Annotated in this window: 43 protein-coding genes and 2 pseudogenes (1 of these 45 running past the window's edge); 25 read left to right on the forward strand and 20 right to left on the reverse strand. The window is 43.3% G+C overall.

Features of this window, described 5'->3' with window-relative positions:
• Positions 1-90 precede the first annotated feature (90 nt).
• Together OCV19_RS18100 and OCV19_RS18105 are read left to right on the forward strand one after the other, a co-directional pair.
• Entirely contained in the window at positions 91-996 is a 906-nt protein-coding gene (locus OCV19_RS18100; RefSeq protein ID WP_010429535.1) for a LysR substrate-binding domain-containing protein, read from the forward strand.
• A 205-nt stretch (positions 997-1,201) separates the two neighbouring features.
• Complete coding sequence (locus OCV19_RS18105; protein ID WP_017059817.1) at positions 1,202-1,696, forward strand: DUF1097 domain-containing protein; 495 nt, start codon at positions 1,202-1,204, stop codon at positions 1,694-1,696.
• 171 nt (positions 1,697-1,867) lie between these two features.
• Here the strand turns inward: OCV19_RS18105 and OCV19_RS18110 are convergent, their stop codons facing one another.
• Positions 1,868-3,622 (reverse strand): ATP-dependent endonuclease, encoded by a 1,755-nt coding sequence (locus tag OCV19_RS18110; protein WP_065675356.1) that lies wholly within the window; start codon positions 3,620-3,622, stop codon positions 1,868-1,870.
• A gap of 238 nt (positions 3,623-3,860) precedes the next feature.
• Here OCV19_RS18110 and OCV19_RS18115 point away from each other — a divergent pair, with 238 nt between their 5' ends.
• From OCV19_RS18115 to OCV19_RS18135, 5 genes are all read left to right on the forward strand, one after another.
• A complete protein-coding gene (locus tag OCV19_RS18115) occupies positions 3,861-5,600 on the forward strand; it encodes a bifunctional metallophosphatase/5'-nucleotidase (protein ID WP_065675355.1) in 1,740 nt (579 codons plus the stop codon).
• A 562-nt stretch (positions 5,601-6,162) separates the two neighbouring features.
• A complete protein-coding gene (locus tag OCV19_RS18120) occupies positions 6,163-7,164 on the forward strand; it encodes a TerC/Alx family metal homeostasis membrane protein (RefSeq protein WP_065675354.1) in 1,002 nt (333 codons plus the stop codon).
• A gap of 313 nt (positions 7,165-7,477) precedes the next feature.
• A complete protein-coding gene (locus OCV19_RS18125; protein WP_017059812.1) occupies positions 7,478-7,666 on the forward strand; it encodes a hypothetical protein in 189 nt (62 codons plus the stop codon).
• Between the two features lie 314 nt (positions 7,667-7,980).
• Positions 7,981-9,270, forward strand: a complete 1,290-nt coding sequence (locus tag OCV19_RS18130) for a DEAD/DEAH box helicase (RefSeq protein WP_065675353.1) — start codon at positions 7,981-7,983, stop codon at positions 9,268-9,270.
• 232 nt (positions 9,271-9,502) lie between these two features.
• Positions 9,503-11,221, forward strand: a complete 1,719-nt coding sequence (locus OCV19_RS18135; RefSeq protein ID WP_065675400.1) for an autotransporter assembly complex protein TamA — start codon at positions 9,503-9,505, stop codon at positions 11,219-11,221.
• 299 nt (positions 11,222-11,520) lie between these two features.
• Here OCV19_RS18135 and OCV19_RS18140 read toward each other — a convergent pair whose 3' ends face one another.
• The 7 genes and pseudogenes from OCV19_RS18140 to OCV19_RS18165 form a co-directional block, all read right to left on the reverse strand.
• Positions 11,521-12,978 (reverse strand): phospholipase D family protein, encoded by a 1,458-nt coding sequence (locus tag OCV19_RS18140; RefSeq protein ID WP_065675352.1) that lies wholly within the window; start codon positions 12,976-12,978, stop codon positions 11,521-11,523.
• Between the two features lie 84 nt (positions 12,979-13,062).
• Positions 13,063-15,180: a carboxylesterase family protein gene (locus OCV19_RS18145; RefSeq protein ID WP_065675351.1), complete on the reverse strand. Its 2,118-nt coding sequence runs from the start codon at positions 15,178-15,180 to the stop codon at positions 13,063-13,065.
• A 213-nt stretch (positions 15,181-15,393) separates the two neighbouring features.
• Positions 15,394-17,055 (reverse strand): hypothetical protein, encoded by a 1,662-nt coding sequence (locus OCV19_RS18150; RefSeq protein WP_065675350.1) that lies wholly within the window; start codon positions 17,053-17,055, stop codon positions 15,394-15,396.
• 326 nt (positions 17,056-17,381) lie between these two features.
• Positions 17,382-17,915, reverse strand: a pseudogene (locus OCV19_RS25030) (FUSC family protein); the annotation flags it as partial.
• Between the two features lie 122 nt (positions 17,916-18,037).
• Positions 18,038-18,737: pseudogene (locus OCV19_RS25035) on the reverse strand (FUSC family protein); the annotation flags it as partial.
• A 13-nt stretch (positions 18,738-18,750) separates the two neighbouring features.
• Entirely contained in the window at positions 18,751-19,611 is an 861-nt protein-coding gene (locus OCV19_RS18160; protein WP_065675348.1) for an HlyD family secretion protein, read from the reverse strand.
• Positions 19,612-19,621: 10 nt separating this feature from the next.
• The gene (locus tag OCV19_RS18165; RefSeq protein WP_065675347.1) at positions 19,622-19,834 is read right to left on the reverse strand and encodes a DUF1656 domain-containing protein; all 213 of its coding nucleotides are present in this window, start codon (positions 19,832-19,834) and stop codon (positions 19,622-19,624) included.
• A 471-nt stretch (positions 19,835-20,305) separates the two neighbouring features.
• On the opposite strand from OCV19_RS18165, the gene aspT reads away from it, so the two are divergent.
• From aspT to OCV19_RS18200, 7 genes are all read left to right on the forward strand, one after another.
• Complete coding sequence (gene aspT, locus OCV19_RS18170) at positions 20,306-22,021, forward strand: aspartate-alanine antiporter (RefSeq protein WP_065675346.1); 1,716 nt, start codon at positions 20,306-20,308, stop codon at positions 22,019-22,021.
• 162 nt (positions 22,022-22,183) lie between these two features.
• Positions 22,184-23,782 carry a bifunctional aspartate transaminase/aspartate 4-decarboxylase gene (locus OCV19_RS18175; RefSeq protein WP_065675345.1) on the forward strand — a complete coding sequence of 533 codons (1,599 nt, stop codon included), beginning with the start codon at positions 22,184-22,186 and terminating at the stop codon, positions 23,780-23,782.
• A gap of 205 nt (positions 23,783-23,987) precedes the next feature.
• Positions 23,988-24,845 (forward strand): pyridoxal kinase PdxY, encoded by an 858-nt coding sequence (gene pdxY / locus OCV19_RS18180; protein ID WP_065675344.1) that lies wholly within the window; start codon positions 23,988-23,990, stop codon positions 24,843-24,845.
• 208 nt (positions 24,846-25,053) lie between these two features.
• Positions 25,054-26,226 carry a patatin-like phospholipase family protein gene (locus OCV19_RS18185; RefSeq protein ID WP_065675343.1) on the forward strand — a complete coding sequence of 391 codons (1,173 nt, stop codon included), beginning with the start codon at positions 25,054-25,056 and terminating at the stop codon, positions 26,224-26,226.
• A gap of 16 nt (positions 26,227-26,242) precedes the next feature.
• Positions 26,243-26,668, forward strand: coding sequence for a hypothetical protein (locus OCV19_RS18190; RefSeq protein ID WP_065675342.1), 426 nt, complete (start codon positions 26,243-26,245; stop codon positions 26,666-26,668).
• 157 nt (positions 26,669-26,825) lie between these two features.
• A complete protein-coding gene (locus OCV19_RS18195) occupies positions 26,826-27,725 on the forward strand; it encodes a LysR family transcriptional regulator (protein ID WP_065675341.1) in 900 nt (299 codons plus the stop codon).
• Between the two features lie 220 nt (positions 27,726-27,945).
• Positions 27,946-29,112, forward strand: a complete 1,167-nt coding sequence (locus tag OCV19_RS18200) for a BamA/TamA family outer membrane protein (RefSeq protein WP_065675340.1) — start codon at positions 27,946-27,948, stop codon at positions 29,110-29,112.
• 82 nt (positions 29,113-29,194) lie between these two features.
• Here OCV19_RS18200 and OCV19_RS18205 read toward each other — a convergent pair whose 3' ends face one another.
• The 3 genes from OCV19_RS18205 to OCV19_RS18215 form a co-directional block, all read right to left on the reverse strand.
• Positions 29,195-29,752, reverse strand: coding sequence for a PhnA domain-containing protein (locus OCV19_RS18205; RefSeq protein ID WP_017060062.1), 558 nt, complete (start codon positions 29,750-29,752; stop codon positions 29,195-29,197).
• 228 nt (positions 29,753-29,980) lie between these two features.
• Complete coding sequence (locus OCV19_RS18210; RefSeq protein WP_065675339.1) at positions 29,981-32,485, reverse strand: VolA/Pla-1 family phospholipase; 2,505 nt, start codon at positions 32,483-32,485, stop codon at positions 29,981-29,983.
• An 18-nt stretch (positions 32,486-32,503) separates the two neighbouring features.
• On the reverse strand, positions 32,504-33,757 hold the full coding sequence (locus OCV19_RS18215) for an outer membrane protein transport protein (RefSeq protein ID WP_048660195.1): 1,254 nt from the start codon (positions 33,755-33,757) through the stop codon (positions 32,504-32,506).
• A gap of 357 nt (positions 33,758-34,114) precedes the next feature.
• On the opposite strand from OCV19_RS18215, the gene OCV19_RS18220 reads away from it, so the two are divergent.
• Positions 34,115-35,197 carry a site-2 protease family protein gene (locus OCV19_RS18220; protein WP_065675338.1) on the forward strand — a complete coding sequence of 361 codons (1,083 nt, stop codon included), beginning with the start codon at positions 34,115-34,117 and terminating at the stop codon, positions 35,195-35,197.
• Between the two features lie 137 nt (positions 35,198-35,334).
• Here the strand turns inward: OCV19_RS18220 and OCV19_RS18225 are convergent, their stop codons facing one another.
• Positions 35,335-36,123, reverse strand: coding sequence for a M48 family metallopeptidase (locus tag OCV19_RS18225; protein ID WP_065675337.1), 789 nt, complete (start codon positions 36,121-36,123; stop codon positions 35,335-35,337).
• 140 nt (positions 36,124-36,263) lie between these two features.
• Between OCV19_RS18225 and OCV19_RS18230 the strand changes: the two genes are divergently transcribed.
• From OCV19_RS18230 to OCV19_RS18250, 5 genes are all read left to right on the forward strand, one after another.
• A complete protein-coding gene (locus OCV19_RS18230) occupies positions 36,264-36,689 on the forward strand; it encodes a hotdog fold thioesterase (RefSeq protein WP_065675336.1) in 426 nt (141 codons plus the stop codon).
• A 95-nt stretch (positions 36,690-36,784) separates the two neighbouring features.
• Entirely contained in the window at positions 36,785-37,018 is a 234-nt protein-coding gene (locus OCV19_RS18235) for a DUF3389 domain-containing protein (protein WP_065675335.1), read from the forward strand.
• Between the two features lie 154 nt (positions 37,019-37,172).
• The gene (locus OCV19_RS18240; protein ID WP_055319517.1) at positions 37,173-38,864 is read left to right on the forward strand and encodes an SgrR family transcriptional regulator; all 1,692 of its coding nucleotides are present in this window, start codon (positions 37,173-37,175) and stop codon (positions 38,862-38,864) included.
• A 36-nt stretch (positions 38,865-38,900) separates the two neighbouring features.
• Positions 38,901-39,806, forward strand: coding sequence for a DMT family transporter (locus OCV19_RS18245; protein ID WP_065675334.1), 906 nt, complete (start codon positions 38,901-38,903; stop codon positions 39,804-39,806).
• A gap of 21 nt (positions 39,807-39,827) precedes the next feature.
• The gene (locus OCV19_RS18250; protein ID WP_017067298.1) at positions 39,828-40,079 is read left to right on the forward strand and encodes a hypothetical protein; all 252 of its coding nucleotides are present in this window, start codon (positions 39,828-39,830) and stop codon (positions 40,077-40,079) included.
• 124 nt (positions 40,080-40,203) lie between these two features.
• Here OCV19_RS18250 and OCV19_RS18255 read toward each other — a convergent pair whose 3' ends face one another.
• The gene (locus OCV19_RS18255) at positions 40,204-40,812 is read right to left on the reverse strand and encodes a DUF2238 domain-containing protein (protein ID WP_065675333.1); all 609 of its coding nucleotides are present in this window, start codon (positions 40,810-40,812) and stop codon (positions 40,204-40,206) included.
• Positions 40,813-41,013: 201 nt separating this feature from the next.
• Here OCV19_RS18255 and OCV19_RS18260 point away from each other — a divergent pair, with 201 nt between their 5' ends.
• Complete coding sequence (locus tag OCV19_RS18260; protein ID WP_009845327.1) at positions 41,014-41,853, forward strand: isopenicillin N synthase family dioxygenase; 840 nt, start codon at positions 41,014-41,016, stop codon at positions 41,851-41,853.
• A 307-nt stretch (positions 41,854-42,160) separates the two neighbouring features.
• Entirely contained in the window at positions 42,161-42,781 is a 621-nt protein-coding gene (locus OCV19_RS18265; protein WP_065675332.1) for a DNA-J related domain-containing protein, read from the forward strand.
• Between the two features lie 145 nt (positions 42,782-42,926).
• Here OCV19_RS18265 and mrdA read toward each other — a convergent pair whose 3' ends face one another.
• The 5 genes from mrdA to OCV19_RS18290 all read right to left on the reverse strand — a co-directional run bounded on the left by mrdA (position 42,927) and on the right by OCV19_RS18290 (position 50,962).
• On the reverse strand, positions 42,927-44,825 hold the full coding sequence (gene mrdA / locus OCV19_RS18270; protein ID WP_065675331.1) for a penicillin-binding protein 2: 1,899 nt from the start codon (positions 44,823-44,825) through the stop codon (positions 42,927-42,929).
• 376 nt (positions 44,826-45,201) lie between these two features.
• On the reverse strand, positions 45,202-46,857 hold the full coding sequence (locus OCV19_RS18275; protein ID WP_065675330.1) for an ABC-ATPase domain-containing protein: 1,656 nt from the start codon (positions 46,855-46,857) through the stop codon (positions 45,202-45,204).
• Positions 46,858-46,978: 121 nt separating this feature from the next.
• Complete coding sequence (locus tag OCV19_RS18280; protein WP_065675329.1) at positions 46,979-48,886, reverse strand: sensor domain-containing phosphodiesterase; 1,908 nt, start codon at positions 48,884-48,886, stop codon at positions 46,979-46,981.
• 177 nt (positions 48,887-49,063) lie between these two features.
• Positions 49,064-50,263 carry an enoyl-ACP reductase FabV gene (gene fabV, locus OCV19_RS18285; protein ID WP_065675328.1) on the reverse strand — a complete coding sequence of 400 codons (1,200 nt, stop codon included), beginning with the start codon at positions 50,261-50,263 and terminating at the stop codon, positions 49,064-49,066.
• A gap of 81 nt (positions 50,264-50,344) precedes the next feature.
• Entirely contained in the window at positions 50,345-50,962 is a 618-nt protein-coding gene (locus OCV19_RS18290) for an arylesterase (protein WP_065675327.1), read from the reverse strand.
• Here OCV19_RS18290 and OCV19_RS18295 point away from each other — a divergent pair.
• The 3 genes from OCV19_RS18295 (at position 50,961) to OCV19_RS18305 (ending at position 56,062) form a co-directional block, all read left to right on the forward strand.
• A complete protein-coding gene (locus tag OCV19_RS18295) occupies positions 50,961-51,635 on the forward strand; it encodes an ABC transporter ATP-binding protein (protein WP_019826604.1) in 675 nt (224 codons plus the stop codon). The two genes, OCV19_RS18290 and OCV19_RS18295, sit on opposite strands and share 2 nt — an antisense overlap.
• Before the next feature lies 1 nt (position 51,636).
• Positions 51,637-54,075 (forward strand): ABC transporter permease, encoded by a 2,439-nt coding sequence (locus OCV19_RS18300; protein WP_065675326.1) that lies wholly within the window; start codon positions 51,637-51,639, stop codon positions 54,073-54,075.
• A gap of 532 nt (positions 54,076-54,607) precedes the next feature.
• A complete protein-coding gene (locus OCV19_RS18305; protein ID WP_065675325.1) occupies positions 54,608-56,062 on the forward strand; it encodes an FAD-dependent oxidoreductase in 1,455 nt (484 codons plus the stop codon).
• A 176-nt stretch (positions 56,063-56,238) separates the two neighbouring features.
• Here OCV19_RS18305 and OCV19_RS18310 read toward each other — a convergent pair whose 3' ends face one another.
• The gene (locus OCV19_RS18310; RefSeq protein ID WP_065675324.1) at positions 56,239-57,189 is read right to left on the reverse strand and encodes a 5-oxoprolinase subunit C family protein; all 951 of its coding nucleotides are present in this window, start codon (positions 57,187-57,189) and stop codon (positions 56,239-56,241) included.
• Positions 57,182-57,671, reverse strand: the 3' portion of a protein-coding gene (locus OCV19_RS18315; RefSeq protein ID WP_065675323.1) for a 5-oxoprolinase subunit B family protein. The gene runs 263 nt beyond the window's last position; the window shows 490 of its 753 coding nt (coding positions 264-753); the start codon falls outside the window, past its right edge; the stop codon is at positions 57,182-57,184. The genes OCV19_RS18310 and OCV19_RS18315 overlap by 8 nt, the downstream gene beginning before the upstream one ends.

A 57,671-nucleotide genomic window follows, 5' to 3' on the forward strand; every position in this document is an offset into this window, starting at 1 on the left:
GGGTTAAGCGTAGAATGAAATTGATTGCTCATTGGCTTTATAAAAAACGAGCATCAGGACACAAATAATTAAAAGCATTAAGGATGAATTTTGCGTTATTCATTAAAGCAACTCGCGGTATTTGATGCAGTAGCAGACTCCGGGAGCGTTAGTCAGGCAGCAGACAAATTGGCGTTGACTCAGTCGGCGACAAGTATGTCTCTTGCACAGTTGGAAAAAATGCTCGGCAGGCCTTTGTTTGAAAGGCAGGGCAAGCAAATGGCCCTGACTCATTGGGGCATGTGGTTAAGGCCAAAAGCGAAGCGTTTGCTGCAAGATGCGCAGCAAATTGAGATGGGTTTTTACGAGCAGCATTTGTTGAGTGGCGAACTCAAATTAGGTGCTAGCCAAACTCCAGCGGAACACCTCGTGCCGGATCTCATCAGTATTATTGATAACGACTTTCCTGAGATGCGAATCTCGCTTGGCGTGCAAAGTACCGACGCAGTCATTGATGGTGTATTAGATTATCAATATGACTTAGGCGTTATCGAAGGTCGTTGTGATGACAACCGAGTTCACCAAGAAGTGTGGTGTACCGACCATTTAACGGTGGTTGCATCGGCTCATCACCCGTTTGCGAAGCGTGAACGAGTCAGCTTGGCGCAATTAGAACAAGCAAAGTGGGTATTACGCGAACATGGTTCGGGTACTCGCAAAGTTTTTGATAGCTCTATTCACCATTTAATTGGCGATCTCGATGTTTGGCGAGAGTATGAACACGTTCCTGTTTTAAGAAGTTTGGTTGCAAACGGCCCATATTTAACGTGTTTACCTTATCTAGATGTCGAACAGTTTGTTGAGTCAGGTCAACTGGTGACGTTGAATGTTCCTGAGCTTGAAATGGAAAGAACCTTGTCCTTTATTTGGCGTGCTGACATGGCAGAGAACCCACTTGCTGAATGTATCAAGCGTGAAGGTAAGCGCATGATGAAAGGCAAACGGTCGGTTCTTTAGTCGCTATTCAACACCAATGCTAATAACTAAATATGTTGAATAAGCGATTTCGGTCTCCATCTAGTGATAAATGCATGTTCGCATACATTATTAATGTGATCGTGATCGGCTAAATAAGGGCTATCTTCCCATAGTATGCTTACTTGATTTTAAGTGAGGCTAAATCCGGTTGCGTTCAATTACGTAATTAGGCTTTAGAAATAGTATGAGTACATTAGTCGCGATTTCATTAACAACAGGTATTTTGTCAGGTCTATGGGGATGGATTGCTATCTCTTTTGGCTTGTTGTCATGGGCAGGTTTCTTAGGTTGCACCAGTTACTTTGCTTCGCCAACAGGCGGTGTTAAAGGACTAGCAGGTAGCTTATTGACCAACATGACTGGCGTATTCTGGGCAATGGTGATTATCGAAAGCTCAACCTTCGCAGGGTTAGAGATTTTAGGCTACATGATTACTGCTATTGTGGCTTTCTTTATGTGTATTCAAGCGAAACAAGCGTGGCTAGGTTATATCCCAGGCACCTTCATTGGTTGCTGTGCGACGTTTGCTGCAGGTGGCGATTGGCAACTTGTAGTACCATCTTTACTGCTTGGTGGTGTATTTGGATACTTGATGAAAGCAACAGGGTTATGGCTTCACGAGAAATCGACTCAATCTTCGGAAGTTGTTGAACAACACGCTAAACAGGCAAAGGCTTAATTCGTTAACCTAACCTTAGCTAGTCACTGTGAACTCTTGCAAGATAACCCCCAATTAATTTGTATATCGATTTATACAGGCACACCGTTTGGTGAGCCTTTTTTGGTTGAGGCGACTAGCTAAATATTTCATCAGTAGAGCAACTGATAGTATCTATAAGACAAATTATGCTTAGGTATTTCCGTTCGCCATGGTGATCACGCGTTTTAATGTCCACCTTAACAAAAGCGGAATGCATTCTTGTCCTTGATTCTCACAATGAGAAACAATGGCGAGTGCAAGGTCGGGTTTTGCATGTTTCTTCAATACCTTGGCAACCACTTTCTTCGGAGGGATAGGGTGATCGTATGGAATCTTAACCATGTCACGGAAAAAGCTCTCAAACCCATTCATATAAAGGTAATGCTCGATATCTTTATCTGGCAGTTCGGTGAGTCTGTGTCTTTCCTGATCATTACCGAGTTTCGATAACACTGTCGCGGCATACTTTTTACCGGCGGCATCGCCGTCAGTCACCACATGCCAATCAATACCAAACTCTTGTGCAACCTTAATCAGCGCCTTAAGTCCTGATTGGGCGAACTCAATAATCTGCACACCTTCCGCTGCTAGGTTATAGCCACATTGGTTGGCAAGTTCATTGAACAACCAAACCTCAGTTTCACCTTCTACTAATAGCCAACAGCGAGCAAATAGTGCCCCAGAGCGGTGGAAGCGGATATGAAAACCAATTCGACGAAGTTCATCCTTACTGAAATGGTTCATGTTGAGTTGATTGGCGATGGTTTTATCTGACTGACGAACCAAGCGACGAATAGATTGAAGTGGAACAGCTGCAAGTAGGTCGCCACTGTTGGTGATGAGGATTTTCTGCATGGGCAATTTCTGCATTAAGCTCCAAGCCCTTGCCAAGTGCGTTGGGTGTAATCGACCTTCTGGATCTTCAAGGATCAAAAGAGGGCGCGCACATCGTCTTAGGTCGTTTGGCCCTTTAGCTTGTAGATAAGCGTTAAGTAACCCCATGAATAATAAGCGGGTTTGTTTATTTTTGGTCTCTTCGACGAGTTGATGAATGCTCTGATCATTGGCGCCAGCAGAATAAAGTAATCCGTCTCGCTGTTTTCTAGGGTTGCGACGAGAAGTACTTTTGAAAGAAAAATAGTGCTCAATCAAACTTTGCATCGACTCTAGGCTACTGCGCATTTCACCTTTATTCACATGACCAGGAATCGCCATTAGACGACGGCAGGTGTTGTCGATTCGTTTTTCTATTCTTGCTTGTCGACCATTCCCGTTATTGGCGCCGTTTCCATTTGTGCCATTGCTTGCGTGATGATTCCCGTTCCCGTTCCCGTTTGAATTTGCATTATTAGCGTGACCATTGCTAGGAAGGTGAGCATTGTGGTTAAGGGACTTGCCGTTGAAAGGACGATCAAAGTGCCTTGCATCACGCAAACGTATCACGGGATGTAAGGTCATTAATTCTTGAGCGAGCTTTTCTGAATGATGAAGCTTGAGCGGATTACCGTCCAAACCAAGAAATGCATAGTGTGTGGTTGTCTCATACTGTTCTAACGTCGCGCTGATGCGATAATAGATGCGAAATACGCCAAACTCGTCTTGAACCCAAATAGGTTTGAGCTTGCGATAACGACCTGCGTTAAGTTCGCTCTTATCGTTAGCTTTTAAGGCGAGAACAATTTGAAGATGTTGAGACTGTGGATGTGAAACTGAGTAATCGACATGAAAATCGGTCATTTCAAAGTGATATGGCACACCGTCTGAGGGCAGAACGACGGAAAGGGCATCCAATAATGAAGACTTACCCCAAGTATTTTCACCAATAAGCGTGGTTAGCTCGTCAAACGCGAGTGACATGCGCTTGATACCTCGAAAGCCAGAAATCTCGATTCTTTCTAGTTGCATAGGCTTACTCCTAACGGAAGGCTCTGCTAATTATTTGAAAGCTAACAGATATCTTTAATCATAATCGAAAAATCCAAATCTGGTATGCTCACCTGTCACAAAACCCGTTGTTTATTAATACGGTGCAAAATGAGATTTTTGATCTATCTCGAGTATTTTTTTGCAGTGCAGTTTCATAAAATTCACGATTCTGTCATGATTCTCGACCTAGTATGAAGGGACAAAGAGAGAAGAAAATATGACTAAAAAGAATAAGCCAGCAAAAATAGTGTTGGCACACATCAACGACACCCACTCATACTTTGAACCAACCTCGTTACAGCTATCACTTAAAATGAACAACCACATCATTGAACCTTATGTCAGTGCTGGTGGCTTTGCTCGAATTTCAACACGCTTCAAACAAATAGAACAAGATGCCCAGCGTCAGACGGTTGGAACCGTGTTCCTGCACGCTGGCGACTGCTTCCAGGGCACTTTGTACTTTTCTTTATTCAAAGGAAAAGCCAACGCCGATTTGTTGAATGCCCTTAATATAGATGCCATGACGCTCGGTAATCACGAGTTAGACATGGGTAATGAGCCCGTTGCGATTTTCGCGAAAAGAATCAAATTCCCACTGTTGGCCGGTAACTGGAATCTATCGAATGAGGATATCAATAAAACTCATACGCTAGCGGACAACGACATTGTTAAGCCTTATCTGCCTGAAACACGAAGTGCTTCTTTTATAACGAAAGAATTTGACGGCGAGAAGGTCGCAATATTCGGCTTAAGCATCGACAAGATGGCAGGCATCGCTAACCCAGATATCGATACACCGTTTGAAAATGCTTTGGAAACGGCAAAAGCGACCATTGAGCAAATTCATCAAGCAGGCATCAACAAGATTGTGTTACTTAGCCATCTTGGTTACGAAGCTGATTTAGAGTTAGCAGCTAACGTAACAGGTATTGGCGTCATCGTTGGTGGTCATAGTCATCGCTTACAAGGTGATTTCTCTGATATCGGCTTAGTTAAAGATGATGAATACGGTGTGAAAATTGGCGATACCTATGTTGTGCAAGCGGGTTTCCACGCCATGAGCCTAGGACACTGCGAAATTGAGTTCGATTCTCAAGGTAAAGTGACGCACTTCAATGGTAAGAACGAACTGTTATTAGGCCGTCGACTCTTTATAGATGCGAAACTGAGCGAAGTTGGACAAGACGATGCTCACGATATGGCGTGTGAGTTTTTGAATAATCACCCCAATATCGCAGTGTGTAAGAAAGATCCTGAGCTGCAGAGCATTCTGACGGACAAATACCAGCCGCGAGTTCGAAAGCTTCAGCAACAAGTGATTGCTCATGCAGATACCAAACTTCGCCATGTACGTATTCCAGATGATAAAGGCCCGAGTCAACTCGCGCCCTTGGTTGCTCAATCATTTCACCATCTAATGAACAAGAAAGGGCATCAGGTTGACTTTGCCATTCATAACGCCGGTGGTGTTAGAAATTCACTGAATAGCGGTGATGTTTCTGTTGCCGATATTGCCGGAAAACTACTACCGTTTGCCGTACCCATTGGTGTGTATGAAGTAAAAGGTGAAACGATCGCTGGCATGCTTGAAGGTGCAATCAATAACGCGATCGATAATGGTGTAGTGGGCACAGGTTCAGGCAGCTTCCCTTATACGCATAAGCTGAGGTTTTGTTACCACAAAGAAGCGCCTTTAGGACACAGGATTCACCATCTAGAAATCCACTCTGATGATTCAGGTTGGCAAGCTGTTTCTCGCCACCGTATATACCGTGGCGCGTCGTCAGCCTACACAATGAAAGGGAAAGAGGGCTATAACGCTGTGTTGGATATGATTGGTGATGGCACGGTCACCACTGACTCTATGGCAGACTGCTTCATCGAGTTTCTGCAAGACCACCCAGAGTCGCTTCAACTCAATGAACCGTTGAATTGCATGGAGTGTTTTAGATAACTAAAGGTGATACTGATATTTAACACTATTAGTTTGGGTTATTGATAAAATTGGCATTGTTTATGCTTTATTTGTGCAGGTCGCCTTCTTGTGGAGATATGCATGGATAAGAAAGATTGGTTAGATGCGGTAGCAGTTGTCGGTTGGGTATCAGTTTGGTCAGCGTTAGTGTATTTGGTGCCAACTACAGGTTTGTAATGGTTCTGCGTGCTGGATAAGACGAGCTTTTTAACAGTCGCAGTATTCTTATTATCAATACACGCTATACCTAGCGTAAGTGGAAGAAATAAAAAAGGAGCAGATTGCTCCTTTTTTGCTTTTTCCGTGCAAATTTATATAGACGAAACACAATCAGAGGATTATTATCCACGCGTTTGGGGAGTAGTTAGCGCAAGTTTACATATCGTCATCTCGTTAGGCCAAGAGTCTATCCGGTATGTAAAGGTGAAATCCCATATTTCACTTCAACGAGACCAACGCAATCACAGTCAAGATCCGTAATGGAGCTTGATATGCTTTGTTTGCGGAAGGTCTTTGTACAGTTCTTCCGCCCGGAGGAATAATGAACTCAACTCAATCTCTATTATCTACAAATAGTGAATCCTTTTTTTCATCGCCAATCATGACGACTTATGCGGGCTTTTTCCTGCTGACGGTTATTCTCGTCTCTATTGATATCTATCAGACTCGTGGCGGTAACGTGACTATCAAGAAAGCGGCAATCTGGAGTGTATTCTGGTTTGTACTTGCGTTTTTGTTTGCTGGCTCTATTTACCTGTTTTGGGACATTTATGCGCCGAACAGTGACTACACAGCGCAAAAAGCAACCGTGTCATTCATTACGGGTTACTTGTTAGAAAAATCCCTTAGCGTAGACAACTTGTTTGTTTTTGCGATGATCTTTGCTCAATACCAGGTTCCTGAGCATCTAAGACCTCGTGCGTTACTCTGGGGTGTCATTGGTGCATTGGTGCTTCGTGCAATTATGATCGCACTAGGCGCACAGCTATTGGCAGAATACCACTGGGTACTTTACGTGTTCGCTGCGTTCTTGATTGGTACGGGTATTAAGCTGGCATTAGACAAGGGCGAAGAGGAGAGTGTGAATACTTTGCCTGAAAAGCTACTTCGTAAAGTGATGCCGGTAACCGAGGATTTTCATGGCACTGCATTATTGGTTAAACAGGGGGCTAAATGGGCATTCACGCCAATGATGTTGGTTATCGGTGCGATCGCAGTGATGGACGTGATGTTTGCATTGGACTCTATCCCTGCGATCTTTGCGGTAACACAAGAACCGTTCTTGGTATTAGCGGCAAACGTATTTGCGTTACTTGGCCTTCGTTCGTTGTATTTTGTACTGCAAGGTATGATGGACAAGTTCATCTACTTGAAACCGGCACTGGCATTCATCATGGTGTTCATCGGTGTGAAAATGCTATTGGTTGACAGTGAGTGGGCTATCCCAACTTATTGGTCGCTTGCTGTGCTGATTTCGACTATGACGATTGCGGTTATAGCGTCGGTTTATGCGAAGAAGCCAGGTATTGAACAAGTAAATTAAAAACAAATATAACTTATCGAAAAGTCGATAATGAACACGTGGCTGATGAAGTGGTAAATTTATTTATGTAAATTTTCTGTGACATTGGCCACTGTTGTTTGCGGAGTATTTGTACTAAATGCATGATTTAAACACTATGTTGAATTTATACTCACATAGTATGCATATCTATTTTGTGGTGTTGTTAATGGTTTGTTTTATTAGAAAAACTAATTCCAAAATCTAATTTTAGTCATTTTTTAACCTACAAAAGATCACCTATTATTCTTGTCATCAGAACGAAACACATTAATAAATTTATAGAGAGGCAATCATGGCTCAAGCAGTACAAATGAATACTATCGCTGTTCCTAACTCTATGGATAAGAAGACCTACTCGGTTAACTTCAAAGGATTGATTGCACACATTTTCGATATTCTTTTCGTAGACAACTCTCCACGTAGTTACTACGCAAGCGACCTATCTGGTCACATGCAACGCGATATCGGTATTAACCGTTAATCGCAGCGTTGACATGTAAATATAGAATTTTAAGAAAACGCCAGCTTCTAAAGCTGGCGTTTTTGTATCTGAAAGAAGGGAACCTGAATTTGAGTGAACGTATACAAAATTGGTTCTCAAAAGAGGCAAGCGACATCAACGTGAAGCTGATACCGTGTTCACAACTCACTTGACATCGGTTACTTCATATCTTGAGCTTCTTTAGAAAGGTTTAATCGCTTAAAGCTTGGGAAAGAGGGCAAATTAGTTACGTAATACAGCTGAAATACGTTAATATAGCGCGCTATTATTTTAGCTTTGAGTTCCTGCAATTAATGACTAACACCACTACACCAACCAACTTCTCTGATCTTGGCTTAATCTCTCCTTTGATGGCTCGTTTATCTGAGCTTGAATACCAACAGCCAACGCCTATCCAAGCGCAAGTTATTCCAAGTGTGTTAGCAGGACGCGATTTAATTGCAGGCGCAAATACCGGTTCAGGTAAAACCGCAGCATTTGCACTTCCACTGTTACAAAAGATTCATGAAGATGCACCTCTAGACCGTCGTTCAGGCAAAGGTAACTTTGTTTCTGGCCTTATCTTGGTTCCTACTCGTGAACTTGCTAAGCAAGTAGCAGACAGCGTTAAATCTTACGCTGTGCATTTCAATGGCGCGATTAAAACGGTTTGTGTGTTTGGTGGTGTATCGGTAAACACTCAGATGCAGGCGCTACGTGGCGGCACTGATATCTTGGTAGCAACACCGGGTCGTCTGCTTGACCTTATTTCAAGCAACGCTATCAAGCTAGACAAAGTAAAAACGTTAGTGCTTGATGAAGCTGACCGAATGCTAAGCCTAGGTTTTACCGAAGAACTTGATGCAATCTTGAAGCTCTTGCCGAGCAAGAAACAAACCTTGTTGTTCTCTGCAACTTTCCCTGAGCAAGTTAAAACGCTGACTCACGAACTACTAAGCGATCCAATTGAAGTTCAACTTCAAAGTGCCAATGCGAGCACACTGGTTCAACGTGTATTTGAAGTAGAAAAAGGTCGCAAGACAGCGTTACTCGCACACCTAATTCAACAACACGAATGGCGTCAAGCTCTGATCTTCGTTAATGCGAAGAACAGCTGTGAGCACCTAGCAGACAAGCTTTACAAGCGCGGCATCATCGCTGAAGTATTCCATGGTGATAAAGGGCAAGGTTCACGTACTCGTATCCTAGAAGATTTCAAATCTGGCGAGATTGACGTTCTTATCGCAACAGACATCGCGGCACGTGGTCTGGATATTGAAAAGCTTCCTGTGGTAATCAACTTTGACTTGCCGCGTAGCCCATCAGACTACATGCATCGTATCGGCCGAAGTGGTCGTGCAGGTGAGGTTGGTCTTGCGTTATCTTTGATCGATCACGAAGATTACCACCACTTCAAAATCATCGAGAAGAAGAACAAGATTCGTCTTGAGCGTGAGCAAATTGAAGGCTTTGAAGTGGATGAAGAAGCGACAGCTGAACTTATCGCTGCACTAAAACCTGTTGCGCCACCTGCTGGTACTGGCAAGAAGAAAAAGAAGAAGAAAGCTCCACAAAACCAAGATGTGTGGCTAAACAACAACTGATCTTGAGTCAGTAAACTATATGAGTCAGCAAGCCATATAAATCAATAAGTAATAGACATTCAAAAGGCGCTTAATTGCGCCTTTTTTGTGTCTGCAATAAGGGGGATTTGAGTCGTTAATAAACGACTGTTAAGGTGTTAAACAACCCGATAAGCCGTTCGAAGGATAGCGTCCTCCATAAGAGATTCAGCGATTTGACGCTTTGATCATAACCTGTTCGGGTTTTGAGCTATTGGGTAACCGCGTGAAGACCTCGATTAAACAATTAGTGCTGGCCACTTCATTTTTCCTGTTTACCCAACACTCTTCTAGTGCTGCTGAATTTGAGGTTAAAGGGGTTAATAAAACTCTCACCGAAAATGTAGAATTATATTTAGAACCTTTAGCCGATGTTCCTGCATCACAGCTATCAAAAACGAAGCTATCTAAACGTATTCAAGATGCACTCAACCCTTATGGTTATTATCACCCACAGCTCGATATCGACATCAATGATTCTGATAAAGTGATCATTAACGTCGATTCTGGTCCTGTCATGCGCATCGCAGAATCGATAGTAAAAATTACAGGTGAAGCTAGCCTAGATGCAGAGTTCATCAACATACTCAATCAAAGCAAGTTAGGATCAGGTCTAACTTTGTCTCACCAAGAATACGACCAAACTAAGCGTGCGATTTTCTCTTTAGCAAAGCGGAAAGGTTATTTTGACGGCAGGTTTATCGAGTCAAAGATTGAGGTTATTCCTAGCGAGAACATCGCGAATATACACTTGTATTTTGCAAGTGGTCCACGCTACAAGTTCGGTTCTATAAGTATTCCTGATGATGGGGTTGACCCTACTCGTATCGAGAAAATACCCACCTTTAAAAAAGGTGATGACTTTGACACCATCAAGTTAGGTGAACTGCAATCTGATTTGTCTGACACTCAATGGTTTCGAAGTGTCATCGTACATGGTGACTTTGACAAACTTGATGACAACCTAGAAGTTCCAATTGAAATCATTGCCGAGCCAAGTTCTCGTAATATCGTGCAGGTCGGTGGCGGCTATTCTACTGATCTCGGTTTACGAGCCTCTCTCAGTTGGTCAAAGCCTTGGTATAACCGGAGAGGTCACAGCTTTGAAACACAGACATATTTGTCTGAACAGGAGCAATCACTTCAGTTGGGGTACAAAATCCCCACAGAGAAAGTCACAACGGATTACTTTGGTATTCAGTTTGAATCGAAACGAATTGATCATCGAGACACCAATAGCTTCACAAACGATCTTAAATTCGAGCGCTATTGGCAGTTAGACAGTGATTGGCAAAGCACCATTTATGTCAAATACTTGCACGAACAATACCGTCAGGCCTCTGAAGAAGACCAATCGCAATTGCTGTTACCTGGCATCAGTTTTTCTCAGGTTGACCGTAAAAATGATCAGTTGGAGCTCAATCATCGACACATCTATTCTGTTGAGTATTCTGACCCTAGTCTGTTCTCTGATTCAAGGCTGTTGCGGTTGGAAGGAAACAGTGTCCTTTCGTGGGATATTAGTGACAGGCAGAAGCTCCATTTCCGCTCAAACGTAGGCATCAACATTGCCAAATCATTATCTGATGTGCCGTCGTCACTACGTTATTTTGCGGGTGGCGATGGAAACCTACGAGGTTATGGTTACGAATCTATCTCCCCTAGAGACGAGAATGGTGAATTAACGGGGGCACGTTACATGTTAACTGCTGGGCTCGAATATCAACATCAAGTTTATCGTTCAATTTGGTTGGGCGCCTTTCTTGATGTGGGTGATGCATTTGATCAACAACCGGATTGGAAGCGTGGGACGGGCGTGAGTTTGATTTGGAACTCACAGTTAATGCCAGTTAAGCTCGATTTTGCTTACGGCTTAGATGCGCCTGAAGGCGATGAATTTCGTATTCATTTTTCCTTGGGCACTCAATTCTGATGCTCGTACTTTGTTTGAGCTCTCGCTAATGGGTATTCAAGCCAATTAAAGAGTCGAATCCAGAGATGAAAGTCGGTATTTATCACGGCAGGGGGATGTGGGCATACTTACGATACGGACCTATTAAACTACGTTAGAATGGTCAATAACGTGGACAATAGATCCATTACACCAAGGATGTAAGATTCGTTTTTCTTCATGACAAAGAAACCGCGTATGTGACGCGGTTTCTTTGTTTTATGGATCAGATCAAGTTTACGTAGTTTTGCTCTAGCTAAGACAAGCATTCAGCCATTGGGTTAAAGTTCAAACTCGCCATTCATTTGTCGAAACAACCAATCCGGTAGCTTGTTCCATGAACTGTAGTTAGGGTTCTTAGCATGTTTCTTTTCTCCTGAAGCCCACGTCGTTTCTCCTGATTGCTCTCGTGATACAGTCCAGAATAACTCCTCTTTCTGACGCGTTAAATAGTGAATCACTTGCTGGGCAAACGCTTCGCTGTCGATCAGTACCCCCAACTCGACATTCAAAAAGTCCGATCTTGGATCGAAGTTCGATGATCCTATATACGTGACACGTTGATCGAGAATCACCGTTTTGTTGTGATAGTAGGTATCAACATGGAAGTAGTGATCATCATTAATGGCTTGGCTCTTGTATTCCAATAGGTTGACGTTTTTATCGAGTAACGTTTGACGATGTTTCTCATAGTAAGCCGGGATAAAACCTGAGTCATTCGACGCCGAAGAATTGGTGATCAACGTCACTTGAGCTTGTTGCTCGGTCAATGCATCAATAAACTCAAACTGCTGGTCACTTGGTACCACGTATGGGGTTGAAATCACCGCTTGTGATGGTGACGGCACCTTCTGTTTCATCAAGTGTTCGATACGTTGGCGAAAGTAGGGCTTGTTGTCATTGAGTTTCTCCAGTGAGTCAAATACCGGCGTGACAGAGGCCGCAATGAAACTCGGTTGGTTTAAGTTCTCTATCTGCCTTTCGATTTCAGACGTGATCAACGCGGTATTCTTCTCGCCTTTGTTCAACGCTTTAGTGAACGCTTGAAATTGATCTGTTTCTTTGATTTTAATGCGCTCTTGAATGGGCACTACATGCTCACTGTTCCACAACGCTTGGTAATTTTGGTCGAATGCAGCAATCACCTCGCCTTTAAACAGCACATCCATATCAAAGAAGTTGGCACTTTCACTGTAACCAAAGTAGTCATCACCGATGTTGCGCCCACCGAGGATCATCGATTGGTGATCAACGTTAAAGTATTTCTCATGCAGTCGGTTATCTAACTGTTTTTGGTGGGTCGAGAAATTAAACGCACGTCCTATCCAGCCAGCTTTGCGTGACTCAAAAGGGTTGAACAAACGGATTTCAATGTTTGGGTGCGAGTCTAGCTCGGCCAACCATTTGTCATTGAATACCAGTAAGTCGTCCAGTGTTAGGCGAACAGCCACATCGCGATCTGCGGCGTGTTTTAGCTCGTTTAACAGCATCAGACCTAGAGTGTCGTTTTCCCAAGAGAAGTAAGTCATATCAATCGAGTGTTTTGCTTGGCGAACCAGATCAATGCGGCGCGCAAAGGCTTCAGGCGCACTCGGGATCAAATAGACTTCGGCTTGATGTTCTGTGCTTTGCCAGTTAGCTTCGAAGTCGGGTTCAACATTGGGGTAAGGTTGGGCACATCCTGTGATCAAAGCAATCAACATTATTGTGCATGCTGTTTTTAGTTTGCTAAGTGTCATAACTAACCTGCGTTTAAACATAAAATTTAGATATAAAAACGGCCAGCGAACTGGCCGTGAAAGTAGGAGGGGTGTTGAATATGATTAGTTTAGGTACCAGTCCCAAGGCATAAGACCTTGCTCTGCTAGACCCGTTAAGCGACCTTCACGAAGCTTTGGATCAACACCTGGGTTTGTGACATAATCCCAGTCGAAGGTTGTACTGTTGTCGCTGAATCCTGCACCATCAATTACAAGCACATTGTCGGCAGCATCGCTGTACTGGTAGCTCTGGAATAATTCATCGCTAAACCAAAGACGTGACATTTCATTCATTAGTGCTTTTTCTTTGCTTGATGGATTTACTTCGCTTCCATCAAAACGTACAGCTTTGTTGAACATAAATGGCAGCTCTGAACCGTTACATGCACCGCTGATGCAACCAATCGTTTTGAATAGATCAATGATTGACAGTTGGTCGTATTCGCCCGTTTCTTCATTTAGACCTGTTTTAAAGTTCCACATGTTAAAGCTTGGTTTGTGCTCAAAGTGGTATAGCGTTGCTTCTACTTCGCTGTTTGCTGCCATATAACGAGCTGGGCCATTGAACAAGGTGTCATTTAGCAGGGTTTTAAATTGCTTCATGTTGTCAAGAGCACCACCTATGCCGGCTTCTGAGTTAGGGTAGAAATCCGTTAGAGCCAGAATATCTTGGGTTTGCTGGTGGCTAGTGATCTCAACAATGTCGACCAAGCAACCTACGGTACCCGTAATGTCGCTGGTATCAATGCATCCAGTCATTTCAAGTAGATCACCTTCTAGCTTGGCACCATAAAATAAACCCGTTACTGCGCTGTAAGCACTGCTTGGCAATGCAAGGTCTGCTGAAGCTTCATCACTTGCTTGCTCAGATAGTTTTTGCTGCAGAAGAACGATGTTGTTTTCATCTTCTAACCAGTTAACCATAGCTAGAACTAGCTTTGCTGGATCTTCATTAGTAAGCAGTTCAGGTTCATCATCTGTTAATAACTCGATGACAGTCGGAATTAAGAACGTAGTGGTAAAGAGCATGCCAAAGCTGTTCGCTTCATGTGCATTTTCACCTAGGACAATTGGTACTGAGAAGCCTGCTTGCATTGGTGATTCTGCTGATTCGCTACAGCTACCAAGGAAACTCGTTTTTTCACACAATATGTATGGAGCAAAAGGCATCAGGTTTGACATTGGAGTCTCATCTGCAGTTGGGCTCAGAATTGGGATTTGCAAAGAACCTAACAACCAATTTTTTAGCTGTTCAATACCATTCAAAGCTGTCTCTTGCGATGCCATGATCTCGTCGACCGAAGTGTCTGCATCAAAGTTATTGTTGCGGCTCTTAGCAACGTCATAGCTAGGATACTCAAAACCATACGGGTTGCTCTGCATGATTGCACGTTGGAAATATTGACCTGCGATATCATGATCTTGCTGCAAGAAACCAATAGACATAGCACCTGAGCCTTGACCCATAACGGTTACTTTTTGAGCGTTACCACCGAAGTCAGCGATATTGTTATGTACCCACTCCAAGGCACGCTTCTGGTCACCTAGGCCATAGTTGCCATCTTTGTTCGCGCCTTTAACCCATTGAGTACCTAACTGACCAAGACGGTAGTTAAAGCTTACATAGATGAAAGGCTTACCATCGTCGCTTCCTTGAGCAACCACGGTATCACCTTGCACAAGTACTTCAGAACCAGATCCATATTCAAAGTCACCACCGTGAATGAATACATAAACCGGTAGTTCTGCGTCAGCATCTACGCCTACTGGACGCCAAATGTTAAGGTTCAAACAGTCTTCAGATTGTATCTGTGAAACGGTCTTCAATTGAGGACAAGCATCACCAAAAGACGTTGCTTTAACAATGCCTTCTGAATTCATCAGCTCAGTTAAGTCGACAGAATTACTATGCTCAAAACGCTCTGCTTCGGCAAACTTAATGCCTTTAAAAGACTCAACGGAAGCCAGTTTGTCGTCTTCGGTATTAGATGTAATCACCAGCTCTTCTTTGGTCGCAGTAACCATCACATCGCCGATTTGAGTGGTAAAGGTTTCTACAGGTGCTGGAATTAAAGGTTCAGGTTTATCAGGGAAAGGAACCGTTGGTTGGCTATCGTCGCCACAGCCTATTAGGGCAGTAGCAATAGACAATGCGATAAGTGAGCGGTATGCAATATTCATATTTAATTTTCCACAATAATATTCGGTATAGTTACGATCAAACGCACTTGTATCGACAATCCTGCAGTTCCATTGGGTATTGCGCTCCATCTATGGAGCATCGACATGGCATATATTTGAGTTGTCATCTTGCTGGACAACTGAGCTTCAGAGGCTCGTATGAAAATATTGCTCTAACGAATCTATATTCAAAATAGAGCGATGGTTTGACCGTTAGAATCGGTAGCCAAGGTTCAATGTCACAGCAGAGCGAGTTTCACCTTTGTTGTACAACAGGGTCATGTTGTAGTGCTTGCCAATCTGCTTATTGAATCCGGTTAAGAATGCCCACTGGTTAATGTCGACACCAACGTCGTAATCAAACTCAATATCGTCTGTCTTTACAGTACCTTGCATACGTGAATCTAAACCTTGGTATTCAGCACCAACGAAGAATTGAGCTCGATAATCAACCAATTGATAGCCCAACATTGGCTGAACCGTGACAATGCCGTCGCCCCAATCATCCATCCCTTTCAGACGCGTTTGTGAATAGGTGCCGGTCAGTGATGCAAAGAACTCTTTATAACCAACAGATAATGTTGTACCCGCACCGCGTAAGTCATATTCGAGATGCAGTGGTACATTTAAACGCCCACTGTTACACAGTGCTGATACGCCCTCGCACAGTTTGTCACCTAGACCAGGTAATTTGTTATTGAGTTTATCTTGTAGATATTCTCCCGCAGCGCCGGTGTAAGAGGCATCAACATTCGCGTCAACGTTTACCTTTCCTACATACCCGAATACATTCCAGAACGGAAGAATATTCACATCACCACGTATTGAAAGACTTTCTGCTTTAACCGTAGCAACGCTATCTTCAGGGTCGAACAGGTCATTCAAGCGCACACCGCCAATCACGTAATCGGTCATAGGAAGGTTCATGTCTTGATTGCGATAAGCAACTGAAACACCAAATGGTAATGGCAAATCGATACCTTGACGACGCACCATGTCACCCATTAAAGGGAATACTCGATCTAACTTAACACTCGCTTCTTGCATACGAGGATCTGAAACTTCTTCTAGACGCTCTTCATGCAGGACATTAACGCCGTTGTCGTCTTCATAAATTGCGACTGGTTCAGTTACAGTGCTCATGGTCATCGGTTTCTTTTTAGACGTACCCTCAATGTTAGTTGTCTTACGTTCAATCACGACTTTACCAGAGTCTAACGTTTGGAAATCAATCACTTGGTAATAGGTATCGACTTTGGACTTACCAAGATTAAATGGCTTGTCGTTGGTGATTACCATGCGTTTTGGTGTGCCGCCTACAAGTTCAATATCAACATTCAAGAAACGGAAATAGGCGATGTCTTGTGGTAAGCCGTATTTCGAATAGTTGAAGCTAATGGTCACGTCGCCGTTGTCTTTTTCATTGACTTTCACTGACGATGGATCGAAGCTTTCTGCATAATTTCTTAGACGATACTCAGTGCGCGTAAACTCTTCAATTTCATCGATCAGTTTTTCGTTTTCATCCAGCTCTTGCGGGTTGTATTTGATGCGCAGATCAATGTTGCCTTTGTTGTCCGTATTTTTGATCAGATAAACCGATGACTCGCGAATGTCGTCGCCTACCTTAATCGTACGCTGCGCGTGCTCAACCAAATGTTCGCCTTGAACAAGAGAGCTGATTGCAAGCTTTGGTAAATCACGACTAATCCCATATTTGTCGAATAGGGCACGGCCTTGTTCCATAGATTGACTGTAAGTTGTGGCTTCTTCTGTCGCTGAAGCGTAAAAAGGGGTTGTAACTAATAGAGCGCTCGCTAGGACAGAAAGAGGATAGTTCTTACAGGCGCTTTTGCTTAATTCAAAAAAACTCATGACGGTTTCCACGCTGAGTAGTCTCAAACCTTCGAGACTCAAACAGACAATGTTGTACTGAACTTCGTGTGCAGTTTGTAATGTATTTATCCGAGAGAATTAAATTGGTGAATACTTCTCTTGGGTATGCATCGCTTCAATCAATGAGAGGATTCTAAAATGAGAGGGGAAAAGTCGTTAATCGCGTTTGATGGATGATATCCTCACTTAGTGAAATTTATAGTTAACTATATGATTTATCTATCTTTAAATGGATATAAAAAAGGTCTGCGAAGTAAAAATACTTGGCAGACCGTTTTGTTTTGAATTGTTGAGTGTATTTAGTTCTAAGCAGTGACCTTCACTCTAAATAGATCAGTAAACAACTTCGCTATCATCAGAATAATCATTATGTTTACGAGCATCAAAAGTGGCGTTTCAATTCTATAAACCGGTGTGAGGTTGAGTGCACCTGACGTGAGAACAACCAGCAAGTTAATCCCTAATATTCGATGTACCATGAGTTTTGGTGTGTTGAATACTTTCCAAATCACGACAGTATTGACGAAATAAAATAGGGCGAGCTCCCATAGTTCTGTCATCAAGGGCATAACAAAAATGTACTGCAATAAAATGACAGTGCCTGTACCTAATACACCAAAAAAAGCATCTTTGATTATGCTCGGTGGCATCGTTGGCACCATAGAAGAAAATACGCCCGCAATCATAGGGAAAATAAACCCACCAGGTACGGGTAGATAAATCCAAATCAGTAAAGAGGTGACAAACATCAACACACCCTGAAGTACCTTGCGCGCATCTTCATTCAAATGTTGAACAAATGTACGGTGTCCATGGTGCCAAGACACCTCTTTGTTCAATTCCATGCCTAAAAGATCGTCCCCGATTAAAGAGTCGCTTGGTGTAGATACGCTAAAGCTCTCGATGCTTACAAGGACTGTAGACCAATTTGTTGTATCTTGATTTTCGCCTGATGCATGCTGTAACAGTTTGTCTTGCAGGTGAGCCATCTCATTAATACGAAGTCGCCAATGTTGGATGTTTTCTTTCAGGTGATAGCTCCCCGTCAAAGGAAGTTCAGCCAACTGAAAAAGTTTGTCTATGTTGGCAGTATTACTTTCTAAGTCTTCGACATTAATGGTACCTGTTTCTTTCATAGCACGGATGAGTACCGCTCTACTATTATCGAAGCGGTCTAAGAACTGTTGTTCAGTGTTAACCGGCCAAATTAAACGATAGACGACAGAAAAGGTCGCGATGCCAAGTACGGTTTCTTGTATGCGTAGTACGGCAAAATGGAAGGTCACTTGGCTATCAAACCCACCCATACAAGAAATAATCGAACAGACCGCGAAACCAATTGAAAACACATAACCATACTTCTCATCACTAGACATGAAAATACAAGTGCCTAAGAACACGGTAAAAAATGTTAGAAACAAAAATCGATCTTGTGAAAACATCGCAATGAGGAAAAAGGCATAACCGGTCCCTAACAAGGTTCCCATTAATCGGTTATGACCTTTGTTTATCGCATGAGCAAAACTCTCATTCAATGCCATCACTGCAACCGCAATCGCTGCCCAATATGGCTTCTCCCATCCGAACCATAAGGCCAGGCATATAGAAATAACGATAGAAAGCGCCGCTTTGATCGCTTCTTTAGTCGATGCAGTGAGCATAAATATCACCTAACTATTTGATTATTTTAATCGAGGCAGTCATGCCAACGCGCAGTTGTAAATCTTCTGGTCTTTCGTCTAACGTCACTTTGATAGGAATGCGTTGAGCTAGGCGTATCCATTGGAAGTTTGGATTCACATTTGGCAATAAGTCATTACCTGTGCTCCCATCTTGCTTGGCGATACCAAAACCAATACTTTTGATATGTCCTCTTAGTTGAACATTGTTATGCATCATCAGTGTCACATAGGCAGTGTCTTGAACGTCGACTCCGACTAAGTCTGTCTCTTTGAAATAACCTTCAATCCAAAAACTATCCTCATCAATTAACGCGACAACGGGCGTGTTTGCGACTACTTGTGAGCCTTCACGTAGGCTTAGATTAGTAATATAACCATTAGTTGGCGCATACACCTTTGTATACTCAAGGTTAAGTTGTGCTTCTTCGACGTTTGCTTTAGCCAGTTGAACGTTCGCAGACGAAGTCTCAACCGCATTACTGAGGTTGTTTAGCGTTAAAACTGGAATAGCACCTGGCGTTCTTTTTTCTAAGTTCAGTGCGCGTTGCTCTTCATTCTTTGCTTTTGCAAGTAATGCTAATGCTTGTTTTTGAGAAGCTAAGGCCTTGTGATAGGTAGCTTCGTAAAGGCTTGGGTCGATTTCGAACAGAATATCGCCTTTGGCCACTTGAGAGTTATCATTAACATGGACTTTCGTTACTTGGCCTGTGACACGTGGTGTTATAGAGACAATATAAGCACTCACCTGGCCGTCTCTAGTCCAAGGGTTGCTTGAATAAGATTGGTAATATCCATAAATGACAGAGCCAGCGGCTGAGAATAATAGGAGTGTAATGAGATAACGTTTTATCACAGGAATTGCCTCAAAAAATGGTAATGAATTGGCCGATGATGCCAGTAAAAATGACGATTAGGCTTAACTCAACTAATGCAGGAAGTGCGACATATTTATGAAGTCCTAATCTGGTTGTGATTGAGCCGGTCAATATCGTCAACACATAAGCCAATGCGACAACCAGTAACAGCGGTGGAAAGTAAACCTCTCCCCATACAAGTTCATGCGGCATCGTATTCATGGTTTTGCCCTCTATTCGTTTGATGAATGTAACGATAGCGGAGTTATATTTATTGTGATAATCGCTTATGGAGGACCGTATCCATCAAAAATCCAACTTTACTCGGTGACTATAATAAGCACGCCTCTGTTTAGTGCCGGAAGCCAGTAGAACAAGGAAAGATAGGTTTAGGCTTTGGGTGTAAAAACATTAATCGAAATTTATTTCGAAAATAATCTCGATTTACTACCGTGAACTAAATCCAATAAAAACAATCACTTTAGAGGTAAATTGCACATTAAGACCTCTCAAAATAGTCAAAGTGATGATTTGATCCATCAAATGGGATTACATAATAAAACCTTTTGTTCTTAATATTTGGTTCGAAGCAACGAGACGCTTTATTTATTTTGAATAATCCAACAAATATCATTATTAAGTTATTCGTTAGGTTATTTAATCCTTATATTTAGTAACAAGAGTAAATTTGTCATGGACATTATTTCTAATCTATTTGACATGGCACCATTTGTCGCACTATTTATTACACTCTCATTGGGTTATATGGTTGGTAAAATTACCATCGGCCGATTTGTTTTAGGCGGAGTAGCCGGAACACTATTAATGGGCGTAATTATTGGGCAATTTGGTGTTCAGATTGATCCCGGCGTAAAAAGTATTTTCTTTGCGCTCTTTATTTATGCTGTTGGTTATCAAGGCGGCGCACAATTCTTTAAAGCGCTTAACTTTAGAACCATCAACATACTGTTGTCTGCGGTGGTTATGACGGTTTCAGGCTTATTGTGTGTACTTGCTGCTGCTTGGTTATTTGACCTAGACAGAGGTACTGCTGCGGGCCTAGCGGCTGGTGGTTTAACTCAGTCTGCGATCATTGGTACTGCAGGCGATGCGATCGCACGTTTGGGTGGTGTGTCTGAAGAAGCCAAACACCTGATGCAAACTAATGTTGCTGTAGGTTACGCTGTAACATATATCTTTGGCTCATTAGGTCCAATCTTGATGGTGACTTGGGTATTCCCAACACTGATGAAGTGGGATATCCGATCGGAAGCTATCGCAATAGAGGAAAAAAACTCCAACGGTAAACGCGATTTAGCAGATGGCGAATTTAACGCAGTCACCGCTCTAGTCACACGTGCTTTTAAAGTAACTAACGACGACAAACTGGTTGGAAAAACACTAGCGCAATTGAATCAATCATCACTTGCTGCGTGTATCGAACTTATTGAGCGCGACGGAAAAGAGCTGAATGCAGACAAGTTCACAGCACTTAAAGCGGGCGATCTTGTTGTGGTTACTGGCCGTAGAAATGCGGTTCATGAGCTACAGAGTAAGGCTGAAAGCAATGAAGTAGCCTTACCGGAAAGCTATGAAGTTATTGAAGAAAATCGTCAACTTATTGCTGATAACCGCAAGCTTATTGGTCGTTCTTTAAGAGAAATCAAAGACAGCTCGAACGAACGTTCATTCCGTGGCGTGTATGTGACAGATTACATCCGCGAAGGTGCTTCAGTCGCGATTACTGATGATCTTATTGTTCAGAAAAACGACGTTATTCAATTAACAGGTACCGCTCAAGACATCAACCGAGTTGAAAAACACATCGGTAAGCGCATGGGTTCAGCAACCATGACTGATTTCATCGTACTGGGTTTCGGTATGGTACTGGGTCTACTTATCGGCTTAATCAGCTTTAAGATTGCAGGTATTCCCGTAACGATTGGTTCTGGTGCAGGTTGTTTGATCTCAGGCTTGCTTGTTGGTTGGTTGCGTAGCCGAAACCCACATGTGGCTCAGTTCCCAGCGGGTGCAGCAAACTTCATTCGTGATTTTGGTTTAGCAGCGTTTGTTGGCATTGTTGGCCTAGAGGCTGGGCCCCAAGCAGTTGACACTATTAAAGAACACGGTATGTCACTTCTGTTTTTGGGTATGGCGGTCACCATCATTCCACAGATTATTTCGTTCTTCTTCTCGTACTTTGTATTGAAGATCAAGAACCCAGTAGAAGCTTTAGGTTGTGTAACCGGTGGTCGAAGCGCAAACCCAGCGTTCGCTGCATTGATGGAAAAAACAGGCAATGCAACGCCAGTATTCTCTTTCACTGTAACTTACGCCGTAGCCAACGTGTTACTGACTCTATGGGGCCCAATTATCGTCGGAATCATTACTGTTAATGCTGGTATGTAATTAAACGACCAATTCATTACAAGTTTCATAGCGACAAGAAAGATTTCAATTTATTAAAAGTCCTAACCAATAACGACATTGGGTAGGACTGAATAATCACACTTAAGTAAACACACTAATTTATTGTTAAAGTTTTCAAAATTAAATTATTAGGTAAATATTATGACTACACAAAATACAAATATCGACTTTTCAAAATTCGCTGATTTAAGCCCATTTGAATTAAAAGACAAATTAATTGAAGTTGCTCAAGCAGTGCCAGACCGTGCTTTACTAGACGCAGGTCGTGGTAATCCAAACTTCTTAGCAACATTGCCACGTAAAGCATTTATTCGTTTGGGTGAATTTGCAGTAATGGAAGCGGAACGTAACTACGCTTACCTCGGTGGTGATTTCGGTGGTATCCCTGATGGCGTGGGTATCGTTGAGCGTTTCGATACGTTTACTAAAGAATACTCAAACGACAAAGGTGTTCAGTTCATCGAGCGCGCACTAAGCTACGCAAAAGATCGTCTAGGCATCCAAAAACAAGCGTTCCTAAACGAACTCGTTCTTGCTTACCTAGCGTGTAACTACCCAGTACCACCACGTATGTTGACTAACATTGAGAAAGTGGTGAAGCAGTACATTGCAGAAGAGATGTATGGCCTAGTTCCAATGACCACGGACTTTGACTTGTTTGCAACGGAAGGTGGTACGGCATCAATGACCTACACATTCCAAACGATGTTCAACAATGGTCTATTGAAAAAAGGCGATAAAGTGGCGCTAATTACGCCAATCTTTACCCCTTACCTAGAAATCCCAGAGCTTTCTGAGTACGAACTAGAGATCGTTGAACTGCGTCTTGATGAGACCACTTGGCAGCTACCAATGTCTGAAATCGAGAAACTGGCAGATACAGACATCAAACTACTTTGCGTTGTTAACCCTGCTAATCCAGCATCAGTGAAATTCTCTGACGAGACTCTAGAGAACCTAACAAACTTTGTGAATGAGCAACGCAGTGACCTATTCATCATCACTGATGACGTATACGGTACATTTGCCGATGACTTCGTTTCTCTATTTGCAAAACTACCGTACAACACACTTTGTGTATACTCGTTCTCTAAGTACTTTGGCGCAACAGGCTGGCGTTTAGGTACTATTGGTATCCAACACAAAAACGTATTTGATGACGCACTAAGTTCTTTCAGCGAAGAAAAACAGTGTCAACTTGATGACCGTTACAAAACACTGACTCCAGAGCCACGTGACATTAAGTTCATCGACCGCATCGTTGCGGATAGCCGTAGCGTAGCCTTGAATCACACTGCCGGTCTATCTCTACCGCAACAAGTGCAAATGGCGATGTTTGCTCTAACTTGCCTAATGGATTCTGAAGGTAGCTACAAAGCAGCATGCAAACGCATCATTCGTGAGCGCTACATAACTCTATACACCAACATGGGGCTAGAAGTTGAAGAGAACAAAGATCGTGTGGACTACTACACACTACTAGAGCTAGACACTCTAGGTGGCAAATTATACGGTCAAGAGTTCGTTGAATGGTTCAAAGCAAGCGGTAAAGGTAAAGATTTCTTATTCCGTCTAGCTCACGAAACTGGTGTTATTTTACTACCAGGAAATGGCTTCGATACTGTACATGCGTCGGTTCGCGTATCTCTGGCTAACCTGACTCACCATGAGTACGAACTGATTGGCCGCGCAACTCGCAAGGTATTGGACGAGCACTTCGCTGAGTTTCAAGACGCATAAGTTCAAGTCTGGCTTAGAATCAAATACATGATTTAAAGCCGATGACGTCCAACTCATTAAGAATAAGCCTCGGCGATGTCGAGGCTATTCCGACCAAATAAGCACAGTGGTTAGATCGAAAAACTGCTTACCTTGATGTTCCATTGTGTTTATTTAGTCGTCTTATCCAAGTAATCAAATCTATTTCAAACTCAAAGAGCGGCGTATGAAAAGCATTATTTCTATTCAATCTCACGTGGTTTATGGGCATGCAGGAAACAGTTCTGTGGTTTTTCCAATCCAAAGAATGGGACTTGATGTGTGGCCAATCCATACTGTTCAGTTCTCTAATCACACTCAATATCAACAAGGTTGGACTGGGCAAACATTCGGCTCAGATGATATTCGAAACTTGATTCGAGGCTTAGAAAACATCAACGTATTGAAAGACTGTGGTGCGATCCTATCGGGTTATCAGGGAAGTGCAGACCAATGTAAAGCGGTTGCCGAGTCGGTTAATCTAATTAAAGAAAAGAACCACAATGCACTTTATGTTTGTGACCCTGTAATGGGTGACCCAGATAAAGGTTGTATTGTTGATGATGGCGTTAAAACCGCCATTACCAAGCACTTGTTGCCTATTGCCGATGTCATCGTGCCAAACCAATTTGAACTAAGCGAATTGACAGGAACTAAAATCCTCTCACTTTACGATGCGGTTACTGCATGTAAGAAAGCATTGGAGCTTGGGCCAAAGATGGTGCTTGTGAAGCATCTTCACTCATTACCCGATGACGCGTTCAGTATGATTTTAGCAACAAAAAAGGCATGTTATTTAGCCCAACGACCGAACATTGAATTTGCTCAACAACCGGTTGGAGTCGGTGACCTTATCTCTGGCCTTTTTACCGCAGGGTTAATAAAGAGAATGTCTCCCGTTGCTGCATTCCGACATGCCAATAACGCGGTCTATGGTGTGTTGGAGCTAACTAAAAGTTATGGCACTTGGGAGCTACAAACGATCAATGCACAATATGAATTTGTAGAGCCTACCCACGATTTCAACGTGGTCAAAATTGGATAGAACGTTTAACTCCAATAGCGGTTGAGGGTGTACCTATTCGATGGGTCGCATCCTACAAACGAGATTACGAGCTAAGCCTAAACCTAGCTATATTACTCCCAGAAAGAGACGGACTTCACTTTATCCCTATTTATTAACTTCTCTGTTTATCGTTTTTTATTAAACAGAGTCTCTGAATCATTTTAGAGAACATTAAATGAGCCTAATTATGAACCGTCTAATTTCCTCGGGTTTTACCGTTGCTTTGTCATTCCTCGTAGTGGCATGTAGCTCACCCCACACGTTGGATGTACGTGTACACAAAGACAATTACAAAGAAGTGGTTGTAGAAGAAGCGATATCAGAAAAAGAGCCTTTGCGTATGTGGGCGAGTGAGAATCCAGACTTCTTATACTCTCCAACCGATCAAACCACTCCAATTACCGTGTCAGGTGACCAACTAAATATCTTAGCTTTGTCAGGAGGCGGCGTGAACGGAGCCTTTGGAGCCGGTATTTTGATAGGGCTGCAAGAGTCTGGCCAAATGAAAGACTACTCAATAGTGACTGGCATCAGTGCAGGAGCGCTAATGGCACCATTTGTATTCATCGGCGGAGATGCATTTCCGAAGATGAAGAAGGTGATGCTAACCATCAATGACAAATCAGTGCTTGGCAAAAAGAACTTTTTAAACACCGTGTTTAAAGATGCTTTTACTGACGGTAAAAAATTGAATCAATTTATCGCTCAGGCGTTCCCTGAACAGATGATCGAGCAAATTGCTGCGCGACACCGCAGCGGTAAGCGTTTATTTATTGGCAGCACACACTTTGATTCTGGGGAGCTCGTGATTTGGAATGTCGGCGCAATTGCAAATAGTGACATGCCGGATAAGTCTGAACTTATATATAAGGTTTTAGCAGCAAGTGCCTCCATTCCTGGCGTGTTCCCGCCGCAGTTTATCGATGTGAAATATGAAGGTAAAAGTTATGAAGAGTTGCACGTCGACGGTGGTTTAGCCGCTCAAGTGTTCTTCAATCCATCAAACTTCGACTATCAGCAGATCTCAGATGCTCTTGGGTTAGAAAAACCACCACAGCTCGATGTTATTCGAAATGGCGCACTGAAAGCGCCGTACCACTCGCTGAGAGATAAGGGTTTAGATTTAGTGGCAAACAGCGTATCCAGCCTGACTCTTGCTCAAACACGTGGTGATTTATATCGAATGAAATACATCAGCGAAATCAACAACATTGATATGCAATTTACTTACATCGAGCACGATTTTGGTTATGCCAAACGAACCAAAGACATGTTTGATGAACACTACTTATTAACCATATATGAATATGGTTATCACAAAGCAACTCAGGGCAAACCTTGGGTAACCGAATTACCTTAATTAGGGATATTGTAAAATGAATAAAACAGTATTAACGCTACTTATCATGGCGACGTCTAGCGCTACAATGGCACAAAGCGTGACCTCAATGGATCAGCAAAAAGTCGATAACGATATGCTACAACTGGCCGACGTTCAGCAGGAAGCGGCGTTGTTCATGGTTGAAGAAAATTCAGACTACGTGGCGATTGACTACATTGGTCAGTGGGTTGAGGTGAACAATTACGTCACACACAAGGAAGCCAAAGAGCGCCAGCTTCAAAAGACCACCAAGAAATACATTTACTCGCAAACAGGTGAAACTCTAGAATCCATCGAGCAGCGAATTGCTGAGCATATTCAAGTGGAGCAACCTAAGTATTTCAGTGTCGATGTTTACCGCAATTACCACGGTGATTCAGGCGACTTTAACTACCTAGCTCGAGTTATCGAATACATTTAAGTTTTCGGTATAACATCAAAGATAAAACCTACTGGCTCAAGTAGGTTTTTTTGTTTCAAATCGACGAATTATTTCACTAATATTATTCTGACAAAGTAGATATTTCGTCAACCTGTGATAATTTAAATAGATAACGATTAAAAGTAAGCACAACAAAATGAATTTCAGTATTGAACAACTTCTCGCGTTCGTTACCGTTTATGACCAGCTTTCCTTCAGTAAAGCCGCCGTTAAACTCAATAAACACAGAACGACAATCGGGCAGGTTATTACTAACCTTGAAGACCAACTCGCGGTAAGCCTATTTGAAAGGGTTGGGCGCTCTGTAACGCCGACAGAAGATGGTCATCATCTTTACCACTACGCTAAGCAAACCATTGAGCAGGCGCGCACTTTTGACAAAGTGGCACTGAGCCTTTCCTATGGTGGGTTAGAAAGCATCACTTTCGCGTACTCTAATGTTGTTCCTCACGACTTGCTGCTTGATATTCGCAAGAAGTTGAGTGGTGACTTCCCAATGATGCGAGTGAACTTTTTAGTTCGAAATAAATCAGATATCAAACACGGACTCCAAAATGGCGATTATCATTTCGGGTTAGTGAATGTACATGAAAGTCGTGGAATACACAGCCTAGATTCCAGCTTCCTGGGACACATTGAATTTCTTCCTTTCGTCAAAAAGAATGGCAAGCTTGCATCGCTTGATCCCGACGAGCTGTTTACCGCCTTAAAAAGTTCAAAGCAGTTTATCTTGCGATCGCTGATTGAAGAGGGTTTGTCTGATAAAGTCACATTCAGCTCAGACAATGAACAGGTCGATCAGTTAGGCTTGGTGATTAAGATGGTGGAAGCCGAATTAGGTTGGGCTTTACTGCCGACAACTTTTTCTGACAACGAATTTGCATATCACGACATTGAGCCTATTAGGGCATCAGAGATGCTGTCGGGCTTGAAGTTTGGCTTCGCGCTTTGGTGTCCGCATTCGAAGCAAATGGAAGAAGTCAAACGGTCGATGTTATCAGTCATCAAGGGTTATACAGCAAAGTTGTCCAATTAGCCTAGCGTTATAAAATACACAGTTGTGGTTCAGCCCCCCCCCCCATTTTTGTAGGGCGGCATCCTCTATATAAGAGTAGGGAAATGACGCTCGAATCGCTATTATTATTGTGCTGGCAGGGTCTTACCCTTCAGAGCAAATTCTTAATTTCAACTGTTTATTGCATGGATGCACACTTTTCAGCCGAGGCCAACGCCTCGGTTTTTTTGAGGCAATTTATATGAACCGCTGTGGTGTGCTTGCGCTATTCTTAAGTTCTTTACTTACCCCTTTTACTTCAATGGCATCTTTTTACGACCCTATTGATGGTCAATTTGATATGGGTCATCATATCGCAGAAAATGCGACTGGATTCTTACCTATACCAATCTTAATTACAGAGCCTGCAGTTGGTTATGGTGGTGGTGTTGCTGGGTTATTTCTACATGAGAGTGAAGAAGAAAAACGAGTTCGTAAAAAAGCTACATTAAAGGCTATTGATGGTGGCGCGCAACTCGTTCCGTCTGCGATGAGTGTTGTCGGTGCTTTGGGAACTGAAAATGAAACCTGGTTTGTTTTTGGCGGCCACAGACGTTCATGGATGAATGATTCAATTCGCTACACGGGAGGTGGCGGCTTTGGTGTTGCAAATGTTGATTTATATCAGAAGTTTACTCTTGGCGGGAAAGATTTAGAGCTAAAGTTTGGCACAAAAACTTCAGTCGCTATACTGTCACAAAAGGTACAATTCAGAATTGGTAACACGCCTTGGATGATTGGTGTGAAACAGTTATTAGCCCAGTCTAAAGTTGAATCTGATAATAACTTGGTCGACAAGCTCATGGAGCTTACCCTAGGCACTGAATCTGTGACATCTGGTTTAGGTATTGAAGCTGAGTTCGATACAAGGAACAATTTGTTTTACCCAACAAAAGGATACCGATTTTCTGCAGACTACATGGTATTTGACGAGGCGATTGGTAGTGATTCAAACTACCGCAACTTAAATATTGAAGGGGAAGGTTATATTCCAGTGTCAGAAAAGTGGACACTTGGGGTAGCGGGTAATTATCAAAATTATGAGCAAGGTGATGGATTTGTGTCTCCAACAGCTAAGCCCTATGTTGAATTAAGAGGTGTGTCTTCATTTCGCTATCAAGGGGATGAAATTGAAACCCTTCAAGGACAACTGACTTACAGTATCAATCATCGTTGGAAGGTGTCTGGGTTTTACGGTTCAGGGGTTGCAAAGCAAGATAACGGCATAAGCCACGACAGTACCGTAAATGCCGGAGGTGTCGGCTTTCGATACCAAATCGCGAGACGTTACGGTTTGCACCTTGGGATGGATTATGCGCAAAGCCATGAAGAACGCGCTATCTACTTTAACGTGGGGAGTGGTTTCTAGAACAACGGAATAGGGTAAACTTTCCAAGAAAAAAGGCGCTAATTAGCGCCTTTTCTTTTTCTATCACTTGCTTACAGTAAGATTACTTCTTACGGCAGAACTCAGCGATTACGTACATTGATTGACCGCCGTTTGTTTTACCAGAAACAAGCTTAGGATCGTCACCAACGCTGATACCACGGATAACAGTACCTTGCTTAATCACTTGGTTAGTACCTTTGATTGGCAGGTCTTTGATTACTGTTACGTCGTCACCTTTCTTAAGTTCAACGCCGTTCACGTCAAGAGGCTTGTCATCAGCAGACATACCGATTTGTGCCCAAACTGATGTTTCTTCTTCAAGGTACATCATGTCTAGCGCGTCTTGAGCCCAGCTTTCTGTGTTCAGACGAGTAAGTTGACGCCATGCAGTTACTTGAACTGGCGCTTCTTGACTCCACATGCTGTCAGTCAGACAACGCCAGTGGTTGATATCTTTAGGATCGTCAATCTCACCAAGACATTTGTCACATACCATGATGCCGTGATCCACTGTTACGTGGCTGTGTGGCGGTACTGCGTATGCAGTAAGAGAAGAATCAGAACCACATAGTTCACATTTAGATTGGCAGCGTTCTAGCATAGTAGCTTCAGAAGACATAATGGACTCACATTTATTAGGTATTAAATTACGGGGCTATTATCCACTTTATTTACAATAAAGAAAGAGGTCGTACGGTATTCTGTCTTGATTAATTTTAGCTGAGATCAACCATTTGTGTTTTAAAGTTTTATGCAAACGGTTAACTAGGGGACTTGTTCGAACGACAGATACAAAAATGCCAGCGGTTAGGCTGGCATTTGGTTAAATTAAATTTTGCTCATGCGCTTACTTACTCGCATCTAACAAGCCAGCGGTTACGGTTGCAATGCCAGTACCTTGCGACAAGGTAAATTGTACAATTTGTGAGGTCATTTCTGCGTTGGCTGCTGCATCACCAGCATTTTGCTGAGAAATTACAGTGGAGTGGTCTGCTTCTGAAGATGCTTTGTCAAAATACGAAGCCAGCTTGTCTCCCGAAGAGTCCAGTGCAGTATTAACCAAGGATAACTTTTTAAACAGGGGTTCGGTACCTGCTGTTGGAAACTCAGCGACCGAGTTTGGTATCGTTTCGTCACCATTCGCTTGAATACCAAGCACAGGTCCCGTAGTTGTAGATGCAATATTATATGGGTCAACGTTATCTAGAACTGTTTGCGCAGCATAAGTGAATGAAGTAAGGGTCGAATCGATTGTCGCTTTGACTGCTTTGTCTGAGGCTGAAGCACTATCATTACTTAGGGCTGTGTAGTATTCATTAAAGCAATCACCACCTGACTTACTGACTGGCACACAGTTACTTACATAATGTGCTTGGTACTCGGTTACACTTGATAGGCTCACGGTGTGCTTAATCTCAGGAGAAAACGAGCCTGACTTAAGCAAGAAAGGTGCAATGCCACCACCTGGGTTAGCAAGTGTTGCACTTGTATAACTAAACATAGAATCAATAGCAGGGTTCAACGAACTGTTACCAACGGTATAAGAGCTGATACCTGTAATCGCCCCGATAGAATGCCCAAATAGAGACACATTCGTTTTGTCGAGGTTACTAAATGCTGCATCAGTAGCAGAATTTAACGCAAAACGAACTCCAAGACCATCAATGGCGCTCTGACGGATGTTATCTCGTGCAACAGGTAAATACTCAAGATTCATGTATACAGTAGGTGTTGTTGGTGTCGTAACAACATCTGCACTTAGTGCGCGTTGACCGTGAAGTGGTTGGTCGATAGCAATAATTGCATAGGGTTTGTATGGTGCTGCTCCAGTAAGTGCGCCGCCAATATGCTGCATCGCAAAAGCATAAGCACTCTCTTTGATGCTAGTGATACCGTGTTGGTACTGTAAAATTGGTAAACTGCTGTCGATAGCTGCTCCTTCAGGTACAAACATAACGAATGGCACTGACTTTGCTGCTCGAATTTGCGGTACAGCGCTGTATTTCGTCATAACTCTAGCGCTATCCAATTGCTCTCCGCTTGCAAGAGTTAACTTTTCTCCAATGAGTAATTGTTGGTACTCTGCTTGATAGAGTTGAGTAGCAGGCTCTGTGATCCCTAAACCTGCCAGCTGTGTAGCAATAGCTGTTTTGTCCGAGTCACTTCCTGAGCTGAGGACATTCAAGATAGTTAAAACACTAGGCATCGCACTGCGCCAAGGCGTTGTTTTCCACGCATTGTTAGTTAACGAATCTGACAGGAAGTACGGTAATTCAACTGTTCCTCGATACACTTGAATAGAAGCTGCTGCTGGTGTTGAAAAGTTAGTGTTATAACCCGCAGCTAATTGTGTTGCAGCATCGTCACCAAATGCACTCTTAAACATCGCGTCAGCTTGTACAGCTGTAGCAAAATCCTGTTTCGTTCCATCAACTGTAAATGTATACAGATTATCAAGATCAGCTTCCGAAATACTATTTGGATTCGCTAGGTTCTTCCATATATCAGACGGGGTAACTGCGGGGCTAACTGTTTGTGCAATTGCAGCTTTGGTCCCGTTCATAACGTTACCTGCCGACGCCGTAGTAAACCAAGATGAGTAGATGATTTCATCTGAGCTTGATACAGAACCATAGCCAGCGAACAACGCTTCAACTTGATGGATGATTTTCTGTGGTAAATCGAGCGAGCCTGCTTGGTCAATATCTTTCGTTTTTAAAGATGCGTAAGAGCTTGATGTTCCAAGTGGTTCATCTGCGCTATCAACAATTGAGTCAGTTAATGCATAGATGTAGTCAGAGCTAGGATCTAAACCTTTAAGAGGTAAAACTTGTATGGTCTTAAAATCGCTAGATGCCACTAAGTAGTCAACTCCAGCAGTTAGAGCAGTAAAGTTAGACATGACACCGGTGCTCAGGTCAACATCCACTTTAGCAACTTTTACACCGGCATTTAGGTGCGCGCTAAACGGTGTCGTACCCATCATCACGACATCATTCTTCAGCGTCCTATCACTTGGAAGATTCACATTGATAGTGAACGGCATGATAGTACTCCAACCATCAGCTTCACCCATGGCTACTTTTGGATCATTCAAGAGTCCCGTTGAATTTGCATCTAACGGAATATTTAGAGTGTGATCGTTGGTATCGAACAAGAAAAACGAAGGAAGAGGAACATCCGCTTCATTACCTAGAAGAGTGAAGCTAATTTTTGAACTTCTAGCTAATGATTGGTTGATTGCATCTGAATAAGGTGCCGCTGTTGAATCACCAGAGCTTTCACTATTGTCCCCACAGCCCGCAAGTAGTAATGCTGAGCATACGAGAGATAAAGAAAATTTGTTGTTCATGTAATTATTCCCGTACGGTTAGTTGAAGGTGTAGTTAAGTTGTATCGCTGAAAGGTAAGCAACGCCTTCAGCATCAAATGTAAGCTTTTGTCCCGCCGCATCAGTTTCGGTAAACGAACCGCTTTCACTTTGTACGAGTGCAAATGCAGCATCGACAGTCATATTCTCTGAAATAGAATAGGTGAGGCCTGCTGAATACCACATACGATCGCTGTCTGGAATGCTTAATGTCGCTTCACCAGCTTGCTCGTCATACGCTAGACCCGCTCGTACCGTCCAATTTTGATTAACCATGTAGGTTGCACCTACAGACCATCTTTGATTGTCTTCGTAATGTTCGGTTTTTAAGAAACATTCATTGTTTTTACAATCTGAACTAGTGGCTTTTAACTCTTTGAACTTACTCCACTTAGTTAACTGCCAACCATAGTGTATTGCCCAAGCATCGTTAAGTTGATGAAAAGCAGATAATTCGAAGATATCGGGAAGTTCAATTTCTAGGCGCCCTGTGGTTTTACCAGGAGCGCCGTTTTCCATTTTTAGACCTGTGTAATCAGTGAACTCACCGTCATCAAAGTCGAGTTCAACGGATGATCGGTAACCAAATCCAAAACGGTTGTACTCGTTCAGTTCATATAACGCTCCCACATTCCAACCAAAAGCAAAAGTCTCACCAGTCATCGAGATTAGTTTGTCACTTGGTGAGCCACCAACAGGAAGGCTGCCTTTGTGTCTGTTGAGCTCGGCCTCTGCATAAACAAAGTTAACGCCAGCTCCTACACTAAAACTATCGTTAACTCTGTACGCGATATTTGGATTTAAGTTGACTGAAATTAGTGATGTGTCACCTGCCAAATCACCTGCATAAATATCATCTGGGTAATCAGTGGCTACTCCGTAAGTCGTGAACATGCCAATTCCCCAAGCCCATTTGTCGTTGATAGGACTAATGTAATAAGCAGCAGGGACAATTTGTAAAGGAGCGACATCTGATGATTTTTGGTTGAAGTCGCTGTCATTGATTTTGGTTTGAGTAACGTCTACCTCTGGATCAACGATAGAAACCGCGCCTGAAAATTGGGCTGTATCAAATAGGGTCATTGCGGCGGGGTTTCTCGCTAGTACACTCGCGTTATCGGCTACAGCGCCTTCACCTGAGAATGCGCGACCAAGACCTGAGGCAGAATGCTCAGCAACTTGGAAACCAGCCGCAAGTGAATTGCATGCAAATAGCACTGAAAGAGAAACGAGAGAGCGTTGTATTGTTTTCATCCTTGACCCTCCTAGGGCATCGAATTTCATTATTATCGTTTGAAAACACACTGAGCATTGTTGGTGTTGAAGCTCTAATGTAAACAGCATGTTAAATTCATGTTTTATATAAAGTCAAAGAAATAGTTGCTATTTTGTGAGGTTATATTTTCGAGGGGCGGCACTTTAACAATAATAATATAATTACAATCAATAGTTTATTTGTGGTTGGAGGTGTGACCAGAATGTTTATGTTAGCTATTGGTACAAATAGTGTTCAATAGCTCAATATGTAACAACTTTGTTTATGTTTACCGCCGATCGCTAAATCGGCATAATATCGACACTCGTTAGAAGTCATTAAATTGGAATTTAAGTTTGGAATTACTCGCGATAGAGTTTCTTGGTAAACCACTTCGATTAGAAGGGTCAATGGCAGGGTGGCAACAGTTGTATTGGGACAACACTCTGGTATCTCAATTAGATGCGACCACAGACCAAGAAGACGCACGAACACACGAATTTACACTACGCGCTGGCGAAGAAACGTTGCAGTGTCACGTTGAGTCGACGGTTCAGTGGCAACCGTTTGAGATGACATATAAAGCATTGGTCAATGGCCAAACCATTTCCGAAGGCAATCGAAACACCAAAGATATCGAGCAACAAACCCCTGTTGTCGCTCCTAAACCAGAGAAGCGTTTTAGCCTAATTGGGTTGGTGTCGCTTGGTATGAAAGCGCTAAAAAGCGCCAAGCTAATCAAGGTCGTACTTGCTTCTGCGAGTTTAGCGGCCTATTCATGGTTATTTTCAATTCAGTTCGCTTTGGCCTTAATCGCCTGTTTAATGTTCCATGAGTACGGTCATATTAGAGCGATGAAATACTTCGGCATGAAAACCAAAGGGATCTATTTGATACCATTTCTTGGTGGCTTGGCGTTATCCGATGAAAAGATTAATACGCGTTGGCAAGATGTGGTTATCTCAATCATGGGGCCATTGTTCGGCCTGATATTGTCGTTAGTATTTATGGTGCTGTACTGGGCGACGGGCGAAATGTTCTTTGCCGGCCTTGCAGTATTTAATGCTCTATTAAACCTGTTCAATCTATTGCCGATTTTGCCTCTCGATGGCGGACATGTTCTTAAAAGTATCAGTTTCTCGATGAACAGCGTACTTGGCATTGTACTTTGTGTCGCGGCTGCCGTTGCTGGTGTGGTATTGAGTTATCAGTTGAATTTAACCCTGTTTGGTTTCTTATTGATCATGGGCAGTGTTGAAATACTGTTCGAATGGAAAGGACGTCATCACAGTCACTTGTTACCGTTAGACAAATACGGGCAAGTCGTGTCGTTCGTTTGGTATGTAGGTTTAGTGAGCAGTTTGATTGGTGTTATCTGGTATTTTGCATCTACTGGTGATCAGCTATTAAGCCTACCATTACAAATTCTTGGTACTTAACCAGTGAGTTTCTGTTGTTGGAATTATCCAGCTACTTAGTGCACTTGAACTGTTAGCAAGCAAGAAACTAAAAATGCCCTAACCAATATGGATAGGGCATTTTTGTATTTACACCAGGTAAGCGGATCTAACTTAGACTAAGCTTTGCAATTTGGTCTTGGTGAACCCGATTGAGGAAGCGTTTTTATCGTCGCTTGCAGATCTTTAATACGCGTGCTGTGGGAAGGGTGCGTAGAAAGCAATTCTGGCGGTTGATTACCACCTGATGCTTTCGCCATATTTTGCCACAAGTTGACACTTTGGTTTGGATCGAACCCTGCTTGAGCCATATACTCTAAACCAACCACATCGGCTTCAGACTCTTGAGTCCGCCCATACGGCAGAATAACGCCATATTGAACGCCTAATCCTAACGCGGCCATCGTCATACCTTGATATTGTTTGTACTCTGATGCACCTAACGCGACATTAGTAATAGACAAGCCAGTATTAGCGATTTGAGACTGAGACAGGCGCTCATTACTGTGGTCAGCTAGAACGTGTGCCACTTCGTGACCGATAACCGTCGCGAGTTGGTCTTGATTGACTGCGACCTTGAGTAAGCCCGTGTATACACCGATTTTGCCGCCAGGCAGAGCGAATGCATTCACTTGGTCACTATCAAACACAACAACTTCCCATTCACTAAAACCTTGTTTAGGAATATATTGAGTGATGCTGTTCGCTACGCACTGAACATAAGCGTTCGTTTTGGCATCTTTGCTGATGGGTTGTTCTTTCTTCATTTGTTCAAAAGACCGCGCTCCAAGCTGAGACATGTCTTTATCTGAAAAAAGCAGCAATTGGTTTCTACCTGTCGGAGAAGCGCTACACGCGGTTAGGCCTGTAAGTGTGAGAAGCGAGGCAAACTTCATCCATGACGTCATACAATTTCCTCTGTGTATTCGGTTTTTATGCATGTTAACATCAACTTGCGTAATAACTAAGGGCTGTAAGATAACTAACAGCCAGTAATATAGAAAAAAGCTATGCACGCGATAACAAGATCAATAATTAAGGAACCCACATGAGTATTTGGAAAAAGCCCGTTGACCTAGATACCTTCAACGCGACCTCAAAAAATACCTTAATTGAACATCTCAACATTGTTTACACCGAAGTAAATGACAATTCTTTGGTAGCAACCATGCCGGTTTGTCACTTTACGCACCAACCACTGGGTATGCTTCATGGCGGAGCATCGGTTGTGCTAGCAGAAACGCTTGGCTCATTGGCTGCAAACTTCTGCGTACCAGAAGGCTATTATTGCGTTGGGCTCGACATCAATGCGAACCACGTAAGATCAATGCGTGAAGGGCTCGTCATCGGTACTGCTGAGCCTATTCACTTGGGCGTCTCTACTCAAGTATGGCAGATCAATATCACTGATGAGCGTCAACGCTTAGTTTGTACCAGCCGCTTAACCATTGCCGTGAAGAAACATAAGCGATAACAGATTAGGCAGTCGTACGCTGGTTTTGTCTTTAGAAGAAGTAATCAGTACTTAGAACAAGCAATCAGTATTTAAAGAAGTAACCCGAGAAGCCCATGGTCATAACGTTTAAAAGTGGAAAAGTCATCGCAACCGCACATGAATTGGTTGTTCGTTTAGATGGTGAGCACAGAGTCACGCTGCAAGCCCAAGTTGATGCAATTCAATTGATCGGAAAAGGGGCAAATGTCATTTCAGCTAACGGTTCTGAGTGTAAATGGTCGATAAAATTAGACGATGAACAGCAGCTTCGTGAAATCGCTAATGAAACTGGCTGCGATGTAATGTAATCCTTTACGGTAAAAGCACTTAACCCTTCAGGTTCAATAACATCTTAGGATGTCGTACTCAATAATTCACAATAAAATCGTGTCAGTAATATTGATTTTACGCCATAAAATAGGGAAACTGAATTCAATGTCCTTTGAATAAGTTTTCCTCTTTATGAGCAGCCCAAGACTTCGCGTTCAATTTGAAACCCTGTTTGAATACTTCGATGGTAAAGATTCTGATGTTCAACTCGACGACATCACGGATGTGCTCTGTTGTACCCGTCGTAATGCCCGAATGGTACTCAACAAGCTTGAGGAAGAAGGATGGGTCGAATGGTTACCGGCAGCGGGTCGAGGGAAGTTATCTCAACTTATCTTTAAGCAAAATCGTTGTGATGTGAGCGAGAACTTAGCGAGACGCTACTTACAGGAAGGCAAAATTGGACAGGCGCTGTCAGTGCTTGATCACAATGCTGCCAAACTCACCCAAGTCATTCAAAACTACTTAGGTGTGCAATATCAAGAGGGCGAACAGGTCATTCGTTTGCCTTATTATCGTCCGCTATCCATGCTTAATCCGACAAAGTCTATGCGTCGTTCAGAGCAACACATCGCCTGCCAAGTCTTCAGTGGTTTAACGCGTTTGGATGAAAACGATCAGCTCCAGCCTGATCTTGCTCACTCGTGGCAGCAGATCAGTGACTATCAATGGCGGTTCTTCTTGCGGCCAGGTGTTCGTTTTCATAACGGGGAACCTCTGTTAACTAATCATGTTGTGGATACACTTCTTGCCCTCGAACCTCTCAACATGTTTTCGCATATCAAAGATGTCTCTTCACCTGCAAATTGTGTTGTAGATGTTTTCCTCACACGTCCAGACAAGTATTTTCCACTCGCATTAACGGAGTCGGTCGCTAAAGTCACTTTACCGGTCACTTTACGTGGTGAAGACTATGATATTCGACCGATTGGAACAGGGCCTTACCGCATCGAGAAGAACGACGAGAAACAACTCGTGTTAACGGCTTTTAACGGATATTTTGGTTTCAGACCGTTAATTGATCGCGTTGAAGTTTGGGTGGTGGATGAGGCTTATTCATCAATGGTTTATCCAAGTCTTTCTAAGCCTGTAATGGCCGACCGCGGCGATAGCGATGAAGTAGAGCTCGATCCGGGCTGTACGTATCTATTACTCAACAGAAAGAAAGGTATAGCGCAAGATCCCGCTTGGGCGGAGTTTTTATCAAACGCGTTAAATGCTGCCGATCTTTTTGTACATATACCAAAAGAAACCGTCATTGATTTGGGCGTTTTGCATGCTTATGGCATCAAGCCTGGTTGGTACGATATCAAGCTAAAGGTTCCGGAATGTCCACCAGCCGATAGTAAGCCTGCAATAAAGTTAGCTTACCAATGCCAGCATCCAATGTTTCCTACGCTCGCGAAGGCCATTGTTACTGTGCTTAAGCAATATAATGTTGATGTTGAGCTTTTGGGTTACGAAACCGATCCACCGCATGCTGATGATGTGGACATCTGGATTAACCCTATGGGAATTGCGAATAACAGAGACGACGCACTGGCATGTTGGCTTATGGATTATAGTTTCCTCGATGAATCGAGTCCCGCAGACGATTTTGATCAATGGTGCCATATGATTGATCGTTGGCGCTCTGGTGAATTTGAACAGTTTCCAGCAAGGCAACTCGGTAAGCAACTGGTACAAAGCAACCAATTGATTCCGATGTTCCATTGTTGGTTAGGCGTAAACAAAGACCAATGTGGTACCTTACAAAACGCGAAGTGCAATGCGCTTGGTTGGTTTGATTTTAGCCAAGTATGGGTTAAACCTGACGTTGATTAATACACGGCTAACCTCTGCAAGGACAAGGAAAGACCGATGCAAACCGTTTTAGTAACCCTGATTACGCTGGTGGCGTTTGCTGCTAATTCAGTTTTGTGTCGCTGGGCCTTAATGGATCAAACGATTGATCCTTTGAGCTTTTCGATCGTGCGCATCTTGTCTGGTGCATTTACGCTTCTGATTTTATTAACGTTATCTTCCCAATCTAAGTCTAAACGTGTGTTAACAAACAACACATCGCTATACACAAAGCTCAAATCACAGTTTCAACTCACATCAATATTGTCACTGCTCGTGTATATGTTTGGCTTTTCGTTCGCTTACTTAGAGCTTGGCGCAGGTCTTGGTGCTCTGGTGTTGTTTGTCGCGGTGCAATTTACGATGATTGCCGCGCACTTGTTTTCTGGCAACAGAATGTCGCTCATTGAGTGGGGCGGGTGTATGTTATCGGTGGCAGGGCTTGTTTACTTGTTAATGCCAACGGAATCGACTCAAGCCCCCGACTTAGTTTCGATTATCTTAATGTATCTGGCCGGAATTGGGTGGGGCATTTACACATTGGCAGGAAAGAAATCGTCAAACGCACTGCAATCGACCACCGCTAACTTTGGATTCAGCTCGCTAGTTATCCTTATGGCATTGAGCTTATTAGTTTTTATACCTAATGCGTTAACGAGAGTGTCTATCACTGAACAAGGTTTGATTTACGCGGTTATATCGGGCTCTGTGGCTTCTGGTGTGGGTTATAGTTTGTGGTATTACGTAGTGAAAAAACTGAATACAGTGGTTGCGTCTATTGCACAGCTTTCTGTTCCAGTTATCGCAACACTTGGTGGCGTATTACTGTTATCTGAACCTGTCACTATGCAATTTATAGTTTCATCAACCGTTATACTTCTTGGGATAAGCTTGGTTCTTGTCGCTCCTAAATTTAAGAAATAAAGAGTTCAATCATTAACTTCTATGGCTAAACCAAACAAGAAACAACCGACCAAGACGGTTCAGATTTTCTGTGCCAAATGTAAAACGCAGCTTTTTAAGTATCGGAAAGGTGGTAAAGGTGCACTCGTGAAATGTTTTAAGGAGCGTATCGTTGAAGATTTCACGACAGAGCCATGTGTGTGCCCTGAATGCGGGATTGAATTTGCGCGAGACACTTTGGTTCGAGGTACGCCAGCCTACAAGTTTGTTGGTGGCAAGGTAACGATGAAATAACCTGTCACGATGAAACGACCAGTCATATTAAAACGAGCAAACAATGCTGAAACAAAAATGCCACAGCACGGTCTGTGTGTGGCATTTCAACGTTGCTTTTGATACTCAGAGTAAAGAATTGAGCTCAGTGAGTTCTGACACGCCCTTGAAGCTTAAGAAGTAATAGCGAGACAATTGCGCCAGTGGTGTCACACAGCATATCTTTCTGTGCATCCCAAATATCGCCTTGTGAGCCAAGGAACGCGATACCTTCATCACCACCTGCAATCTCCGCGTACCACCACTCGATAATTTCATAACCCGCAGCAACACTCATGATCGCAAATAGCGCAAAGAAACATGCCAGTACCGGTTGAGCCAGTTTTTTACGAATCAAGAACTCAGCGAGTGGGTAAGCATAAAGGCCAATAGAGAAATGCGCGACACGGTCAAAGTTATTCCGTTCAGAACCTATCATGTTGTTGAACCAATCAAATGGCACTTCAGCGAAGGTGTATTTCGCGCCTATCGTATGCAAAATCAGCCAGATAAACATCAAAACGTAGGCTGTCTTAGTGAAGGTGAGCTTGGTTGATAACCACCAGATTCCCACCAATATCGCAAGCGCTGGGACAATTTCGGCAATCCATACCGCTCTTGAAGAGGGAGCAAACGCTGAAAATAGAAATACAATCAGATACAGCGTCGTCAATGACAATAATGGTCGATTTTGAGCAAGTGGCGTGATTGTCATATCAAGATCTCTCGTCGAAGTTTTTATTAGTGTTACACAATAATGAACAGTGTTCAATTGGGCTTTAATCACCAGTTTTGTTGAAAAGTAGCGTTATCGCCCAGTATCTAGACAAACGGTTGCTAGAGTTTCACAAAAGTTTGATTTACAACAAAGCGATCCTTAAAATCGCTCTATTACTACATAACAAGAAAGAAAGTCATGAAACTGGAAACTGTCGATTACCTTGCTGACGACGCAGCAGAACAATTTGTTCGCTCTCTACGTGAAACTGGTTTTGGTGTTCTTAAGAACCACCCAATCCCGAAAGAGCTTGTTGAGTCAATTTACGAAAACTGGTACCAATTCTTCATCTCTGAAGAAAAAGAGAACTTCCACTTTAATGTTGAAACACAAGATGGATATTTTCCACCTTCAGTATCTGAAGTTGCTAAGGGCCACACTGTAAAAGACATCAAAGAGTACTTTCACGTATACCCTTGGGGCCAAATCCCTGAACAGCTCAAAGAACAGATTCTAGATTACTACCAACGTGCGAATGCTTTTGCTCAGGAGCTGCTAGGTTGGGTTGAAGCTCATGCTCCTCAAGAAGTACAAGAGAAATTCTCTATTGCGTTATCAGAAATGATTAACGGCAGTGAACAGACTTTGCTTCGTGTTCTTCACTACCCACCAATGCAAGGTGATGAAGAGCCAGGTGCAATCCGCGCTGCGGCACACGAAGACATCAACTTATTGACTGTTCTTCCTGCAGCAAACGAGCCGGGCCTTCAAGTTAAAGCACAAAATGACGAGTGGTTAGATGTTCCATGTGACTTCGGTAACATGATCATCAACATCGGTGACATGCTTCAAGAAGCATCAGGTGGTTACTTCCCATCGACAACTCACCGTGTAATCAACCCATCAGGTGAACGCCAAGAGAAGTCTCGTATCTCTTTGCCTCTATTCCTTCACCCGAAACCAGAAGTAGTGCTATCTGAAAAGTACACAGCAAACGAATACCTAATGGAACGTCTAAGAGAGCTTGGCGTTATCTAATGAGTTAAATGCTTAGTCCCTAATACTGGATAGATGTGAAAGGTCAGCTAAATTGCTGACCTTTTTTGCATCTGTAGCAAAAAATAGCTCCTGTATTGCTTACGGTTGCGTTCGACTAAACGGTATTCAGTCTTGACGGTAAAAAGTGTCTTTAAGCCAAGCGATAGAAAGTTGTTTGTCCTTAAGCTCGACAAATCGTAGAAAATCGCTTTCAATTAAAGAAGATACGCAACGGATGAGAAACAGATTACTTATAGAACCACTGTTTTGAAAATCCATTAATTCAGAAAAGCTAACTGAGTCAACTATGTCGAATCATCAAGATGTGCGAGCAAACTTTCACTGCCATATGGAAAACCCATTGCTTTGGCCGATAATGGAAGTGCTTAAGCAAAAGCCAAGCGGCTGGAAAGTACATACATTGGCGGCTCATTTGAACGACCTTGGGTTTGTGCCAGTGTTAGACTCGATACCTGAGAAAGAGTTGTTTAAAAAGAACTTCCTGATCATGAATGCGCTTTATCAGCTTCAAGAAACTTTACATCCTGATGGTTGGCTCCAAGTCCAAGCGATGGACATTGAATTGATGAACGGTCGTTATCACGGAAGCAACCACAACATCGATCGTCAAGATCCACTTCGAGACTACTATATTAATTGGGTTAACTATGAAGCGGATGAAGGTGAAGTTAAAAGACTGTTGAACGAATTTTGGACTCGGTACCGGAAGTTTGTTGGTGGTGATGAGCTCGATATGGATCGAAGCCGAGCGTTGAACTTATTTGAGCTACCCATAGACGCCACTCACCATGAGATTAGAAAACGTTGGCGACAACTGGCGTTGAGATGGCATCCAGACCGAGACGAGGGTAACACCGCAAAATTTCAGACGCTCTGTGAAGCATGGCATGTATTACGAAGCTCATAATCGACAGTCACTTTTAACTGCCTAGCTGGGTGGAACCCTAAAATATAAAGCCCCATATTGTGAGTGACACAAGTGGGGCTTTGTCGAAATTATGTTATGTTTTGGGTAACTACGTTATGTGTTGTAGCGACTTAAGTTGTTGGTGCTAGGAGTGATCTTTGCTCTCACCACTTTTATGCTCAAAGGCATAGTCGAGTACTTTACGGATATAAGGTGCGCCGACTTTCGAGCCGCCGTTACCGTGTTCAATGACCACAGTCGCGACATATTCAGGGTGTTCATAAGGTGCGAAAGCTGTGTAAAGCGCGTGGTCAAGTAGATGCCTAGCGAGTTTCTTCGAGTTGTAGACCTGATCTTTCGCAAGATCAAACACTTGTGCAGTTCCTGATTTACCGCCGCTCGTGTATTTAGTTCCCTTAAATGCACGCCTGCCGCTGCCTCGACTTCCGTGGTTCACGAGTCGCATCGCGTTGATGGGCACATCCCAAATTCTATCCGGTACTTCAGTGATTGAGGGCATTGGCTCCGGTTCGACAAGTTGTTGTGTACTGAAATCTTCGCCGTGATCTAAGGTTGCTCTCAAGATATGAGGGGGCATCACCTTACCATGATTAACTAATACTGATGTTGCTTTAGCAAGTTGCATTGGAGTGGATGTCCAATAACCTTGGCCAATACCAATCGGAACTGTGTCGCCCTGATACCAAGGGGTGCGATAACGCATCATTTTCCATTCTCGAGTCGGCATGTTGGCGGTACTTTCTTCATAGATGTCGATACCTGTCGGTTCACCAAATCCAAATCGGTTCATCCAACTTGAGATTCGGTCAATACCCAAATCAAAAGCGGTTTGATAAAAGAATGAATCCACAGACTCTTCAATCGCTTGGGTGACATCAACAGGCCCGTGCCCCCAACGTTTCCAGTCACGCCACGATTTGGAGTTTCGTTTAGAGCCAGGAATTCTCCATACCCCATGGTCGTTACGAATTGTATCTTCAGAGATAACATGCTCTTGCAGTCCTGCCACAGCCATAAATGGTTTAACAGTTGATGCAGGAGGATAAACACCTAGAGTCGTACGGTTTACCAACGGGTGAGCAGGGTCATTCAATAAGCGTTGATAGTTCTTACTCGAAATGCCGTCGACAAAAAGGTTAGGGTCGTAACTCGGGCTTGATGCCATCGCTAACACGCTGTTGTCTTTTGGATCGAGAATAACTGCGCTGCCAGTTCTATGGTCAAGTTGCTCAAAAACGTATTTTTGCAGTTCAAGGTCGATATTTAGCACGATATCTTTGCCGGCTACTGGCGGCACGTATTCAATCGTTCGAACAACTCGTCCGCGGCTATTTACTTCTACTTCCTGATAGCCCTTGGTTCCATGTAGGATATCTTCGTAATAACGCTCAACGCCGAGTTTACCTATGATTGTTGTAGCTTGATAATTCGCATCTATCCCTTGTTCTTCAAGTTTTCTTAGATCGCTATCGTTGATATGCGCCACGTAACCAAGAACGTGGGTAAGAACCTCACCATTCGGGTAAAAACGCTTTAAGCTGGTATCGATAGATAACCCGGGGAACTGGTACTGATGAACAGAGAACTTCGCAATCTCTTCTTCCGTTAAGTTCTCTAGAATGGTCACTGATTTAAAACGGCGGGTGTTGTGATAACGTTTTTTGAAACGAGCGATCTGCTCGGCATCACGTGGGACGTATTTGTCTAGCTTGGCGAGCATTGCATCGACATCATCGGTTTGCTCTGGAATCATAGTCAGATCAAAGACAAGTTTGTTCTCTGCAAGCAACACGCCGTTACGGTCGTAAATAAGTCCACGAGTAGGGGCGATAGGTAATACTTTGATTCTGTTGCCATCGGCACGAGTTTGATAGCTTTTAAAATTTTCAACTTGAAGTCGGTATAGATTACCGACTAAGACAAGAGTGAACATCAAGATCCCACAAAACGCGACGATTACGCGGTTTTTGAATAGGTTCACTTCGATTTTATGGTCACGCATCTTAACGCGTTTATGGTTCATTGAAGCCTCAAGAGATTGTTACATTTGGTTACACTTGTCGAATCGGGACTTTATCTGAATATCACTAGGGTTTTGTAAAAGCTATGTCATGATTTTTGGGATCGACAGTATTAGGTGGCGGTAAACAACGTGTTTAATTTTATTATTTCACAAGATGATAAGTAATTGATGTAAAGATTGGTTTTATGAATTTATAGCGTTGGAGAGTCTTGATAACACAAGACTTCAGGTAAATAGAGGTTAGATAAATTTACGGCCCTCAGAATGAGAGCCGTAGAAGGTTAATTTGCTTATTTAGTGGCTTAGAAGCTTTAGTAAACTAAAAGCTTAGAACTTCAAAAGCCTAGAAGCACAATAAATCCGATATTTAACGAAATCAGTTCGAAGGCTTGAACTGAGATTTACGCATACGGTTCAGAGCAGCCATCACATCTAATGTTCTTGGCTTCGCTAGGTCACCGTAGTTAGGCATATTAGCGTGCCATTCGTTTTCTAAAATAGCGTTGAACTCTTTCGCAGGGTTGCTTGACCAACCTGGAGTTTGCGCGAATTGGAACCAAGCCCAACCGATCGCGTTCACTTCAGACGGTGATTCTAACTGCTCAAGCGCAGAAAGGTCTGCGAACTCTTTACCAAAACGCAGTGACTCTTTGCCTTTAGCATTAACACGGAATTTACCGTCAGTCAGAATGTTCATCAGTGAAGCACGGTTCAATGAACGCGGTACAAACGTTTCTAAAGCAGTTTCACATTCGTTAGTACGCTGAGTCGGGTGCTGAGCAATCACGTCTTTTGCTTTTTCAGTCACATCTACCGCTTGGTAGTCGTGCATTTGAATCACAGTGTTCGCGACATCTAGGTAATCGCCAGAGCCGCCCATTACAACAATGGTAGAGATATCTATCTCTTCACGAAGCTGACCAATGCGGTCGACAAGTGGTGTGATTGGCTCATCGCCTTTTGACACGAGTGCTTGCATACGCTCATCACGAATCATGAAGTTAGTCGCTGACGTATCTTCATCAATAAGTAGAGTTTGAACGCCGGCTTCAATCGATTCTTGTAACCAAGCCGCTTGAGACGTAGAGCCTGACGCATCTTGTGTGCTGAAATCAGACGTGTCTTTCTTCATTGGTAAATGGTTGATGTAGTTTGACAGGTTCAAGCTGTGTACACATCGGCCATCTTCAGCGCGAATCTTCATCGTATCAATTGCAGTTACAATGCCTTCGCGACCGTCACCAGGAATATGGTTGTAGATAGAACGTTCAACGGCGTTCAACAGCGTCGATTTACCATGGAAACCACCACCAACGATCAGCGTTATGCCTTTTGGAATACCTAGGCCTGTCACGTCGCCTTGGTTTGGAGTGTTTAAAGTAACACTCAGCGATTCTGGAGCTGCGAAAGGTACCGCGTCTTTCATTGGAAGGTCGCAGTTACCTGCGATACGCGGTAACACACTGCCGTTTGCAACGAATGCCGCTAGGTTCTTTTCATCCAATTGAGCACGCAGTGCTTCTTGGTCTTCAATCGTTTCACAATGTTTGATCATTGCATCGATGTTTAACTCACGCTCAAGCGTCGCACGACGAATAAACTTCGGTAAGTAGAAAGTGATGATGTTGTTCGCTTTCTTAGCAAGAATGCTACGACCATCAGCTGGTAGATTAATACGGAAACGAATTTCGATGCCGTGGTCTGTGAATACAACAGCTGTGTTGTCTAAGACGGTTTGACCCGTCAGGGCGATAGACACGGTCGATTCTTGTTTCGCGAACTCAGAGAAGCTACGTGCGATAAAGTCACGAGCGGCTACTTGGTATTCGTAAGATTTTTCTTTCAGCCAATCTAACCCGGTCAAAGACCACGCGCGCGTTGCACGAAAACGAGAAGCTGACGCGTACGGGTCACCTTGGATGTGGTCGATGTGTAATTCAAAATCAGCAAAGTCGTATTGACCTTTAATTTGTTGATATGCACGGTAGTTTTGTTTTTCGAGCTTTTTAAGCTTTGCAGTCAACTGATCCATAACGAGGAATGCCTATAGTAAGGGGAAAGATAAAAACAGAAAGGCGGCGATTATAAAAATCACCACCTTTAGAGTAAAGAGAAAGTAGACCTAAATCCAAAACTAACTGCTCTTTTTTGCTTTAAGCGTAACGAGTTATCCCCAAATAGTTTTGATTGATTAAGCTGTGTTCGAATTCTTGGCTCGGCATTGGTCTTCCGTAAAGGTAACCTTGGCCCACATCACAGCCTTCATTAATAATAAATTGCTCCTGAACCTCGGTTTCTATGCCTTCAATCGTCACTTTTAAGTCGAGCTTTTTGGCAATTTGGACAATAGAACGAACAATTTCCGAGTCTTCGTGTGAGTTGAGCATTTGGTCGATAAAGCTCTTATCAATCTTAATGGTGTCGAATGGGAACTTCTTCAGATAACTGAAGGAGGCGTAGCCCGTACCGAAGTCATCTAGTGACAATGTAATGCCAATATCGTGCAAAGATCCCAAGGTATTCTTGGCAACCACTTCATCTGCAATCAGTCCGCTCTCCGTAACTTCAAGTTCTAAGAAACGAGGCTCTAAATGATAGGTTTCGAGTAGGTGAACCACTTGTTCCGCAAAGTGTACGTTCTTGAGTTGAATGGCAGATACATTCACGGCCATTTTGAAATCGTCGACGTATTCGGACCACTCTTTGGCTTTTTCAATCGCGTTGCGTAGAACAAAGCTGCCCACTTCGAAAATCAAACCGTTTTGCTCGGCCATGTGGATCAGGGTTTCGTTAGAGATGTCGCCCAAAACAGGATGTCGCCAACGAAGCAAAGCTTCTGCACCCACCCAACGATGCGTCAACGGACAAACTTTGGGTTGAAAGTAGAGCATAAGGTCATCATTACGAACGGCTTGAAGCAAATAGCCTTCGATCTTATTAATGTGGGTTTGCTCTTCGGTATGGGATTGAGAATAGTAAGCGAACTTTTGTCCTGAATCTTTACACGCTAACATCGCTTCAGAAGATTTCTGCAGAATGCTTTCCGCGTCATCTTCGCCGTTCGTAATTGCAATCCCTATAAAGGCATGTAAATGCACTTTGTCACTTTCGATATCGAATTCTGAATGACCAACTTTAACGAGCGTCTGGCAAAGTTCTTCTAAGCGCTGGTGCAAATCTTTAACGCTAAACGCCAATACGAGATCTACCGAAGTAGGGCGTGCAGTTAATACATCGATATCAGACATACTGTCGATGCGTTTTCGGTATTCAACAAGCACTTGGTCTAACGCGTTATAGCCGTATCGTGCTTGTATGCGTCTACCGTTGGTAAAACCAATATGAACGACTGCAAATGAGCTGTCTGTCAGCCTTCTCTGTGACAGTAGCTTGTGGTTTAAGCGAGATTCAAATGCGTTTCGGTTTAAAAAGCCGGTGCCGAGGTCGTGATTCTTTTGGAAGTTAATCTTCTGTTCAGCCGCTTTTCGTTTATCAATTTCTTGATTCAACGAGTAATTAAGGCTCGCGAGATCTTTAGTGCGATTGTAAACGCGGTTTTTTAGGTCGCGATTCATTTGGGTAAGCTTGGCGTGTTGGAATAGGGTTTTAAGCTGAGATTCAATCGAAGTCCGAAAGCTCTCTAACAGTTTGATATAAGTAGGGGTGTAGTGATTCTCTTTCGAGTCCAAGATACAAATGGTGCCAAACAGTTCACCGTTAGGCCAAAGTAATGGAATACCACAATAGGAGACTAAGCCGAGTTTGATGTCTGGGTTGTTGTCCCACTTAGGATCGGCAAGCGCGTTAGGCACAAGAAGCTGTCGTTGAGTTTCCATCACTGTTTCGCAGTACAGCCCATTCCCCAGCGTTTCAGAATCACCTTTGTTGTATGGGTTGTTCTCGCTACGACTGGTTGAAAAAACTTCAATGTAATTGGCGTGAACACGCATGATCAGTGCTGCGGGCACTTGAGTAATTTGAGCTAAGAGGTCGACAATATTCTGCCAACCGTGCTCCATATCGTCTGGGATATCTAAATCGAGAGTTTTTATTTTCTTCATATGACTCCGAGTCAATTATGCTAAATGCATCAACACATCCTGTGTTAATTATGATGAACCAAATAAACTATGAACCTTACGTTTAGTAAGTATAAGAAATGTTGCACAAAAAACCTCGGCAATTTTGCAGAGGTTTTCAAATGTGAATCCGGGTCTCAGTAATGAGATAAATTTCGATTAGGGCTTTAATTTTATAAAGTCTTCGCTATTCAGTTTCTTACTGTAATCTACTGATGGCTGCGCAAACCCGTTGAGCTGCAAGAACTCGTCTTTGAACCCTTGGTAATCACCTAAAGTTTTGAAGTTGTTTTCGTCCATCTTCTCTAGCAGTTCGGTCACATGTGCTTGGGTTTCAGGATCTAACTCCCAATCGTCCATACGAATCAGACGTTCACCATCAAGCGGAACTTTGGTTTGTCCATACAGTTTGCTGCTAAACAAACGCTGCATCTGCTCGATACAACCTTCGTGGGTTTCTTTCTCTTTCATCACTTTGTACAAAGCAAGCAGGTAAGGGCTTAACCCTGGGATGAACACACTTGCTTTGGTTACCAACGCCTTACACACGGTCGCGTAAGCATTGCCGTCGAAGTTAGCTAGTTCGAGGTTTAATGCATGACTGGTTTGATGAAGGTCGATCTTAGCGCGACCTAAAGTACCGTCTAAGTAGATAGGGTGCGTCACTTCAGGGCCAACATAGGAGAAGGCGATCGTCTTACAACCCGGAGCAATAGACTCAGCGTTGATCAGTTCGTCTATCCAGTTTTCCCAATCTTCACCACCCATCACTTTGAGTGTACTTTCAGCTTCTTCTTCTGTTGCAGCGTCGAGCGTGTTGGTCACCCAGTTGTCGTGTTCCAGAGAAATGGTTGCGCCAGTTACGCTTTCACCAATAGGTTTGATGGCAGAGCGCCAAAACTCATCGGAATCTGGTTTAGGACGAACGCCTGCAGCTAAGCTATAGATAATTAGATCCACTTCACCTTCAAAGTAGGTTTCAATGGCTTCGACAACTTGTGAACGTGTTTCTTGCGAAAATGCGTCGCCAACGATGTTAATTGCAGTGCGTTGCTCTCGGTCTGCTTCTTTTTTGAAGTAGATGTTGTTGTACCAACCAGCACTACCTAGGGATTTTTCGTTTGGACCGCGCTCGAATGAGACGCCGATAGTGTCAGCTTTTGCGCCGCCAAAGGTAAGGGCAATACGAGCGGCTAGGCCAAAGCCTGAGGAAGCGCCGATAATCAGTACTCGTTTAGGGCCATCTTTGATTTGCGGCGCACTCTTAACAAACTTGATTTGTTGCTTTACGGCTTCTTGACAGCCAAGAGGGTGAGCGCTTTTGGCTACCACACCCTTGATAACAGGTTCGACAAGCATAAATAACCTTACAGTTAACGATGATATGCACTCAGGCTAACGTAAAGCTGTGTAAAATTTATTGAGCTAGACCATTAAAACTTAAAGATACTGATATAATTCTTCGGCGACAAATTCAGCAATCCAAGGTTGAGCTTCTGGTTTTGGATGCAGTCCATCGTTCATCATCCACTCAGGTTTGAGGATGATATGCTCTAGAAAAAACGGCAAAAGTGGTACGTTATGTTGATCAGCAAGCGCTGCAAAAACGTATTCAAACTGTTGGTTATAACGCTTTCCGTAATTCGGTGGGATTTTAATCTGCATCATTATAGGTTTGGCGCCCGCAGCTTTTATCTGCTCAATGATTTGATCAAGATTCGCAGACATCAGCTTTGGTGGGAACCCACGAAGTCCATCATTCGCACCAAGTTCAATAAGAACGGTGTCTGGAGCATGTTCTTCAAGCAATTGTGGTAAGCGAGCTAAACCATTGCCCGTTGTATCACCAGAAATACTTCCGTTAACCACGGTTACCGTTTTGTCATGCTTTGCTAACGCGTCTGGTAACAGGCTTGGCCAACTCTGTTTGATGTCCATGTTGTAACCAGCACTCAAGCTATCACCAAGGACCAGTAACTTAGAATCTAAGTCGGTATCTTGAGCCAAAGAAGCGGTTGAAAATAAAATAAAGAATAAAAAGGAAATTAGTCGAGTCATGCATACATCCATCATTAAAGCAGAAGCTGTTTCGAAGACAGTGTCTACTAATCAAGAACATTTAACAATCCTAGAGCACGTCGATATCGATATTCGTGAAGGCGAAACTGTCGCGATTGTTGGCACGTCTGGCGCGGGTAAGTCGACCCTAATGACGCTGCTTGCTGGTCTTGATGTACCAACGAAAGGCGAAATCAGTTTATTAGGACAGCCACTTTCACAACTTGATGATGAGGCAAGGGCTAAGATCCGCAGTGAATCGGTAGGGTTTGTATTTCAAAGCTTCTTATTAATTCCAAGCCTTTCTGCGCTACAAAATGTCACGTTGCCTTGTTTGTTGAAGGGAGAAGACGAAGACATCGAACGCGCGACGGCTCTGCTTGAATCAGTAGGCTTGAAAGACAGGCTTGATCACTTGCCGTCCCAATTATCTGGTGGTGAGCAACAAAGGGTCGCGTTGGCGCGCGCATTTATGATCAAGCCAAAAATCCTTTTTGCTGATGAACCCACAGGTAACCTAGACCAGCAAACGGCTGCCAAGATTGTTGAGTTGTTGTTTGAATTGAACGCATCTCACGGCACCACGTTGGTTTTGGTGACACACGATCCTAAGCTTGCACAACGTTGCCAAAGAACACTTAAGATGCATGTCGGTCAGATAGAGGAAGTCTAAATTGAATTCATCAAACGGACTGAATAAACGCCTTTTTTCATGGAGTATTGAAGAGATTCGACACGGTCAGTTGTGGCCAGTTTCAATCGCTTTAACGCTTATTATTGCTTGTGTGTTTGCATTGTCGGCGTTGGCAGAACGTATGGAGCAGGTAATTGTTAAGCAGGGCAAAGATGCACTTACTGCCGATAGCGTGTTCATATCAGCAAACCCAATTCCGCAATCCTTGTTAGACCTCACTCAAGTTGAGCAACTAGAAAGCTCCCAACTAACCCGTTTTTCAACCATGGCATTCAGTGACAACTCGATGCAGTTAGTGACGGTGAAAGCGGTTGAAAGTAATTACCCATTACGTGGCGAAATGATCTTAGAGGGCGTTGATAAAGCATTAAGTAACCATGTTGAGCCGGGTGAACTTTGGCTAGACGAGCGTATATTTGCGCAGTTAGAAGTAGACATTGATGACAATGTCACTATTGGCGATGCCGATTTAACGATAACAGGGCGTATCACTCAAGAACCGGGCTTGAGCTTTAACCCATTCCAGCAAATGCCAGCTGTATTGATACACAAAAGCGATATCGATGCGACTGGTGCCATTCAACCGGGAAGCCGTGTGAGTTTCAGGCTGTTTCTAAACGGTGATGATTCAAAACTGCAAGCCGCGCAAGACAGCGTAGAATTAACCCCGAGTGACCGCTGGCGTACTCAAGATTCTTCGAGCCGTACTAACGACATGTTCGAAAGCACGACTCAATATCTTTCGCTAACAGTTGCTATCGTTGTGATCATGGCTGCGACCACTTTGGTACTCACGTGCCAACATTATGTGGCGAGTCGTCGTAAAACCATCGCGATGCTTAAGAGTTTAGGTGCAAGCAAGCAGTGGATCGTTAAATGGTTGTCTGTACAGGTCTCTCTGTTAGTGGTTATCGGTGCAGTACTGGGAATTACCATAGGTATCGGCTTAGAGTTTTTGCTTCGTATACCTCTGGGTGACTTATTACCAACGCCGCTTCCTAGCTATGGTATTGAACCTGCTATCTTGGCGATTTTATCAAGTATCTTAATTGGTGTACCTGCTCTTGGTATCCCGTTAATTGGCTTGGTCAACACCTCAGCAATCAGTGTTATTCAATCAAGTCACCAGTCAAATGAAAGCTATAAGAAATACTTGTTGTTACTGGTACCGATCATTCCAATGGTGCTGATGTATGGCGACAATCTATTAGTATGGATAGTTCTAGCGGGTATCGCATGCCTGTTCTTAGTGCTTGCGGTCGTTAGTACGCTTGTTCTGCGTTTGGTTGGTAAGTTGCCGACATCGACTTCTATGCGTTTAGCATTGAGCCGAATTAATCGCACACCATTAGCAACTGGGATTCAATTTGGCTCTTTAGCGCTTTCACTGATGTTGCTGTCTATCATTTGGTTGGTAAGAAGTGATTTACTGTCAGATTGGCAGCAAACCTTACCAGAAAACGCACCGAATGCGTTTGCACTTAACATTGCAAGCTATGAGAAAGACAGTTATCTCGAGACGATTGATGCAAACGAAGTAGAGCGTACTCAAGCGTTTCCAATTATCCGAGGACGACTAACGACGATAAACGGTGTTGAAGCGTCAGAATACAGTGATACCTCTGGAGAAACAGACGCACTAAGCCGTGAGATCAACTTCACTTGGGGAGATACCTTACCCGAGTACAATGAAGTATTAGAAGGTAGCTGGACACAAGAGCAGGGCGTATCTGTGGAATCGGATGTCGCGGAGCAACTGGATCTAAAGATTGGCGATGAGCTGTCGTTCACAATCAACAGCCAGAATGTTTCTGCCAAGGTGAATAGCATCCGCAAAGTCGAGTGGCGAGAAATGAAGCCGAACTTCTACTTCATTTTCACTCCAGATGTCTTGAGTTCAATTCCTTCTACTTGGTTAGTGAGTTTCAGATTAGAAGAACAACACAATCAGATGCTCAACGAACTATCTCGAAATCACCCAACCGTGAGTTTGATGGATATTCGTAAGATGGGTAGCAAGATCCAAGAGTTGCTAAAACAGATTGTTTGGTCGATTACCGTACTTGCGGCGTTAGGTGTGGTGGCGGGGCTGTTGCTTATCTTCACTCTATTGCGATTGAGCTTATCTCAAAGACAACAAGAGATACGCTTGTACCGAACCTTAGGCGCGAGTAAGAAGCGAATTCTCAATACTATTTGGTGTGAATACGGGTTAATGGCGTTAGTCGCAGGCTCAATTGCAGCACTTGGTTCTGAACTCAGCGTGGCAGGCGTGATGAACTTTGGTTTTGAATTACAACCTTCACTTCACCCGATGTTGTGGATAGCGCTACCGGTGTTAACGTTCATCACATTGGCCGCGGTAGTGAATAGCTTAATCAAACGTTTGTTGGCACCAGTAAACAAGGATTTTGGTTAGTCGCTAGCACGATCTAGCCAAGCGCTTAAAACGGTCTAAAAGTGAGATTATTTATACTTAGTCATGCACTATTTATAATACGTCGCTTTAGACCGTTTTTTATTTGACCAACCGGTAGCATAAGTAAAAAATATCGCACCTTATATTCCACTCTTTTTAGCATTTTTTAAAACTAATTGTCCAATAATGCCGATTTAATGAACAGCGGTTAGTCCCTGTAAACAAAGGGTTTGCGCAACTTAGCAAGAACGTTATCAACAGTTATCCACAAAAACGGTGGATAACTTTAGGGATAAGTTAACCGCTATGTTTTAAGAGTACTGAGGCAGCCTTTATGTGGCGTCACTTAGGACAAATTTGACTGTTAGAATAACCTTTAAAACTCTATCTGGAGTTATTGAGTCAAGAGATTATTTATATTTTTTACATAGATATTAAATCCCGCCTATCTAAGACCTTGATAAAAATGTGTTTTAATTCATCGCAGAACAAAAGTAGAATAGATGCAGTTAATCTTATTCTACAGAACACGATGAACCACAACAAAACGGATACAAATCAACCTTCTATTGCCATTGTTGGTGGTGGTATTGCCGGAACAACGAGCGCGATTCACTTTAGTGAGTTGGGTTTCAAGGTCACTATCTTAGAAAAAGGGCCGAGTTTGGTTAATGGTCCACCCATTTGCCACTTGCATGCTGGCGGCAATTTGTATCGAGATATTTCTGTAGAGCAGTGTCTTCAGTTGCTCTCGCAGTCAATTGATACCGTCCGCTTATTTCCCCATACGATCAATATTCGCCCGACAATCATCGCCGTTCCGCACAGTGATGGTGGAGAGCCATTAGATCTTCTTCCTCGTCTCAAGATAATCAAAAGCGCTTATGTCGATCTTGTTAAACAAGATAAAAGCAACCAAGTGCTTGGTGATCCGGAAGAGTATTACAAGCTGTACAGCAAAGAAGACTTACTAGCACTTTCTACAAAAACTCAGCCTCTGAAACCAACATCGCTTGATGATTGGTGTATTCCTTTTGCCAAACATACGGATTTAGAGACCCTTAAGTATCCTGTTGCTATGGTTCAAGAGTATGGTTGGAGCGTATTCCGCTTATCTGCGACCGCTCAACTGTCTTTAGGGCAACAAGCTAACTGTACCGTGTTAACCAACAGCCGATTACGATCTGTTGAGTCGACAGGTCAAGGTTGGTCTTTGACTTATACCGATGCCGAAAACCAAAGCTGCCAACTAACGACCGATTACTTGATCAATGCCAGTGGATTTGAAACAGGTATTGTGGACGACTTTGTTGGCTCTAAGCAGCAAAGACTGGTTGAGTTTAAAGCCGCATACGTTACAGAGTGGCCGTATTCACAAGAATGTAAGGAAGAGTGGCCAGAGGTTATCTTCCATGGCCCGAGAGGCACTCCGCAAGGTATGGCCCAATTAACGCCGTATGCTGATGGTGTATTCCAACTTCACGGTATGACAGAAGGGATTACTTTGTTTGAGGGAGGGCTTGTTTCATCATCAACAGACTCGTCACAGCCACAGTTGCCTTCGAAGTTGCTTAAGAAAATTGTATCGGGTTGGAGTGAAGAGCAGCTTGAATTAAGAACTCGCGCGGCAATAACGCATATGTCTCAGTTCATCCCAAGTTTCAGCTCTGCACTGGTTGGTGGTAAGCCTTTGTTTGGTGCACAACAGATTCCGGGAACGGATCCAAGCTTAAGAGCTTCAGACGTTTCATTCTGTGGGGATCGCTATGCTCGACTTGAAGTCGTCAAAGCTTCCTCAACCTTAGAGGCTGCACAAAAGGTTGCTGAGCAATGGTTTGATGTATCAGAGGCGGTATCTATTGAAGATATGCACTTAGTGACAATGTCACTTAATCTAAATGATATTGAGAACCGAGCAATAGATTTGACCAAAGAACGTGGATACCCAGAAGCGCTTGCAAAGGTGTCAGGCCAAGATCACGCTTAATAGCCAATCATCATCGACTGCGCTTAACTTCTCCAATTCGGCTTACCGTGATAGATAAGCCGAATCTTCATTCAAACGCCAGCTTAGATACCGAAACTCACCTAAACTACATCTTCCTAGCTAATTATTCTTAGCTACATAGCAATTAGCACATAACACATAGCACATAGCAAAGACTAATAGCCGAAAAACTGAGCCCATTGGCACCAAACATCTTGCAAGCCTAAGCGATCGCCTTTGCTGAACGATATCTCATGTCCCGGTTTGGCTTGTGCCAAGCGCGGTAAATCGATTCTGGCGACACATCCAATCTTCGGATAACCACCTATGGTCTGTCTGTCATTAAGCAGCACGATAGGTTGTCCATCTTGAGGGATTTGAATTGCACCTAAGGCAATGCCTTCTGACAACAGCGAAATGTCAGGCGAGTCGACGGGATCGCCACTGAGTCGATAACCCATCCGATTAGAATTTTGATCAACGTGATACTGCGCGTTATACAAAGTCTCTCTTGCTGAATCGGAGAATAGCTCGCTTTGATAGCCTTCAATCACTCGTAGGTTCACGGGTAGATTGTAATCAGGCGTGTATCGGAAGGTAACACTCAACGCTTTAAACGGGCGCGAGAGTTGATGTTGGGTAAAAGCGATTTGTTGTCCTTGCTGGCATGGCTCTCCATCTTGCGTTAATCCACCAATCTTTTCACGAGTCACTGTAGAGCAGCTATCAAGAGTTGATGGAACATCGAAACCGCCCTTAATGGCTAAATACGCCCTTAGACCATTTTTAGGCAAACCAAATGAGAGAACTTGTCCTTTAAAAGCTTGAAAAGTGCGCCAGTTAGCCTGTGGTTTACCATCGAGCTTCGCTTGTAAATCACCCCCGCATAGTGCCATCTCACAATCAAAATCGATTCGTAACGCACATTGCCCAAGCGTGATTTCCAACGCCGCTTGGTTGACTGGGTTGCCCAATAGATGATTGGCCCAGCTATAAGAGTAATCATCAACCGGTCCACCTTGCGTTAATCCAAGATGAGCAACACCAAATCGCCCGAAGTCTTGAATCAAACTCAACGGGCCGGGCTTAATCACTGTCAGTGTTGGTTTAGTTTTGATCTCAGTCATTTACGATGCCTCCACCCAACTCTACAAATTCTTGTTTTGAAATCGCGATGAAACGGACTGTGTCACCGACATTAAGTAGAGATAGCGGTCTTTGCATGATGTCGGCGTTCTTCAATTGGCTATGATCGAACAACGAAAGCGGGCAATTGCCAATAATATTCCAGCCGCCCGGTGAATCCGAAGGGTACACAGCTGTTTTAGTATCCGCGATGGCGATACTGCCTTTGGGCACATTTAAGCGGGGTGTGGAGTGTCGGGGCAAGGCAAGCTCATTAACCACATCCGACATAAACGCAAAGCCAGGCGTAAACCCAATCGCACTGACGCTGTATGTCTGTGAGGTGTGATATTGAATAATATCGTCCAGAGTCACACCTTTGTCTTGATATCGGTCTAAATCGAGCGCCGTTTCTGGTGAGTAATAGGCAGGAAGCTCAATCGTATCGCGAGTTTTACTAAGACTAGAAAAGGTCGATAGAGCT

Source organism: Vibrio celticus (assembly GCF_024347335.1).
Taxonomy (GTDB): domain Bacteria; phylum Pseudomonadota; class Gammaproteobacteria; order Enterobacterales; family Vibrionaceae; genus Vibrio; species Vibrio celticus.

Excerpts from the sequence above, each read along its gene's own strand:
- OCV19_RS18105 (WP_017059817.1), top strand. The coding sequence starts at position 1,202 with ATGAGTACATTAGTCGCGATTTCATTAACAACAGGTATTTTGTCAGGT.
- OCV19_RS18110 (WP_065675356.1), bottom strand. The coding sequence starts at position 3,622 with ATGCAACTAGAAAGAATCGAGATTTCTGGCTTTCGAGGTATCAAGCGC.
- OCV19_RS18115 (WP_065675355.1), top strand. The coding sequence starts at position 3,861 with ATGACTAAAAAGAATAAGCCAGCAAAAATAGTGTTGGCACACATCAAC.
- OCV19_RS18120 (WP_065675354.1), top strand. The coding sequence starts at position 6,163 with ATGAACTCAACTCAATCTCTATTATCTACAAATAGTGAATCCTTTTTT.
- OCV19_RS18125 (WP_017059812.1), top strand. The coding sequence starts at position 7,478 with ATGGCTCAAGCAGTACAAATGAATACTATCGCTGTTCCTAACTCTATG.
- OCV19_RS18130 (WP_065675353.1), top strand. The coding sequence starts at position 7,981 with ATGACTAACACCACTACACCAACCAACTTCTCTGATCTTGGCTTAATC.
- OCV19_RS18140 (WP_065675352.1), bottom strand. The coding sequence starts at position 12,978 with ATGACACTTAGCAAACTAAAAACAGCATGCACAATAATGTTGATTGCT.
- OCV19_RS18145 (WP_065675351.1), bottom strand. The coding sequence starts at position 15,180 with ATGAATATTGCATACCGCTCACTTATCGCATTGTCTATTGCTACTGCC.
- OCV19_RS18150 (WP_065675350.1), bottom strand. The coding sequence starts at position 17,055 with ATGAGTTTTTTTGAATTAAGCAAAAGCGCCTGTAAGAACTATCCTCTT.
- OCV19_RS18165 (WP_065675347.1), bottom strand. The coding sequence starts at position 19,834 with ATGAATACGATGCCGCATGAACTTGTATGGGGAGAGGTTTACTTTCCA.
- aspT (WP_065675346.1), top strand. The coding sequence starts at position 20,306 with ATGGACATTATTTCTAATCTATTTGACATGGCACCATTTGTCGCACTA.
- OCV19_RS18175 (WP_065675345.1), top strand. The coding sequence starts at position 22,184 with ATGACTACACAAAATACAAATATCGACTTTTCAAAATTCGCTGATTTA.
- pdxY (WP_065675344.1), top strand. The coding sequence starts at position 23,988 with ATGAAAAGCATTATTTCTATTCAATCTCACGTGGTTTATGGGCATGCA.
- OCV19_RS18185 (WP_065675343.1), top strand. The coding sequence starts at position 25,054 with ATGAACCGTCTAATTTCCTCGGGTTTTACCGTTGCTTTGTCATTCCTC.
- OCV19_RS18190 (WP_065675342.1), top strand. The coding sequence starts at position 26,243 with ATGAATAAAACAGTATTAACGCTACTTATCATGGCGACGTCTAGCGCT.
- OCV19_RS18195 (WP_065675341.1), top strand. The coding sequence starts at position 26,826 with ATGAATTTCAGTATTGAACAACTTCTCGCGTTCGTTACCGTTTATGAC.
- OCV19_RS18200 (WP_065675340.1), top strand. The coding sequence starts at position 27,946 with ATGAACCGCTGTGGTGTGCTTGCGCTATTCTTAAGTTCTTTACTTACC.
- OCV19_RS18205 (WP_017060062.1), bottom strand. The coding sequence starts at position 29,752 with ATGTCTTCTGAAGCTACTATGCTAGAACGCTGCCAATCTAAATGTGAA.
- OCV19_RS18210 (WP_065675339.1), bottom strand. The coding sequence starts at position 32,485 with ATGAACAACAAATTTTCTTTATCTCTCGTATGCTCAGCATTACTACTT.
- OCV19_RS18215 (WP_048660195.1), bottom strand. The coding sequence starts at position 33,757 with ATGAAAACAATACAACGCTCTCTCGTTTCTCTTTCAGTGCTATTTGCA.
- OCV19_RS18225 (WP_065675337.1), bottom strand. The coding sequence starts at position 36,123 with ATGACGTCATGGATGAAGTTTGCCTCGCTTCTCACACTTACAGGCCTA.
- OCV19_RS18230 (WP_065675336.1), top strand. The coding sequence starts at position 36,264 with ATGAGTATTTGGAAAAAGCCCGTTGACCTAGATACCTTCAACGCGACC.
- OCV19_RS18235 (WP_065675335.1), top strand. The coding sequence starts at position 36,785 with ATGGTCATAACGTTTAAAAGTGGAAAAGTCATCGCAACCGCACATGAA.
- OCV19_RS18240 (WP_055319517.1), top strand. The coding sequence starts at position 37,173 with ATGAGCAGCCCAAGACTTCGCGTTCAATTTGAAACCCTGTTTGAATAC.
- OCV19_RS18245 (WP_065675334.1), top strand. The coding sequence starts at position 38,901 with ATGCAAACCGTTTTAGTAACCCTGATTACGCTGGTGGCGTTTGCTGCT.
- OCV19_RS18250 (WP_017067298.1), top strand. The coding sequence starts at position 39,828 with ATGGCTAAACCAAACAAGAAACAACCGACCAAGACGGTTCAGATTTTC.
- OCV19_RS18255 (WP_065675333.1), bottom strand. The coding sequence starts at position 40,812 with ATGACAATCACGCCACTTGCTCAAAATCGACCATTATTGTCATTGACG.
- OCV19_RS18260 (WP_009845327.1), top strand. The coding sequence starts at position 41,014 with ATGAAACTGGAAACTGTCGATTACCTTGCTGACGACGCAGCAGAACAA.
- OCV19_RS18265 (WP_065675332.1), top strand. The coding sequence starts at position 42,161 with ATGTCGAATCATCAAGATGTGCGAGCAAACTTTCACTGCCATATGGAA.
- mrdA (WP_065675331.1), bottom strand. The coding sequence starts at position 44,825 with ATGAACCATAAACGCGTTAAGATGCGTGACCATAAAATCGAAGTGAAC.
- OCV19_RS18275 (WP_065675330.1), bottom strand. The coding sequence starts at position 46,857 with ATGGATCAGTTGACTGCAAAGCTTAAAAAGCTCGAAAAACAAAACTAC.
- OCV19_RS18280 (WP_065675329.1), bottom strand. The coding sequence starts at position 48,886 with ATGAAGAAAATAAAAACTCTCGATTTAGATATCCCAGACGATATGGAG.
- fabV (WP_065675328.1), bottom strand. The coding sequence starts at position 50,263 with ATGCTTGTCGAACCTGTTATCAAGGGTGTGGTAGCCAAAAGCGCTCAC.
- OCV19_RS18295 (WP_019826604.1), top strand. The coding sequence starts at position 50,961 with ATGCATACATCCATCATTAAAGCAGAAGCTGTTTCGAAGACAGTGTCT.
- OCV19_RS18290 (WP_065675327.1), bottom strand. The coding sequence starts at position 50,962 with ATGACTCGACTAATTTCCTTTTTATTCTTTATTTTATTTTCAACCGCT.
- OCV19_RS18305 (WP_065675325.1), top strand. The coding sequence starts at position 54,608 with ATGAACCACAACAAAACGGATACAAATCAACCTTCTATTGCCATTGTT.
- OCV19_RS18310 (WP_065675324.1), bottom strand. The coding sequence starts at position 57,189 with ATGACTGAGATCAAAACTAAACCAACACTGACAGTGATTAAGCCCGGC.